We start from the raw sequence: 55700 nt of genomic DNA, 5'->3' as shown, positions 1-55700 counted from the left end.
GCGCAACATGGTCATGAAAGGCGCATGGTGGTCAAGGACCCCAAATTCTCCTTTGGCGCCGGGGATAACGATCATCTTCACATCACCTGCAAAGACAACACCTTCTGGGGATATCAGGGATAGCTGCATCTTTTAAGCGCTCTCTTTCTCTATTTTCTTACCCTTTTCGACGGCTTCTTCAATGGTTCCAACCATATAAAAAGCGGATTCTGGCAAGTAGTCATAGTCACCCTCGACAATCCCCTTAAAGCCGGCAATCGTGTCCTTCAAGGGAACGAAAGCGCCTTTCATCCCGGTGAAGACTTCGGCGACGAAAAAGGGTTGAGACAAGAAGCGTTGGATCTTGCGGGCGACTGCATAATGTTCCTCGCCTACCGTATAGGGATCTAAGATTCGAGAGGTCGAATCCAGCGGGTCAAAGGCGGGAACATAAATGGCTTGAACGGATGTAATCGATCCACGGGTGGTCGTTGTGATGCGTTCTTGAAGAGTACCCATTTCCGTGGCCAATGTGGGCTGATATCCAACGGCGGATGGCATACGACCTAACAAGGCGTTTCTTTAGGTGTAACTGCTTAGACCAACGGATTAGACTCTTTCTTATACTAGCCTTTATTGCTCAGGCAACAAAATAGTTTCCAGTAATATAACACTGTCTGTCCACCCAAAGCAGCTCTTTAAAACTTCTTATTCTATGTTTGGCTTTTCTTCTGAGCCACCTTTGCCCTTCCTCGTTTCAAAATCTCTTTGCGAAGTTGCTTTGGATCAACATCCAATCCGGTGCATCCATAGAGGAAGACATCTCCAATGGACTCGACCTTCTGAAGCTTGCTCATATCCAGGGAGGTTAAGCCTGTGCAACCCATGAGGAATTGCCATCCAATGGACTCTACCTTCTGAAGCTTGCTCATATTCAGGGAGGTTAAGTTGGAGCAAGAAAGGAGGAAGTCATTTCCAATGGACTCTACCTTCTGAAGTCCGCTTGTATCCAGGGAAGTTAAGCCGGTGCACTGCATGAGGAATTCATCTCCAATAGACTTCACGTTCTGAAGTCCCCTCGTATCCAGGGAGGTTAAGTTGGGGCAATTCCTGAGGAATCCTTTTTCAATGGACTCTAAGTTCTGAAGTCCGGTCGTATCCAGGGAGGTTAAGTTGAGGCAACGCCCGAGGAAGGTATCTCCAATGGACTTCACGTTCCGAAGTCCGCTCGTATCCAGGGAGGTTAAGCCTGTGCACTCATGGAGGAATTCATTTCCAATTTCCGTACATAAGTGATCATTATCCACTAAACGGAGTTTGCCGACATTATCAGGCAATTGAGCAGTGTTTAAGGATAGAACACCCTCAGGTGCTTCTTTAATTTTAAGTATAATGCGATGAGGATGGTTTGCTAGTAACCCTTGTCTTTTCAACAATGCAAGCTGTCTTTGATTCACGATGATATTGTAAGGTTTGTCTTGGGTCAAAACTTCATCATGTTGAGTCACGCCAAAAGAATAGTATCGTTGGTGTTCACCCATCTTTCTTAGTTTCTCAATCAATCCTTCCCTATTAGCCTTAAAAAACCTGAGAAGAATGTCATTTTGGGCTTCATCTGTAGGTACTAAGTCGACACTCACATAGATTCCATGAACGGGAAGACAAGCTGCCAAATGATCCAAGGCATCAGGAAGATTCTCCCCTTTAGGAAGAGCGTGACCAAACAGGGCTTCATAGAGTTTAGGGGCAAGGCTTGACTTTTCTAACCCGACACGAAGACTGATTCTCCTTAGGCCAGGCACGTTCACAAGAACACTCTCTAAAGGGGATTCATGGGGCACAAAAAGAAATTGCTCTTCTTTTAATTTCTCTATGAAAGCCCTATGAAGCAAAGGATGCAGGGAGTGGCCATAGACAAGCTGGTTTAACCGCTTTTTTACCCAAGTATTTGTATTTGCAGCGCCCGGATTAACACAGTTGAGATGAGACTTAACACTTTTAATTGACCTTTCCGTTGCCGAGTGAACTAAAGCTTTCAATTCTAGTGATGCTTGTTGTAGGCGGCCTGAATCTTGAGAATTCAAATATTGATCTATCTTATCAAAGACTTCCCCTGGTACTTGGTTAAAAATTGTCTCATACGGCTTTTTCGCCTCTGATTTTTCAGCGCCATAGACACCGCCCACCAGTGGTAAGGCAACCAGGGTTGTCCATAAAAGTGATTGTTTAATCATAGATCGCATCTCCTTATTAAACAAATAATTATTTATTTGTTTGTTTGTTTATTGAAGTAATAAGAGCTGCCATAGTACAAATTTGTTTGTATTTATGGTCAGAATTTTTATTTTATAAGCGATACTTTATGTGATTTAATTTTCTTGTCAATACCGTATAAATACGGTACTTGGGGTGAGAGAAGGCTTTTGGTTCTGATTAATTAAGGGTCGTCTATTTGACAGCTGTTTCAACGGAATCTGCGAGGACAATGCACCCATCGGGTGTGACTTCGCAAAAGCCTCCGGAGATGGTGAAGACTTGGGACTTCTTGTCCTTTTTTTCATACAAGGTGACAGGTCCCTCGCGCAACATGGTCATGAAAGGCGCATGGTGGTCAAGGACCCCAAATTCTCCTTTGGCGCCGGGGATAACGATCATCTCCACATCACCTGCAAAGACGACTCCTTCTGGGGATATGAGGGATAGCTGCATCTTTTAAGCGCTCTCTTTCTCTATTTTTTTACCCTTTTCGACGGCTTCTTCAATCGTCCCAACCATATAAAAAGCGGATTCTGGCAAGTAGTCATAGTCACCCTCGACAATCCCTTTAAAGCCGGCAATCGTGTCCTTTAAGGGAACGAAAGAACCTTTCATCCCGGTGAAGACTTCGGCGACGAAAAAGGGTTGAGACAAGAAGCGTTGGATCTTGCGGGCGCGCGCAACCACGAGTTTGTCTTCCTCAGAGAGTTCATCCATTCCTAAAATGGCAATAATATCTTGAAGAGATTTATAGGACTGCAAAACCCTTTGGATTTCACGGGCGACCGCATAATGTTCCTCGCCTACCGTATAGGGATCTAAGATTCGAGAGGTCGAATCCAGCGGGTCAACGGCGGGATAAATGCCCAACTCTGCAATCTGTCGACTGAGGACGGTTGTTGCATCAAGGTGGGCAAAGGAGGTGGCAGGGGCAGGGTCCGTCAAGTCGTCGGCGGGAACATAAATGGCTTGAACGGAGGTAATTGACCCACGGGTGGTCGTTGTGATGCGCTCTTGAAGGCTGCCCATTTCCGTTGCCAGCGTGGGTTGATATCCCACGGCCGATGGCATCCGACCCAACAAGGCGGAGACTTCAGAACCAGCTTGAGTGAACCTGAAAATGTTGTCGACGAAGAACAAGACGTCTTTACCCTCTTCATCGCGGAAATATTCTGCAACCGTTAACCCTGAGAGGGCAACACGGGCACGAGCGCCAGGGGGCTCATTCATTTGCCCATAAACGAGGGCAGCTTTAGAGCCTTCGCCCTCCAAATTAATAACGCCAGATTCAATCATTTCACGATACAAATCGTTACCTTCGCGGGTTCTCTCCCCTACTCCGGCAAAGACAGAATAGCCGCCGTGGGCTTTGGCCACGTTGTTGATCAATTCCATAATCAAAACTGTTTTTCCAACACCCGCGCCGCCGAACAATCCAATTTTTCCACCCCGTGAATAGGGGGTAAGAAGATCAATAACTTTAATGCCCGTTACCAAAATTTCTGTTTCTGTTGATTGCTCAACAAAGGACGGGGCTTCTCGATGGATGGGCAGGACTTTAACGCCATTAATGGGCCCCCGATCGTCAATGGGCTCCCCAATCACATTCATAATACGCCCTAAGGTTTGGGGCCCCACTGGCACGGTGATGGGTTCTCCTGTATCGAATACTTCCTGTCCCCGAGTCATGCCATCCGTGGCATCCATAGCGATCGTTCTGACAAGGTTTTCACCCAAATGCTGGGCGACTTCCAAAACAAGAAGCTTACCCTGATGGGTGAGGTGAAGGGCATTCAAAATGGAGGGGATACGATCCGGAAAATGGACATCGATCACAGCACCCATCACTTGGGTCACTTTGCCGATATTCAATCCCCCGGCGATGGCTTTTAGTTTCTGTTTTGGCATGTCATTTTCCTTCTTTTTCAAGAACGGCCTTCAATTCTACATATGATTTTAGAAGCAAATCTTGAATGATCGTCCAGTCCTTATCCGTTAGGCCTCCAAACTCATCTTGGCATTTGTCCCGATACCGTGCAGCATCTGCTCGCAAATAAGCAGATCTTCCATACGTCTTGACATTCCCACCATAAATCAGGCCATAGGCTTCGGCCATAATATTTCCGACGTTGTCTGTACTGCGTTCGGCTTCGATACGGCGCGCAACCCACCAATCTAATTCCTTGATCGCTGCTTGTTTTGTGTCGAAAGAATTATAGGGAGATATCTTTTTAACATCTTCAAAAGCTTGTACGACCAAAGGTAATATTTTTTGGGTATATTCCTCTTTTGTCGAAGTTTGCGGCATTTGACCAAAGACGAGCATCGCCTTTAGAAAAGAAGGAACAGCGGATGTACCATCCGACACAGCAAAAGCTTGCTCAATCATTGGCTTAAAGTTCTTAGAGGCGAGAGCTACTTTTTCTTCTTGAGGCATCGTCTTATGATAGTAAAGTTTCCAGATGTCCGTTTCACATGTAGCTATTAATGTTGGGTCCATAGGTTTTCTCTTCTCGTCCATTGATTGACCTTTCTCCATAAGCCCGATAAAGGCGAGGAGTGTGACAAATATTTTTACTAATTTCATTTTCTGTTCCTACTTCTGCTTTCCCATTTATCCGTCTGTATTCTCACCTCTCCCCTTGTGGGAGCTACGGGGGTTCGTTTCAGATATATTATCCTATCTATCCAGTTACGTCACTTCGCTCCTCGCAAGACTGAATATATTTACAATGTTCAACCTGATCTCCATCTCTCACATCGCTTCTGCCGCTGAAATGATCTCGATCAGCTCTTTGGTAATATAAGCTTGACGCGTTTGATGATAGGTGCGCGCCAGCTTTTGAATCATCTCTTGCGCATTGCGGGTGGCGTTATCCATCGCTGTCATGCGCGCACCTTGTTCGCTGGCATTGTTTTCAAGGAAGACATGATAAAGCTCAACGGCAATATAACGAGGCAAAAGATATTCTAACAAGGAATCGATGTTGGGTTCATATTCATAAAGGGCGTTTTTAAGGGATCCCGAATCAAAAATCACCGGGCCTTCTTTCCATGTGGCCGGAAAGGGGATGATGTAATCATGAGCAACAGTTTGGGTCAAAGCCGAATGAAACACGGTGAAGAGAATGGACGCTTGTCCAAAAATTTTGTCTTGGAGCATGGTTTGAAGCTTGGTTGAAAATTCTAACGCATCTGAGAAGCTTTCGGTGCTTTTGCCCTCTCCTGTTTTGTGACCATGGACGACAGTCTCGATAATGAGATGTCCAAAGTCAGAGCGCAACAACGCTTGCCCTTTTCGTCCCAAACAAAAGATTTTAACTTCTTTTCCCTCACTTTGAAGTTTACGAATAACGGACTTTGCTTCACGGACAATGGCGCCATTAAACCCGCCACACAATCCTCGATCCGTGGTAACAACAACCAGCAAGTGGACGGGGAGATTTTCATGGCCGGTGAGCAGAAGCGGTTCTTTGGCAAGATCTGATCGGCTTTTCATTAATAAATGGCTCACCATTTCATGCATGGCGCTATAATAATCGCGCACCGCTTCCACGCGCTCTTGGGACCGACGCAAGCGTGCGGCTGCCACCATCTTCATCGCAGACGTAATCTTTTGCGTTGATTTCACGCTTCGGATGCGGGTTCGTAATTGCTTTAAGCTGGACATAAAGATCCTTCTACGATTGTCTTAACGCGCAGTGAATGAAGCGCAGAAGCTGGTCAGGAACTTGGCCAAGCTCTTCTCCGTTTCCTCACTCAAAGTCCCTTTGGTTCGAATATCTTCAAAAATCTCTGGTTGATTAAGGCGCAAGACTTCCAGGTATTCGAGCTCAAACTCCAAAATATCTTTCACAGGGATAGTATCCAAATATCCTTTGACGCCAGAGAAGAGGGAGATGACTTGTTCTTCCATACTTAACGGGGAATATTGTCCTTGTTTCAGTAACTCTGTGAGGCGCTCTCCACGGCTGAGCAACTTTTGAGTTGATGCATCTAGATCTGAAGAAAACTGCGAAAACGCAGCCATTTCACGGTACTGCGCAAGTTCAAGTTTAATGTGTCCTGCGACTTGTTTCATGGCTTTCTTTTGGGCAGCAGACCCAACGCGACTCACAGACAACCCAACGTTAATCGCGGGGCGAATACCTTTATAGAACAGCTCAGTTTCCAGAAAGATTTGACCATCCGTAATGGATATTATGTTCGTTGGAATATAGGCAGAAACATCGCCTGCTTGGGTTTCAACAATGGGAAGAGCCGTCAAAGAACCACCCCCTAATGGCGTATCTAATTTTGCGGCGCGCTCCAGCAACCTTGAGTGAAGATAAAATACATCACCTGGGTAGGCTTCTCGTCCAGGAGGACGGCGCAGCAGCAAGGACATTTGGCGATAAGCCACTGCATGCTTGGATAAATCATCATATATAATGAGGGCGTGCATTCCATTATCGCGGAAATATTCTCCCATGGTACAGCCTGTATAAGGGGCAAGATATTGCATGGGCGCCGGATCTGAGGCGGTTGCCGCCACCACAATCGTATAGTCCAAGGCCCCATTTTCCTCGAGTGTCTTGACGATTCGCGCGACAGAGGAGCGCTTTTGTCCAATGGCTACGTATATGCAATAGAGTTTTTGAGATTCATCTTTCCCTTGGTTGATCCCTTTTTGATTGATGATGGCATCTAAAGCTATGGCTGTTTTTCCTGTTTGGCGATCCCCAATAATAAGCTCACGCTGTCCCCGTCCAATAGGAACGAGGGTATCAATGGCTTTGATTCCCGTTTGCATCGGTTCAGATACGGATTGACGGGCAATAATTCCAGGGGCTTTGACTTCAACTTTTGATTGGGTGACGTTCTTTAAGGCACCCTTACCATCGATAGGATTGCCCAAGCCATCAACAACACGTCCTAAAAGGCCTTTCCCTGTAGGAACTTCCACAATAGTTTGAGTTCGCTTTACTTGATCCCCTTCTTTAATTTCTTGGTCACTGCCAAAGATAACAACGCCGACATTATCCGTAGCTAAGTTGAGAGCCATTCCCTTCGTGCCATTAGAAAAGGTAACCAGCTCTCCCGCCTGGATATTTTCTAGGCCATGGACGCGGGCAATGCCATCTCCTACGGCTACAACCGTGCCGCTTTCGGCGATATCCGCTTTGGGATCAAAATTCTTAATCTGTTGTTTTAAAATGGCGGAGATTTCCGCTGCCCTCAGTTCCATTAAGCGTTTCCTTTCATCACTGTGGCGAGTTGATTGAGTTGTGTGGCTAATGTTGCGTCAATGACCCTTGACCCAATGCGAACCATAATACCTCCCAGAACCTTTGGGTCCGTAATAAAAGTTAAAATGAGATCACCTGAAGCAACTTTATTTAAGTTTTCCTTCAACAATTTACTTTGAACTTTCGTCAAGGGATAAGCTGAGATCACCTCAATCTTTTGCTCACTTTTGGCATGAGAAGTTAAATTTTCATAGATTTGTCGAATCTTGTCTAAATAGGAAATCCGTGAGGCATTGACCAGCAATCCCGCAAAAGATTGCACCATCTCAGGCGTCTTCATCTGGACACAAATTTCTTTGAGAGCCGCTTCCTGGTCTTCACTTTTAATTGTGGGGTTTTCTAAAATGAGCTTTAAATCGGGTGAAGAGTGAATGAGCATGGATAAATCAGCTAGTGCAGAACCCACATCATCAACTTGTTTATTTTCTTTGGCAAGGTCAAACAGGGCCTTAGCATACCGCCCGGGCAGTGAGGTCAAGATACCAGATGTTACTGCATTTTTCATAATCAACGAACCAAGCTCAATATTAGGCAATTTCTTCTTGGATTTTGGCGAAGATCATTGCCAGATCATGTTGATGTTCTGTCCCTTATAGTGGCGCTTCTGGCGGGAAATTTCTAGAGGGTTATTTCTGTCTGTTTCGAAGGGTAAAGCAATTTAGGAATAAATCACTTTACTCATCATCTGTGTCATCTGAAGATGGCGCTTTTCTCTTGCGTGAAGCACTCACAGAACCCCCTTCAAGAGTGTTCAGGAATGTTTCAATGTCTCCATTATTCTGTTGAACGAGAGAGCTATACTCATCCCGAATGGTGATGCTCATGCTGACCCCTTCAACTTTGACGTCAAGTATTTTTCCACCCTTTACACGCCAGTCAACAGGGGTAAGGGGTCCGCCGGGTTTTTGAATGGTGCTTGATACAATCACATGTTTGCCTTCAGCGCGGGCGTCTTTAATTTTGAAGACAACACCTCGATATTCTTGAAACCTGTTTGCATAGGATTTTTTCAATCGGTTTTCAAATAGGGGGATAAAACGAGACTGTTGATCTGGGGACATGCGGCTCCAATAACGTCCCATGACGAACCGACCAATGGATTGGACAGCAAATCCTTCTTCTAAAAGAGATTGAAAGCTGGATTCCAGTTGGCTTTGGGAAGCACCAGGCTTTGTTAGAGATTCAATAGCTCGTCGACCTAAATCCTCAATAAAACTCCTTGCGGCATCTGTGCCCTGGATAGGATTTAGTTGAGCGAAGAATACGATTGTGGCGAATAAATAAACAAATCTCTTTAACATAAATCCCCTCGTTCTAAATCGAAATAATCTCTTAGAACAAGAATACAAAAAAGAAATTAACAAACCGTTATGATGTGCTTGATTTCTCCTCAGTTTTAGCTGCTCCGGGAGTATCCCATGATTTTAATTTTTCAGCCATATAGGCTTGTCTTTGGAAGTAAATGCTTCGCATTGTAACATAATAATCGAGAGAGCCATCCTTAATATTTTTGATTGTTTCGATTACTTTCTCTCGTTCACTCACTATAGCGATTCCATATCGAACGGTCAACAAGTAACGCTCATCCCGATGTTGAGAACTGGTGAAGAACCAGTTGAGCGGATCAGCATAGTAATCCCCAACAAAACCAGCGGTTCCGCGGAATGAGGATGGGCCAATGAGCGGAAGCACAAGATAAGGACCCGTATCAAGCCCCCATTTTGTTAAGGTTTCATTGAAGCCTGTATCGTACCTCGAGAAACCTAATTCTGAGGAGAGATCTATAGTACCAAGGACGCCAAGTGTAGAATTCACTAAGAATCGAAACAAGGTCACCGTTGCGCGTTCGGGACTTCCCTGAAGCACATGATTGACAAAGACGATGGGTGAGTAACTGTTATCGAGAATATTCGTGACACCTTTCCGAACAGGCTCTGGCATGATCGCTCGGTAAATTTCTGCCACAGGGCGAAGAATAGCTATATCAAGAAAGTCATTTATCCCAAAAACGACTCGATTGAGGGGTTCGAGAGGGTCATTTGGCCCTTCTTCTTCCATAAAGGTTTCCTCAGCAGCTTCTGGTGCGGCCTCTTTTTCGCCAGGTACTGCTTTCGGTTCTTCCTTCTTAGGTTCAGGCTTTGGGGTGGTTTCTGGCTTGGGGGTGCTTGGCTCAGAACTACCTTGAGAGGATGGTAATGCTTCTTTTAACACGCCAGCCAATGATGGCATTACAGAAATCATCAGAGTCAAGGTTGTGACTGCAAAAAATCGATACTTAAGAGAAGTTGAGTGCATTATCTATAAAGTCCCAGCTTAAATTGCTCCCATTCACTCTTGACTTTACCTTCAGTTCCATCAGATTTCACTTAAAAAATTCGTCTCCTTGAGGACTTTTGAAGCCCATCGATCGAATGCTTTGAAAAATAACAAAAGTTTTTTAAAGATTTAATAAAAATTAGCGATAAATAAGGCGTAAAATTGCTGTATCTTCTCAATTTTCTTCCTAACATTAACCATCCTGGCGAAAACTTGTTCTCCGTATTGGCTATAATCCAGGAACTTTTGGTTTGTTTTGTAAAAAGTTACTTTTCCCATTGGTTTTAAGCGACAGATCAGGTAAAAATAGGGGGTGTACCGTTGAGGGAAGTTTTCTTCTCTCATTTAGCAGTTTCCTTCGTGAATCGATTTCATTTTAGAGTTAGGGACCCTTGTGACAGCGCTGGCATTTACAGAACCTTCAAAACCCCACCAACCGACCGAGTTGACCCTTCAATGGGAACAGGTACGCGAGACATTGCGCGGGGAACTTGGAGAGGCCATGTTTAAAAGCTGGTTGAAGCCTTTATTCGTGACGGAAGTTATTGGCAGCATCGTTCGTATTGCGGCGCCCACGAGATTTATACGGGATTGGGTTGCTTCACATTACGCGGATCGCATACGCGTCGTCTGGCAAGCTCTAAACCCCACTATTGCCAAAATAGAAGTGATTGTAGAGGTAGCATCACCTCCATTGACTCCAGCTGCTCCTCAAACGGCTCCAGACGTTCCTCAAGACCACAAGAGAGCACCTTCTCTCGATGAAGAGATCATTGGCATTGACCGTGATGTCTTAGGCGCTGCCCTTGATCCCCGATTTACCTTTGATAATTTTGTGGTGGGTAAACCCAATGAGCTTGCCTATGCGGCGGCGTTACGGGTGGCCGAGTCCCAGACGGCTCAGTTTAATCCTCTGTTTTTATATGGGGGAGTTGGTTTAGGTAAAACCCATTTGATGCATGCCATTGCTTGGCATATTAAAACCCATCATCCCAAACGTCGTGTCATTTACTTATCTGCTGAAAAGTTTATGTACCAGTTTATCAGGGCGTTGCGCTATAAGGACACGGTTTCATTTAAAGAGCAATTTCGCTCCGTTGACGTCCTCATGATTGACGATGTCCAATTTATTAGTGGCAAAGAGACGACGCAAGAAGAATTTTTCCATACTTTCAATGCGCTGGTTGATCAAAACCACCAAATCATTATATCAGCCGACAAGTCTCCTTCGGACTTAGAAGGCATGGAAGAGCGATTAAAATCCCGACTTGGTTGGGGGCTTGTTGCTGATATTCACCCCACAACCTATGAATTGCGTCTAGGAATCTTACATGCGAAAGCCGATACCTTGAATATTCCCATCCCCAAGGATGTGATGGAGTTTTTAGCACGTAAGATTAGTTCCAACATTCGCGAACTCGAGGGAGCCTTAAATCGCATTGTTGCCCATGCAACGCTCGTTGGGCGCGAAATAACATTAGAGACAACACACGAAGTTTTGCGCGATCTCTTAAAAGCCAATGACCGACGGGTGACCATTGAGGATATTCAAAAGCGCGTTGCGGAATATTATGGGATTAAAATTTCCGACATGCAATCTGCAAGGCGCTCTCAAAATGTTGCCCGTCCTCGCCAAGTTGCTATGTATTTAGCGAAGGCCCTGACGTCGCGATCCTTGCCAGAAATTGGTCGTAAATTCGGAGGACGCGATCACACAACGGTCTTGCATGCTGTTCGCAAAGTCGAAGAAGTTAGAACCCAAGATCGAGAATTCTCAGAAGATCTCGATATTTTACGTCGTACATTGGAGGTATAAAAGTTATGAAGTTAGCCATTGATCGGTCTGCGTTTTTGAAAGCTCTTTCTCATGGTCAAAGCGTGGTTGAACGCCGAACCACTGTTCCCATCTTAAGTAATGTTCTTTTGAATGCAACGCCCATGGGTTTGAGCCTCATCACAACCGATACGGATCTTGCGCTTATTGAAACCGTTTCGGCAATTGTAACAGAGCCTGGGTCAACGACCGTTTCTGCTCAAATGCTGTTTGACATTGTGCGTAAACTTCCCGAAGGGTCGACTGTGGAGTTAACCCTTGTTCCGGAAACAGGCCAACTAAACCTCAAAGGGGGACGGTCCCGTTTCAACCTCTCGTGCTTGCCTGCAGAGGATTTTCCTCAGCTAACACAAGGGGAGCTTCCCGTTCATTTTTCCCTGCCGATCGCGATATTTAAGAAACTCTTAGATCGTGCGAAATTTGCAATGTCTACGGAAGAAACGCGATATTATTTGAACGGCATTCACCTCCACACGTTGGAGCGGGGGGGACAGAAAATCTTGAGGTCTGTTGCAACAGATGCCCATCGTTTGGCTTATATTGAAGTGCCTTTGCCTGAAGGAGCAGAAAATATGCCGGGCATTATCATTGGCCGTAAAACCATTGTGGAAGTTCGTAAACTTGTTGATGAAACTACGACGGAAGTGAGTATTTCATTATCTCCTACTCGAATTGAATTTGCCTTTGAGAATGCCGTATTAAGTTCCCGACTGATTGATGCAACTTATCCGGAATATGAAAAGGCCATTCCCATTGGGAATGATAAGACAGCCATCGTTGACGCCAAGGCATTTGCAGCAGCTGTAGATCGTGTAGCCACAGTTTCTAATGATAAGGTCCGGGCCATTAAGGTTAATTTGAGCAACAATATGCTCACCCTTTCTGCAGCGAGTCATGATTTGGGGAATGCTATGGAAGAAATGACTATAGATTTTCCGCACGATACCCCAATTGAAATCGGCTTTAATGCGCGGTATTTATTGGATATTGCACAACAAATTGATGAAGATGAAGCGCAAGTGATTCTCGCAAATGGCGACGCACCAGCAATTATCAAGGGAATAACAGATAAAGAGGCTACTTACGTTCTTATGCCTATGCGGGTGTAATGAAAACAGTTAAGGGGTTATAAGTGGGGCGAAGAAGCAGGAAATGGTTGAAAATTTAAAGAGCTATTCTCCTGCCGCAATGGATCATCAACCTACTTTCTGGATGGGTTTGTCACGACTTGTTTTGCACCAGTTTCGTAACTATCAAGAACTGGACTTATCTCTTAAAGGCGGTCCAATTATTTTAACTGGACCCAATGGGGCAGGAAAGACGAATATACTGGAAGCCATTTCTTTTTTGTCGCCAGGCAGGGGTTTGCGCAGCATTAAATTGTCCCAAGTGACGAACTTGAGGAGTCAAAATAGGGATGCTGAAAGAGCTCCAGCATGGGCTATTTCTGCTACTGTGAACACAAATGTAGGCCCCGTCCAATTAGGAACCGGTTTGGATTATACAACGACTGGAAATGAAAGGCGCTTGATTAAAGTAAATGGGCAGCCAGCAAAAAACCAAGCCTCTCTTACCGATTGGATTAGCGTGATCTGGGTAACACCTCAAATGGATCGCCTGTTTCTGGAGGGTGCTTCTACCCGTCGCAAGTTCATTGATCGGCTTGTTTTTGCCCTTGATCCAACCCATGCGACACGGATTCATCGTTATGATCATCATTTGCGGGAGCGGGCCCATTTGCTGCGTGAAGGCCGTTATGATCCGTTATGGGTATCTACTCTTGAGCGGCACTTGGCAGAAGACGGGGTTGCTATCGTCGTTGCACGCCACCAGGTTGTAAAGAGCCTGGAAGAAGCTCAGCGCCAAGATAAGACCTATCCATTTCCGCAATTTCATGCCCAAATGACCGGGGAAGTGGAAGTATGGCTAGAAAACCAGCCTGCTCTGGCAGTGGAGGACACATATGCGGAAAAGCTAAATCTCTGTCGTCGACATGATGGAGAGACCGGCGGAGCAAGTATTGGTCCTCATCGAAGTGATTTTCAAGTCCACCATCTTGCCAAACAGCTTCCTGCAGAGCTATGCTCCACAGGAGAGCAGAAGATGTTACTTCTTGCTGTGACTTTGGCTTTTGCAAGAGTTCAGGAAGAGCATCGGACCTGCCCAGCTATTTTGTTATTAGACGACGTTGCAGCACACTTGGATGACCGGCATCGGCTGACTTTATTCCAAGAAATATGCAGCTCAACGATGGAATCTTCCTCAGGGAGTTCTTTGGGGAGCTTAAAGGAAGATTCAAGAGGGCCTTTTCAAGTTTGGATGACCGGGACTGATAAATCCACTTTCCAAGGTCTGAACAGTCAGGCACAATTTCTGACAGTTCATAATGCAACTTTAACGAATGATTTTTAGGTGTATAATCAAAGAACAGCTATTTAATGCAATTGGGGAATGAAAAGCAAAATGACGACAAATTCTGACTTGGAAAAAAATGGTTCTGACGACTACACTTCTGAATCCATTAAGGTTTTAAAAGGCCTTGATGCGGTGCGTAAACGCCCCGGAATGTATATTGGTGACACAGATGATGGCACCGGGCTTCACCATATGGTCTACGAAGTTGTTGACAATTCGATAGATGAAACCTTAGCTGGCCATTGCGACCGCATTGAAGTGATCATTAATGAAGGTGAGTCTATAACCGTTCGAGATAATGGTCGTGGCATTCCCGTCGATATTCATGCGGAAGAAGGCATATCAGCTGCTGAAGTGATCATGACCCAACTGCATGCTGGCGGCAAGTTTGATCAAAACTCCTACAAGGTTTCAGGCGGGCTTCATGGCGTGGGTGTTTCCGTGGTTAATGCTTTGTCAGAGTTTTTGGAATTGCGAATTTGGCGCAATGGTAAAGAGCATTTAATCCGGTTTACTCATGGGGTAGCAGAGGCCCCTCTTCAAGTTGTTGGTGATTCAAACGGAAAAACAGGTACCGAGATCCGTTTTCTGCCGTCTAAAGAGACTTTTACGCAAACACTTTTTGATCGCGCTACCATTGAACACCGCTTGCGTGAACTCGCATTCTTGAATTCTGGTGTCAATATTATATTAAAAGATGAACGGGAAGAATCCCTATATGAAACGGTTTTACATTATGAGGGCGGCATTACCGAATTTGTAAGGTATCTCGATAAAGCAAAGAATCCTTTGCTTCCCGCACCAATTAGCATTTCAAAATCTCAAGGAGACATCACGGTTGAGTTGTCCATGGAATGGACGGACAGTTACCATGAAACAACCTTGTGTTTTACAAACAATATTCCGCAACGAGATGGGGGTACCCACTTAGCTGGATTGCGTGGGGGATTAACACGCATGGTTGGCAACTTTGTCGCATCCAGCCCTCAAGGAAAAAAAGAGAAATTTACCTTCACAGGGGAAGACGTCAGAGAAGGCCTCACATGCGTTTTATCTGTCAAAGTTCCTGAACCAAAGTTTTCTTCACAGACGAAGGATAAGCTCGTCTCCTCCGAAGTTCGCCCTGTGGTGGAAAGCGTGGTATCTGAGGCAATGGAACAATGGTTCGAGGAGAATCCAGCTCACGCAAAAGTCATTATTGCTAAGGTATTAGAAGCCGCAACCGCTCGTGAAGCAGCGCGGCGTGCTCGTGAATTAACGCGACGCAAGGGCGTGCTAGATATGGCTTCCCTGCCTGGAAAACTTGCGGATTGTCAAGAAAAAGACCCGGCTAAGAGCGAAATCTTCCTTGTTGAGGGAGACTCCGCAGGCGGATCAGCAAAGCAGGGGCGCGAACGATCTTTCCAAGCCATTTTGCCCCTCAAGGGTAAGATTTTGAACGTAGAACGAGCCCGCTTTGATAAAATGCTCGCTTCTGTTGAAATTGGCACGCTCATTACAGCTTTGGGCACGGGCATTGGGCCGGAAGACTTTTCTCCGGATAAGGCTCGTTATCATAAAATCATTATCATGACAGACGCGGACGTTGATGGAAGTCACATCCGTACGCTTCTTCTGACCTTCTTCTATCGTCAAATGCGTCCCCTGATTGAGCGGGGCTATCTGTACATTGCTCAGCCCCCTCTTTATAAAGTTAAGCGGGGCCAGTCAGAAGTTTATTTGAAAGATGAACGGGCCATGGAAATGTATCTTTTAGATGCGGCGGTGGAAGAGTCTAGACTTACCCTTGCCAATGGCTCCCCCATTGCAGGCCAAGATTTGCGCCACTTAGCTGACCTTGTTTTGAGAGCGCGTCATGGCTTTTCAGGTTTGACACGGCGTGTGAATAATATCAGCCTTATGGAGCAAGCATTTTTGGCGGGTTACTTCCAAGATCCCTCCATGGATTTAGGTCCTCTTACCCTCCTTTTAAATCAAGCAGATCAAGCCGTTCGTTTGGGTGGAGCGACTGCAAAGAAACCAACATGGTCGTTGGAACGGGCTGAAAATGGCGATGTCATAGCGACCTATACTTTGGCAGGTGTTTCTGAATCCTGGCGTTTAGATGAGGGGTTGACAACGTCCCCAGAGATTAAAGCTTTGCATGGACTTCTTCCAAGTTTACGGGAGTTCTTTGCGGCGCCGGCTACTTTTGAGTCAAAGGATAAGAAAGTGGTTATCACAGGCCCAACCGGCCTCGCTGAGGCCTTCTTGGAATTAGGCCGCAAAGGGTTAACATTAAGTCGGTACAAAGGATTGGGTGAAATGAACCCTGACCAATTGTGGCAGACAACACTCGATCCTGAGGCACGGACACTTCTCCAGGTTAAATTAACTCACTTAGAAGAAGCCGAAGAGATTTTCTCGACGTTGATGGGAGACGTCGTTGAGCCTCGTCGAGATTTTATTCAAAGCAATGCCTTAAAAGTTGTCAATTTAGATGCTTAATGATATATAAACGAATATTGTTCTAAATAATTATAATATATAGAATTTTACATTAAGGTAAATTGTGGCGAGACAACCTTCTACTCTGTTTGGTTTTGAACGTCCCACCCTATCGTGGGGAGAGGGGGAGTCTCATTCTCATGATTCTGGCAAACCAAAGCGTAAATCAGGTGGCCGGGGTGGTGGTGGCCGGAAACCGCCCTCCAAAAAGCGCCGTAAAGTTTCAATAAAATGGGTCATATTTCGTCTCATGTTGACCATGGGCATTTGGATCATGTGCTTAGGGGGCCTCGGCATTCTTTGGTTCAGTTATGACTTACCTGACATAGGTCGTCTTCAAACAACAGCACGACGTCCAAGTGTTACTATTATGACGCAAGACGGAACGGTGATCGGAACTTATGGCGATCTCTATGAGGACATGATTCGTGTTCAAGAGCTTTCGCCCTACATTCCCCAAGCCCTTATGGCCATTGAGGATCGTCGCTTTTATAGTCACTTTGGTGTCGATGTTATTGGTTTGGTTCGGGCAGCTTATACGAACTATCGTGCGGATCGTGTTGTTCAAGGTGGCTCTACGATCACACAGCAGTTGGCCAAGAATTTCCTGATGACACAAGGCATGTATAATACCAACGATCGTTCCTTGCGTCGGAAAATTCAGGAAGCCATCATGGCCGTATGGCTAGAGTGGCACTTCACAAAAGATCAGATAATGACGATATATCTGAATCGCGTCTATTTTGGAGCCGGCACCTATGGGGTGGATGCCGCTGCCCACAAGTATTTTAAAAAATCGGCTCGTCAGCTGACTGTTTACGAGGCCGCTGTCATAGCGGGCCTGCTCAAAGCACCCTCTCGATACTCTCCAACAGCCCATCCTGAGCGCTCTCGAGCTCGCGCAAAAGTCGTTCTCGACCAAATGCAAGAGGCTGGTTACATACGTTCTGCAGATGAATATATGCGTCAAGCGGATGCTCATATGGCAGAAACGGCTAAGTCGGGGAAGGGATATCAATTCTTTGCTGACTGGGTTTACGATTCGATTTCCAACTACGTGACCATCTTGGATAAGGATTTGGTAGTGGTGACCACCCTTAATTTGCCCATGCAACAGAAAGCGGAAGAATCTGCTATTAACTTGCTTGAAGACATGGGGAAAGAGTTGAAAACCAGCGAAATCGCTATGGTTGTGATGACCCCAAATGGTGCGGTTCAGGCGATGGTGGGTGGTAAAAGTTATCAAGGGAGCCAATTTAACAGGGTAACGCAAGCTTTAAGACAATCTGGATCCTCTTGGAAAATGTTTGTATATCTTGCTGCTCTCGAATATGGAATGAGCCCAGAGACCCGCGTTTCCGATGAACCCGTTACGATTGGACCTTGGACCGCTAAAAACTTTGGCAAACATCAATATCGCTATTTAGAAGGGGAAGACTATAGCCTTAAAGAGGCTTTAGCAAAGTCTATCAACACCTGTACGATTCGCATTGCCCAACAAATTGGAACAAAGCGCATTATTGAAGTTGCCAGGCGATTGGGAATTAACGGCAGAATTGTTCCAGACCTCAGCATGGCCATTGGGACCACGGAAGTGACCCTTCTAGACCTCACAGCTGCCTTTGCAACTTTTGCGAATAATGGGAATAGTGTATGGCCCTATGGAATTTTGCTGATTAAAGACAAGGCTGGAATGATCCTTTATCAGCGCCAAGCGGAAGTCGGCAGCCCTGTGGTTGATGCCAAGTATGTCCGTCAAATGAATGAAATGCTCACCGGCGTGGTTAACAATGGTACAGGACGTGGGGCGAAGATGTCCTTTCCCGTTGCTGGAAAAACCGGCAGTAACGGTGACTTAGATGCCAACTTTATTGGGTACACCCCCGATCTTGTCGCTGGCGTTTGGACAGGAAATGATAACAACGCCCTTATGGCTAAAAAATCAACGGGGGCACGTTTGCCCTTGAAAGTTTGGTCGAGATTCATGAAGTCTGTTTATGGGGAAGAAGGTAAACCGGAAGGGGAGCTCACCGTCGATAATGCTGATACTGAGACGGAAGAGACGGACAGCCGCGTTGAGTATGATGAAATCTCTGAAGATGGGCTTATTGCACCGGCCCCAATCCCTAACGTTGAGTCTGAGGATGAATTTGAACGATTGGTGAACCAAGTCGCTGGATAAGGTGAATGATGATGTCTGCTTCGGATAAAACCTACACAACGCTATGTGCTCTCTTTTCCGTGCTTGTTGTCATGAGCAACTTGATATACCAAAAGTTCGTTCATATTCCCTTCACAAGCCTGGAGTTATCCGCCGGGACCGTGTTATATCCCCTAAGCTTCTTGGTGACTGCCCTTGTTACAGAATTCTTTGGCAAGGATAGAGCCCGATATTCCGTCAAGCTTGCAATTGGCATGAGTCTATTTATTGCGGTTGCGATTGCGTTTATGGATGCGCTGCCTGCCACGTCCTGGTCCAAAATTGATAATCATACCTTTAACAAGGTATTTGGCCTTTACAATGTGGCGTTTATTGGATCTCTTATGGCCTGTTACATCACTCAAGTTTTTGATATATATGTTTATTTATGGGTTCGAAAGCTCACGGGCGACAAATGGTTGTGGCTTCGAAACAATACCTCCACAGCGATTTCATTGTTGTTGGATACGACCATTGTCATCAGTTTCATGAGTTTCTTTGGTGTTCTCCCCATTGAACGTATGGGCGCGCTCATTGGCAACTCTTTCCTATTCAAGCTTTTCTTCACCCTGTGCAGCACACCTTTGTTTTATGGTGGCTATTACCTCATTCAATATGTGTTGGGAAGTGACCATAAGCCGAATGAGTTGGATAAGGCTATCGAAACAGCTGTTGCGTGAAGTTATAATGGGAAAATACAACTCACCCGCCATCTGCTTTCAAAGCTAATAAAATCATGGACAAGCAGGCTTGATATAAATGAGTCCCATAAACACACAATTATGAGACTCATTTATATCAAGCCTGCTAAAACAGGTTTTTTCAAATTTTAAAACCCCTGAAAATGCCTTTTTCTTAAAAAGAACAAACAAAATCCTCCATTTTTCGCAAATAAATCTAAATTAATATCTATGTAAATAGCCATATAAATATAAAATTTCATAATAAATAGAAAAATTAGAAAACGATATATTGATTTATAAATAATTAAATCTATATTAAGTATTGAATACATAATATATCTATTGGCATGAGAATAAACTTTCGTCTGTGTTGATTTCGATATTAACCCGGGAATGGTGATTAAGGCCTTAAAAACCTTCCATCCCCCCTTTAAAAAGGAGCACGTTTCATGGCTGTTAAAATTAAATTTGGAACCAACGCAGGCGACACGATTGACTATTCATCTGGTCCTTACTCCAATTATAACCTCATCGTTTACGGCGGTAAGGGGAACGACCTCATTAAAGGGGGAAATATGAGTGACATCCTGGTCGGTGGGCAGGGGGATGACACCATTTATGGGGGTCTCGGCAATGACATTCTCTATGGCGGTGATTTGATTGGCGGGGGTGGAAAAAATGTCCTCGTGGGCGATACACAAGATTCAGCTCCTATAATTGGCGGCACGGCAACCTATGGCAATGATCTTCTCTTAGGGGGTACCGGAGATGATCTGCTCATAGGGGATCGTGGCGGTTTCTATAAAGTAACGACTGAAATAGGGATATCAAGTGTGGTCTTAGGGCATGATATTCTCCTCGGCGGTTCCGGAAATGATATTCTCATAGGAGATTTTGGATTTGAAAAGTTAAACATGATGAATAGAACAATGCCTATGAACTCAGGGGGAGACATATTAAATGGCGGAGCAGGTGATGATGTTCTTGTAGGTGTTGGATATGGGGCAGAAAGCTTGCAAGGGGACATGTATAATTCAGAAACTTCGAATACGAGTACCTTCGTAGGGGGTGACGGAAATGATATAATAGTTGGTGAGAAGTTTTCTTGGCAAATTATCTTGGGAGAAACCCTAGATGGGTTAATCTTAACACCTGGTACTCTCTTTCTCAACAAATTCATGAGTTCAGACAATATGGATGGAGGGAGTGGGAATGATTTCATGGCAGGAGACAGAGCAAATGTTGTTGTTAAATTTACCGGTTATGGACTTGTTGGTCTATTTGTAGATGGTAATGATTCTATGAGCGGGGGCAGTGGCAACGATACCCTCATAGGCGACCGAAATCAGCAAAATATATTTCAATCGGGAACCATTGACGTTAGCCAGTTAACAACTCTCAAGGGAGCGGATCATCTCTATGGGGGGGCTGGTAATGATGTCTTGGTCGGTGACGACAGCCCCTTGAACTCATATTATGAGCGAGGAGCAAACGTAACTGTCCCTGGGGCTACAGTGATTGGTGGTACAATTGCTACAGGACATGGGACATTTCAAGGAAATGATACACTCCAGGGCGGCCAAGGGGACGATCTAATCTGGGGGGATAATATGACGACAGCTGGGGGGGTGAACAATACTCCAACGAGCGGTGCCCCAGTTGCTTTTAATGATCCATCTAGTGTCGGCACTTTCACGGCAATAGCGAGCGTTTCTACTACTGGCGTGGCTGTCGGATCTGATACGTTCGTGTTTGATATTAGCCAAGGATGGAATCGGGATGTCTTGATGGACTTCAATGGATTTTCTCCAAATTTGGCTGTTGGCGTTGGCAGTCCTGATACTGATTCAAGTCAATCCGGAAATAATAGCGTCGCAAATACATTATGGGTTCAACAAGACAATCTCGCTTTCAAAAATGTGGCTCATGTCAGCGGGAATACGGCAATCCAGGACATTGATGCGCAAATCTCTTCTATTACCGATACTTCCTTAGAAGCTAATGTTGTTAATGCAGGCGGGTACTTTGCAAGAAGTACGAGATCGTTTGTGGATCCTGCAACAAACACTACCCATACCCTCGATGTGGGCGGCGCCTCCCTATCACCCGCTGTTTATGACATTCCAAACGATAGGGTGGCGGTGCATTTTAACAATGGAAGCACGATCGTCTTTGCGGATGTTGTCTTTACTGGGCAAACCAGCATCAGTCAACTCTATGTATTGCCAACTGATGCCGCGGCACACATCAGCATTATTGTGTAAAAAGGGTTTATTTGTATTGAAAAAAGGGAGCTTTGGCGCCCTTTTTTTAAAGCGTAAAGGCTGCTCAGGGAAGCAAAAGAACAGGTAAGCCCATTAACCATGATCGTATCCTATAATACGATCATGACAAAAATCTTGACGACCTTTTTTCCTTATGTTATTGATCAAATTGATATTAATGATTGAGAATTTCATGACCATACGTATTTCACCATTTGCTATCCTCTCTCTTCTACTCGTCGGCTGACGTCGACATACCCTTTTTATATTCCCAATTCAACAAACCTAATTTAAAGTAAATTTAACCCGAATCTTTTTCGTGGGAGAAGGATTTCTATTTGGAGATTGTTATGTCTAAGCCTTTATTTAAGACCGTTGTTACCAGCATGATGGGGAACATTTTTGAATTTTATGATTTTATTTTATTTGCGTATTTTGCGCCTATTATTGGGAAGCTCTTTTTCCCGTCGGCCGATGAAACCACGGAGCTGATCAAAGCGTTCGGTGTTTTTGCGGTCGGATTCTTTGTTCGCCCCCTTGGCGGCGTCATTTTTGGTCACATTGGGGACAAAGTAGGGCGCAAACAGGCTCTGGTTTTGACCATCTGGATGATGGCCATCCCAACGGCTGTGATTGGATTGCTGCCAACCTATGAGGAAATTGGGATAGCAGCTTCTATTATGCTGATTATTATGAGAATGTTTCAAGGTTTTTCCATGGGTGGGAACTACGGGGGCTCGATCACTTTCACCACAGAGCACTCAGATCCCAAACGTCGTGGACTGATCGGCAGCTTTGCGATTACCAGCTGTTTGGTGGGTATATTGTTGGGCTCTGCTACAGCAATGTTGTTTTCCTATGCATTGGGAGAAGATGCCTTGAACGCTTGGGGCTGGCGGATTCCCTTCTTGTTAGGGATTTTCATCTGTTTCGTGGGCTATTATTTGCGTCAACAAATACCCGAATCTCCTGAATATTTGGGCATTAAAAAGTCGGGCAAGGTCTCTCAACATCCGGCCAAAGAAGTCTTTGCCAAGCACGGGAAAGCGTTGACGATTGTGGTGTTGGCTGTAGGCTTGCATGATTTGAGCTTTTACATGTTGTTCACGTATATGCCCACATTTATGACAACACAGTTGAACATTGGGGAAAGCATGGCCTTTACCATCAACACCATCAACCTATTTCTTGTGTGTGTATTCACGGTTTTAGGGGCGTGGCTGTCGGATATCATCGGTCGGAAAAAGGTCATGGCTGGTGCTGCTGCCATCTTTGTTGTGGGAACGATTCCGTTGTTTTTCCTGATGAATAGCACGTCAAATATGATGACCATATTTTGGGCGCAGCTTGTCTTTGCGATTGCGGCGGGTGGATACTTTGGACCTACCGCTGCGATGATGGTTGAGGCCTTTCCAACAGCTATCCGCTATTCCGCCATTGCGATTACGACCAATATCAGCGGGCCCTTATTTGGGGGAACCGTTGGGGTGATTGTGACCTACCTTATTGATCGAACAGGATCCAAGATGGTTCCTGCGGTATATTTGACGGTGATTGCTGTGATGTCGATCATTGCTTTGAGGTTTATTCGCATTCATAAAGAACTCAACTTTAAGGAGTAGTTTCTAGACCAACCCCTCACCCGCCATGGAGCAAAGCTCCAAGGCGACCTCTCCCACAAGGGGAGAGGTGAAAATACACGTGTTATGAAGATCACTAGAATATGGCTGTTATTACCTCTCCCCTTGTGGGAGAGGTCGACCTTTAGCGAAGCGTAAAGGGTGGGAGAGGGGTATTTAAATTAATTCAAACTATTACAGCATATGGCATTAATCCATATGCACCACCCTACCGCTCTTTATCTTCTTTCAAGAGCTTTTCGATGCGCTCTGCTTGATCAAAGGATTCATCGAGGCGAAAGCGTAACGCAGGGGTGAATTTCGACTTGAGTTCTTTACCCAATTGGTGACGGATGTATCCGGTATGTTCTTTCAGGTAAGCCAAAACTTCTTCACGATAGAGACCGCCTAAAGGCATGACAAATACGGTTGCATTTTGTAAATCGGGAGACAGTTGGACTTGCGTGATGGTAACGGTTGTGGGCAAGCCTGGTTCTGGGAATTTCGCGCGTAAAAACAAGGTTGACAGCACATGACGCACTTCTTCACCCATCCGAAGCTGACGGTGTTTGGGTGCCTTTTTGGGGGTAAAGAGTTCGTCGTCGTGTCGTTTTGTCATCGTTCTCCATTGCCCCTAAATCTGGCGGGCAATGCTCTCTATCTCATAACACTCAAGAACGTCTTTTTCTTGAATATCGTTGTAATTTTCTAATACGATACCGCATTCATAAGATTCTTTGACTTCTTTGACTTCGTCTTTGAAGCGCTTCAGGGATGCCAGCTCCCCTTCATGAATGACCACGCTATCGCGCAAGAGGCGGATCTTAGCGCCGCGTTTGACAACGCCCTCGGTGACATAGCACCCGGCAACTTTGCCAATTTTACTGATGCTAAAGACTTGGCGAATTTCAACAAAGCCCAAGAACTTCTCGCGTAATGTCGGCGCAAGGAGGCCACTCATCAATGCTTTCATATCATCAATGACATCATAAATAATTGAATAGTAACGAATCTCAACGGTGTCGCGTTTGGCGAGTTCACGGGCTTGTGGGTTGGTGCGCACATTGAACCCAATAACGATGCCGTTAGAGGCGCGAGCGAGCGTGATGTCACTTTCATTAATGCCACCGACACCGCCGTGAAGAACGCGAACGTTCACTTCATTCGTTGACAACTTGGCTAAACTGGCTTGAATGGCTTCTAAAGATCCTTGAACGTCTGATTTGATGACGAGAGGGAGTTCGCGAACCTCTCCGGCCGCAATCTGCGTCATCATTTGTTCCATGGAACTGCGTGCTGATGCAGCAGCTTTTGCATCGCGTTCCCGACGCTGACGGAATTCAGCAACTTCGCGGGCGCGGGCTTCGGTTTCAACCACAAAGAACTCATCACCGGCGGCAGGCACACCATTAAACCCAACGACTTCAGCGGGCATTGCGGGTGTTACAAGCTCAATTTTGTGTCCATGATCATTGACAAGAGCGCGGACACGGCCCCATTCCGTACCTGCAACAAAGATATCCCCAATTCTTAAGGTACCGCGCTGAATGAGGATTGTGGCAACGGTACCGCGTCCTTTGTCGATTTGGGCTTCAATGACAACCCCTTCTGCGGGGCGATTCGGGTTTGATTTCAAATCCAAAACTTCGGCTTGCAGTAAGATCTTTTCTTCCAATAAATCGAGATTGAGCAATTTCTTAGCCGAAACTTCGACAGAGAGAACCTCTCCCCCAAATTCTTCAAGAACAACTTCATGCTGTAACAGTTCGGACCGCACGCGTTCTGGGCTTGCATCTGGTTTATCCATTTTGTTGATAGCAACAACCATGGGGACTTTTGCGGCCTTCGCATGGTGGATGGCTTCTATTGTTTGTTCCATGATGCCGTCATCAGCAGCAACAACAAGCACAACAATGTCAGTAACGTTGGCACCTCTGGCGCGCATTTCTGTAAAGGCAGCGTGGCCTGGAGTGTCAATAAAGGTGATCTTTTGGCCGGATTTCAAGGTTACCTGATACGCCCCAATGTGTTGCGTAATACCTCCGGCTTCACCAGCCACAACGTCTGTTTTACGCAAAGCATCAAGAAGGGAGGTTTTACCATGATCCACGTGGCCCATAACAGTGACAACCGGGGCGCGATGAATCATATTTTCGCCCGTATCCTCTTCACCGCGTAATCCAAGCTCAATATCTGATTCAGAAATGCGTTTGAATTTATGGCCGAATTCACTACACAGGAGTTCGGCAGTGTCTGCATCTATGGGTTGATTAATGGTAACCATCATCCCTAATTTCATGAGGGATTTAATAACGTCTGCTCCTCGCACAGCCATACGATTCGCAAGTTCACTCACCGTGATGATATCGGGGATAATGACTTCCCGAACAACTTTAATTTGTTCGGTTTGCTCCATGCTTTGCTTTTGCTTTTGACGGGCACGACGCAAAGAAGCTAAAGAACGACCACGGCTTTCTTCTTCACCCGATAAGGCCCTGGTAATCGTCTGGCGGTTCAATTTGCGAGGTTGTTCGAATTCCTTCTTAGCAACAGGAGTGGCGATCTTTTTTGCTTCTACTCCACGAGTGCCAGCTTTTCTGCGGCTGCTCCCTTCTTCATCTTCGTCGTCAGAGAGTGCTTTTGCAGATGGAGAAACGTGGGGTCTTTCCTCACCATGATGTGTATCCAGTTTCGTAGGTGTTTGGTCAGGTTGTATGGTTTCAGAGGGGCTTGCTTCTGGTTGATCGCTTAGCTGTTTGGCGTCTTTACGGCTTTGTTCTTCCTGCTGGCGATTTTTCTTAAGCTCGTCCATTTGGCGGCGCCACTCGGCTTCTTCTGCCTCACGGCGGGAGCGCTCTTCGGATTCCATCGCGCCTGCTTTTAACGCTTCTTGGACAACCTTAATGCGATTAACAAGCTCATCTTCTGTGAGGCTTTTAGCAGATGTTGTGGATTTTTGAGGCTCCGTGGGAGCTTGTTGGGCAACTTCGGGCAAGGGTGTCTCAACAGGTTTTTCCTCAACAATATCACCCGGCATGGGCACACGTTTGCGCTTAACCTCAACGGCTACAGTCTTTGAGCGGCCATGGGAGAAGCTCTGTCGAACTTGATCTGACTCAACGACCTTTTTTGCATCTAGCTTTTTACTCAACGTCAGGGTCTTTTTTTCACCCTGGTCGGTCGTTTTACTCATCCTGTTTCTCGCCTAAATATTCTAACTTTTAATCAGACTTTGTTGGTTGTTCATCTTCGAACCAATGAGACCGTGCAGCCATAATCATAACATTTGCACGTTCCAAAGGCAGAGCTGACCTTCCAACTATATCTAATAACTCATCTCCGGCTAGATCTGCGAAATCATCCAAAGACTTTATACCATTTTTTGCTAACTTTAACAGCATTTCAGGGGTTAATCCATCAATATCCATTACTTCTTTAGCTAATCCCAACACTTTGCATTCTTCAAGCTGTCGAACGTCTTGTTGGTCAATGTAAGTAATGGCCCTGTTTTGAAGCTCTTGGCTGAGCTCTTCATCAAATCCTTCAATGTTAGCGAATTCGCTTATGGGAACATAAGCTATTTCTTCAATGGAGGTAAATCCTTCTGAGGCTAATAATTGGCCAATCATCTCATCCACATCCAAAGCTTCCATAAATAATTTCGTGCGATTGGCATTTTCTTCAGTGCGGCGGGTTGTTTCTTCAGTTTCTGTTAGAATATCAATATTCCAACCCGTTAATTGAGACGCCAAACGCACATTCTGGCCGCGACGGCCGATGGCAAGGCTCAGCTGTTCTTCTTCGACAACAACGTCAACACGATGATTTTCTTCATCCAAGACGACCTTCATAACTTCTGCTGGTGCCAAAGCATTGACCACAAAAGTTGCTGGATTGCTGGACCAAGGGATAATATCGACTTTCTCACCTTGCAATTCCGAAACAACAGCTTGGACGCGGCTGCCTCTCATTCCAACGCACGCACCGACGGGATCGATACTGGGGTCGTTGGTGTGCACAGCAAGTTTAGCGCGGCTCCCCGGATCCCGAGCAACTGCTTTAACTTCGATAATACCATCATAAATTTCCGGGACTTCTTGCTCGAACAATTTCATCATGAACTGAGGATGGGTCCGTGACAAAAAGATCATAGGGCCACGTGTTTCAGGGCGAACATCGGCAATATAGACGCGGGTTCGGTCGCCAACACGAAATGTTTCGCGAGGGATGGTGTCTTCGCGGCGCAGAATCGCCTCTGTTCGGCCAAGATCCATAACCACATTGCCAAATTCTACGCGTTTAACCAACCCACTGATAATTTGACCAACCTTGTCTTTATATTCAATGTACTGCTGGGCGCGTTCGGCGTCGCGTACCTTTTGGAAAATAACTTGACGGGCGCTTTGGGCGGCAACACGACCAAATTCTATCGGCGGCAACATTTCTGTAATGACATCGCCAACTTTAGCCTTTGGATCACGCTCTTTTGCTTCGCTTAAGGTGAGTTCAGTGAGAGGTTCGACAACTTCATCGACAACCGTCAAACACTTTTGGATATCAACTTCACCCGTTGATCGATCGATAATTGCCCGAATGTCTCGTTCCATACCATATTTAGCTTTAGCAGCCTTTTGAATGGCCTGTTCCATGGCCAAAATGACATCTTCCCGTTCAATTCCCTTTTCGCGGGCAACTGTTTCTGCTACGAGAAGAAGTTCATGACGTGGCTGATTGCTCATATTCATATCAGAAGACCTATATTTTTGACTCGACACGATTTTAATCCTCTACCTAATTCTTTATTTTACTATTGGCGCTTCAAAGTCTACGTATAGACGCGCCGCTCGAATATTTTCTAGCTCAATGACGACGGAGGTTGGCTCTTCTCCAGGGACTGTTAAATCCAGATGAACTCCATCTTCTCCGGCAGATGTTAAGCTCCCATGGAAACGCTTGCGTCCATTTATGGGCTGATGCGTTGTCACAAGGACCATTTCCCCAGAAAAACGTTGAAAATCCTTAAGCTTAACCAAAGGACGCTCTAACCCAGGTGATGACACTTCTAAAATATAGGGGTCTTTTATGGGGTCAGACACGTCCAACAAGACTGAAACCATGCGACTCACCGTTGTACAATCATCAACGTTTATAGCAACTTCGTCTAGTCGTTCAATCATTATTTGGAGAACTTTTCGGTTTCCACCTGAAATTTGAAGCCGCACCACGGTGTATCCGCGAGCAGTCAGGGGCTCCTCAATAATGGTTTCAATACGCTTTAATAAGTCCACGACCTTCTAATTATCCCTCTTTCCCAAGTTTTGGGGATAAAATAAAGGTTGTATTATCTTTAATCCCCACAGGAGAACTTAACGAAAATGTAGGTACTTTACACAGAAAATTCAAGTGCTTTGTTTAAAAAAATAATTTAGGCTTATAAATAAGGGGGAATTATGACAGAAAAACTCATTGTTAAAGACATCTCAGATCGGGTAATGGTGATCGCCTTGAACCGTCCTGAAGCCTTAAATGCTTTGTCTCACGACCTTATTTCACATCTTAACCAGGCTTTGAGCGAAGCTGAGGCCAATCCTGAAATAGGGGCAATTGTGCTTATGGGCAATGGAAAAGCCTTTGCTGCTGGCGCGGACATTCGAGAAATGAAGGATTTAACCTATGCAGATGTTTATAAAAATGACTTTGTAGAGGCTTGGGAGCATTTAGCAAAGTGTCGCAAACCCATTGTTGCCGCGGTTTCAGGATATGCACTGGGGGGCGGATGTGAGCTTGTCATGATGTGCGACATTATTTTCGCAGACGATACGGCGCGCTTTGGCCAGCCGGAAATTACTCTGGGGACCATCCCTGGGGGTGGGGGCACTCAACGACTCACCCAGTTGATTGGAAAAGCCAAGGCGATGGAGATGTGTCTTACAGGACGTCTCATGGATGCGTCTGAAGCCGAAAGGTGTGGTCTTGTGACGCGTGTGGTCCCGAAAGATCGCTTAAAGGAAGAGGCTGTGGCAGTGGCAAAGAAAATTGCAACTTTTTCGCAACCCATTGTACAAATGGTGAAAGAAGCCATTAGAGCGTCTGAAAATATGCCTTTAGATCAAGGAATTCGCTTTGAACGTCGGTTGTTTCAGGCGACTTTTTCTTTGAAGGATCGTCAAGAAGGAATGAATGCTTTCCTGGAAAAGAGAAAAGCTGTATTTAAGCATGAGTAGAGAAGAATAATAAGAAGGAGACAACCTATGACATTTCGCATTGAAGTGTTCAAAGGGAGCCAAACAGCACCCTATATTCAAACCCTTGCTGAAATGCGCATGAGAGAATTCCGCGAATTTCCCTATCTTTATGTCGGAAAACTCGAGGATGAAATTCGTTACACAAGCGCGTATACTACGGAACCTCAAGCTCTTTTGGTAATCGCTTTTCAAGATAACGAAATTGTGGGTTTGTATTCAGGCATGCCGTTGGAATGCCCAGCCCTATTTGTCGTTGGTTGGGCCGAGACAATGAAAGCGCAAGGTATTGATACCTCAAATTATTTTTATGCGGGCGAGTTAATTATTGAGCCTCGTTTTCGCAAAATGGGATTGGGATCCAAGCTTATGTATCGCCTTATTGAGGAAGTGAAAGACATGAATTTTGAGGCTATGATGCAGGTAACTGCGATAAGGCCTCTCGATCATCCTTTGCGCCCCAAAGATTACTTTGATTCAGATACCATTTGGGGCAGATATGGTTTGGTGAAAACCCCTATTGTTTTTTCGACGAAATGGCAGACGCTGCAACCAGACGGGACGTCTCAGGAAGAAGAAAACGATCTCGCCTGTTGGATCAAGAAGATGTAAGGCCAAATGCCTTTGTCGTTAAAGGAGCCCTTGAGAATAAATCTTGAGACTATTGCCCTTGCATGGTAAGTTTTTCCCCATCTAAGAGACACTAGCGGGTAAGCAAGTTAGGAACGTTAAATATGCTGTTTTCTAGTGTTGAATTCGTTTTCTTTTTTTTTCCAGTTGTGGTTGCTGGGTATTGGATCTTACAAAAATACAAGCTAGATTCCTATAAAAGCGCTTGGCTTCTTCTTTCTTCCATAGGTTTTTATGCTTTTTGGCAATGGCAAGACTTGATTCCTTTAACCATATCTGCGTACGTAAATTATTACATTTATAAAACAATGGCGGATCATAAATATCAAACCCAGTATCTGGTTGGTGGTATATTGTTTAACCTATTGTTTTTAGCGTGGTATAAATATCCGATTCTGTTCTTCAGGGAGAATTCTTCAGGAATTCCTTTGGGAATATCCTTTTACACGTTTACCCAAATTGCTTTTCTTATTGATGGCTACAAACAACACTTTAAACACTTAACTTTTCCGAAGTATGCTCTATTTGTTGGCTATTTTCCGCATCTCATCTGTGGTCCGATCTTGATTTTTAAAGATTTCTATCCCCAGCTCTTGCAGAAAAGTCAGATGAAAATAAATATGGATAATGTTATTTATTTTCTGTTTTTCTTTTCTATGGGGTTGTTTAAAAAGACTTTTATCGCCGACCCTTTGGGTCTATATGTATCTTCTGTTTTTGATGTGAATGCGGAAATAGCATTAAGTTTTCATACCGCACTCCTCGCCACACTATGCTATTCGTTTCAATTATATGCTGATTTTTCAGGATATACTGATATGGCTGTTGGATTATCCCGCTTGTTTGGGATAACTATCCCTTTTAATTTTAACTCTCCCTATCAAGCCACATCCATCATCGAGTTTTGGCGTCGATGGCACATGAGCCTTTCTAATTTTTTGAAGAACTATCTTTACATTCCCTTGGGAGGAAACAGGACCACTGAGTTGCGGTATACCTTTAATTTGATCATTGTCATGGCCATTGGTGGCATCTGGCATGGGTCCTCTTTTACCTTTTTAATTTGGGGGATGTATCATGGTGTATTATTGGTTCTCAATCATCAGCAAAGAAAATTTGTCTCAAAGATGAATTTATCATGTGAGGGGGCTCAAATTTGGATGCATGGCTTCAAGGTTTTGAGTACTTTCCTCTTAGTGAGTTTGGGGTGGGTCATTTTCAGATCTCAAGATATGAACCAGGCCCTTGGGATTTTTCGCTCACTGCTTCTGTCAGGGAATGAAGGTTTGACCCTTTATTTCTCGACGAAATGGCAATATATTGCGATTTTGTTTGGCTTAAGCATAGCCTTTATCCTCCCTGAAACGCACAAGATGTATTTGACCCTTCTTTCTTATGAGGGTGCTGGCAGACGAATGGCAAAGCTTGCTTTCCCTTTTGCGGGAGCTGTATCAGGCATCTTATTGGCTGTCGGTATTTTGTTGTTAAATAAACCTCACCAATTTCTGTACTCAGGATTTTAATCGTGAAACGAGGGTTTATACTATATTTCGCGCTCGCTTTTTTCTCCCTAACGAGTTGTTGTGTGATAATCAATTATATTGTTGATCCCCTTCAGTATTATCGGCGTGTGGATGCTTATCCCCTATATGAGAATGATCGATGGCAAGTTGCCGCATTTATCCATACATTTTCTTTTGATACAGCGATTATAGGAACCTCCATGACGCAAAATTTTTCTCTGCGAAATGTTAGAGAAAAATTAGGAGGCACGCCCCTAAAACTTTCTATTGCAGGGGCCACCATTCCAGAACAAATCCTTGTTGTTGAGTCGGCCATAAAGTCAGGTAAGGTTAAAAGGATAATTTGGGGGCTAGATCGACATTTTTTTCATGAGATAAAAGGACCTGTAGAGAGGGAAATGCCAGTATTTCTGTATGAACGCCGGTTCGTTGCTCACATAAAGTATTTGCTAAATTTGGATATGCTTTCTCAATCCTTGAGACTTGTTCTTAAAAATTTCCATATGGATTTCTTACAGCCTCCTCGACAAGTCCTTGAGTCCTACAATTCTTGGTGGCAGGAGGCAAATTTCTCTAAAAGTGCCGTGTTGGCAAGCTATAACGAGGGATTGTTAAAGAAAAAGGCTTTAGCTGTCTATACGGGTAGAAGCCATGTATTGAGGAACTTTCTAACTCTTTTGAGGTCTCATCCAGAAGTTGAGTTTATTATTTTTTTCCCGCCCCTTTCTTTAGCTTATTTCAAACAAGAGTGTGCATTGAACCCAGATGGGTTCAATGAAGATGCAAAGTTCAGAAAAGAAGTGCTGGTGAATTTGTCAGAATTTAAGAATACGAAAGTTTTTGATTTTGAAACGGATTTGGAAATTATAAGCGATCTAGATAATTATAAAGATTTGACACATTATTCTCATAAAGTGAATGAGTATATTGTGGACTCTATTTCGAAGAACAGTAGGCTTGTTACTTCAGCTGATATCGCTATTTCTCAGGCTTCATTCCAAAATTTACCTAATCAACCTTTTAAATAAGGTAAATGTTGGAATGTAAAGATCAAAGTGCCAAAATTAAACCTTATTTTTGAGCCTCCCGTTCTCCTTAGATAGCCGTTCCTACCCACTCAATGATTTTGCTTTTGGTTAACAATCCGACTTTTGTTGAAATGGCTTGGCCATTTTTAAACAAGGCTAAGGTTGGGATGCTTCGAACACCGAGCTGTGCAGGCATGGTGGGATTCTCATCTATATTGAGCTTTAGGATTTTAATCTTGCCACCCATTTCCTTGGCAACTTCCTCCAAAATGGGAGCGATCATGCGGCAAGGTCCACACCATTCTGCCCAAAAATCAACGATAACAGGCACGCCTGATTCCAAAACATCCTTTGTGAAATTTCCATCTGTTGTGTGACCCAAAGTTGACATCATCTTTTCCTTTCAATTTTCCATATGTACAAAGATACCATAATATTACAATTATCATGGTCTTTAATGTAATTCCACCCTAACAATGCATGTTGGTGATTTTGTTGCTAAATGAAATGTGCCTCCACTGACGCAACTGCCGGGAGCTGCGCCTGCACCTTCGATGATGCGTATTTGCCCTGTTGAGGGATCGCTTTCCCCAGCTTTGGCTTTGAGGGCTGAGGCTTGCTTAGGTGTTAAAATTCCGGATCCCTCTGGGCCTGAGAGGATGAGGAAATTTTTCTTTAAGGCCAAGTCTCCCTCAACGGTAAAATGACCTCCTAACTTTGAGGCAGGCGCCGTATCTTCAGAAAGATGGTCAGCTTTTGCTAAATGGACCCAAAATTGGGGGGCTTCCTCTGTTGAGATTAGGCCATTACCTTGACCATTGGTAACGCCAGGGCCGAAGCGAGCTTTGGCGTTTGAATCATTTCCTGGCCACTGGCCGAACGTATCGTGGTAGAGGGAAGAGGCGGTTCGAATGCGGTCAATATCGTTGAGGACAGCACGAATTTTTGCCGCTTCAAGGACGTCCTGCCCTTTAAAGATGGCACCTGCAAGAATTCCAATCACGATCAAAACAAGGGCGATCTCAATCAAACTAAATCCTGGTATGTCCTTCTTCAGCTTTTTTGTCATTAAAGCCCCCCCCTTTTAATTTTGTACAAACCCTACTCGCTTTTTGGTATTCTCTCAACAACTAAGAGATGTGAAAGACTCGAGGAGCCAGCTATGACACGATTGTATAATGCCGACGACCTATATACGGATCAAGTCTTAGCCTTGACTGAGGGACAAACTCATTATTTGCGACATGTTTTACGTGCGGCGATTGGTCATCGGCTGGCGGTTTTTAATGAACGGGATGGAGAATGGGCGGCCCACTTAGCGGAGGTCTCGAAGTCAAGTGCAAGGGTCACCATTGAAGAGCAGCTTCGACCAGCCGTTATGGGGCCAAATTTATCACTTCTCTTCACTCCGATTAAACATGATCCTCTTACGTTCATGATCGAAAAAGCAACAGAGCTGGGGGTGCGCCATTTTTATCCAGTAATGACGGAGCGATGCAATATTACGAGGCTGAATCAGGAACGTTTGCAGGCTAATGTGGTAGACGCCGCCCAACAATGCGAGCGGTTTGATATTCCGACAATTTATCCCTTAAAGCCTTTGAGTAAGGCATTAGAGTCATGGGATGTACATATCCCCCTCTTGGTGTGCGAAGAGCGCGCTGAAGTGCCTTCTATTGCGCAAAGTTTACACACTCTTGCGCCGAGGTCTTCGGTTGGATTCTTGGTGGGTCCAGAAGGGGGATTTTCATCCCAAGAAATTGCCTATCTGAAGTCCTTTTCATTTACGAAAAGCATCAGCTTAGGGCCCCGAATTTTGCGTGCTGAAACGGCAGCATTAGCGGCGTTGGCCTGTTATCAAGCCATTGCGGGAGATTGGGATAAATCTCTTGCATAGATTAAGCCAAGAGATTCTTTCTACCTACCGTTCTCTAAACGCTGTCTTGTAAGCATTGTAGACAGGTTTGATGAGATACTGCAGAAGGGTTTTTTCGCCTGTATGAATCTCCGCCTGGACCATCATACCGACTGTAACTCTGTTCACTGCGGGGTTTTTGCCAACATAAAGTTGATCGAGGCTCACGAATGCTTTGTAATAGGGTTTCTTATTTTCATCCAAAAATGTAGATGCTGAAACCGCATGTAATTTTCCTGATATACCTCCGAAGCGTGAAAATTCATATGCGGAGACTTTTATGGTTACATCCTGACCAATTTGGGTATTACCAACGTCTTTTGGATTGAGTTGCGCTTCAACTTCCATGGCATTTTCAGGCACGACTTGAAGGACTTCCTCGCCCGGTTGAATGACTCCCTTTAAAGTATTGGTCTTTAACCCCTTCACGATACCTGTAACGGGTGCTTTAATTTCCAAGCGATTGACGCGGTCTTGCAATTTTGTAATGGATTCCTTGACTTGAGCAATTTCAGCTGTGACATTACCCATTTCCGTTAAAGCGTCGTTGCGTAAACGCGTTCCAAGCTCGGTCAGCTTGTTGTCTGATTCTGCAATGGCTTGTCGTGTTTGTTGCATTTGGTTGAGCACTTGAGCTAATTCTTTTCGTGCATTTGATACTTTTAAGGCTGTATTACGATAGGCGGTTTTCGTCGTTAACTGTTTGTCTAACAGCGTTTTATCAGCCGCAAGCTGTTCTTCTTGGATGACAAGTTCTCTTCTCAAATCTGCTTCCTGCCCCACTTGAACAGCAAGCAATGCCTTTTGTTGTTCCTGCTGCTTTTCAATTACTGCCCGTTGGTCATCTCTATTTTTGAACTGCATGTCGTAAATGGCTTGTTGATCATCTACTAAATTTTTGTGGGTTCCCACATACTCAGAAAAATTTGGCTTTTGACCTAACCCGAAGGATCGCAAACGCTCTGCTCTTATTTTCAAAGAAGCTTCCTTTGCTAAAGCTTGTTCAAGCTCAGACTGAGCACCTTTCCCATCAAGTACGATCATGACGTCGCCTTCCTTGACCATATCTCCTTCATGGATATTAATCTCACTGATGATTCCGCCTTCCAAATGTTGGATAGATTTGATGAAACCTGTTGGGATGACTTGGCCTGGTGCGTTTGCGATTTCATCGATGGGCGTAAAAGCAGCCCATATTATAAAAGCAAAGACGATACCGGATGCAATTAAAATGTTCATGCGGCTACTGTGAGGAGGACGCCCTTCTTCAATATGTAAGGAACGGTTCAAAGAAGGGAGGCGACGTCCACTGGTCGCTCTTTCAATATAAGTATCTATAAGAGTTGTTGGTGTCTCGTCTGTCATTTTACATCCCCTGTTATCATTCCTAATACTTTATCCTTAGGACCAAAAACGCGCATGGTTCCCCCTTGAAGGGATAGGATTCGATCTGCCATATTGACCAAGCTCGGTCGATGGGTGACAAGAAGAATGGTCTTTTTGCCGCGGAAACTTTCGATTGTTTGACGTAAGATGTCATCGCCTTCCTTATCCAGCGTATTGCCTGGCTCATCCATGATCATGATGTTGGATTTTCGAACATAGGCACGGGCCAGATTGAGTTTCTGCAAAAAGCCTGATGAAAAAACAGTCATAAGTTGCTCGTCAATTCGCGTTTCAAATCCTTCAGGCAAAGCCATGATCTGCGAGAGGAGTCCTGCTTGTTTCGCCGCCTCAATCATGCGCTCTTCCGTGGCTTCTGGTGCAGAAAACTGTAAATTTTGCGCAAGTGTTCCATGAAAAAATTGGTTTTGCTGAGGGACATAAGCAATAGATTGGCGCAAAACATAAGGATCAAATTGACGTATATCAATCCCATCGATCATAATAGAACCGGCTTGGGGGTAATAAAAACCCAAAAGTAGTTTTATAAGAGTCGTTTTCCCTGATCCATTTTGTCCAACAATAGCGACAATTTCTCCTGGTTTGGCTTCCATCATGATTCCTTGTACGGCGGGATTCGGATCATTTGCATATCGAAAGCCAACATTTTGAACACGTATGAGCCCTTCAAAACGATGGGGATTTCCCGTAATGTGGCGTCGCTCTGTGGGCAGGAGCATGAGGCGATTTATTTTATCCAAACTATCCATGATTTGGTCAACACGACCTAAAATCATAAAGGCGCTTTGAAGGGGGGAAAGTGCCCGCCATACAAGCAAAACAACCGCCATTAAGGCACCGACCGACATCAGGTTGTCTGTAACTCGAATGGCGCCCCAAACAATTGCGGATAAGCCTGCTATTTTCATAATCATTTGGCTGATGTTCGTCGAAAGCGACGATAGTAATTCCGTATGTTTTTGTGCAACGGAAAGAGATGCGCTTACATCTTGGAAGCGATCAACCCAAGTTTTTTCCGCGCCTAAATTTTTGATGGTTGATAAATGAGATGTTCCCTCAAGCAAAAATGTCCGGCGCTCCATTGCAGCAGCAGCTGTTTGTTGTGTGGAGCGTCGCATGATGGGGGCCATGATGAGAGTAAAGACAGTAAAAACAAATATCATGAATATGGGGATCAGGACAATTGGCCCAGCAATCATGAATATGATCACCAAAAAAATGATCATAAAAGGCCCTTCCAGAAGAATCTGGGCTATGGGACCGGTAAACGTTTCACGGACTGAGTCAAACTGGCGTAACCGTGCAACTTGACTGGCCACAGACGCTCCTTCGATCAAGGACATGGGTAAGTTGATGATATGACGTAAGACTTCGATACCAACGATCATATCTAACCGTGCCCCGAGATAAGCTAATGCCTTATTGTGGATCACGTGTACAAACTGGATACAACATAAGGCCAAAACCAGTCCTAAGGCAAAGAACCCAAGGGTTAAGCCTGAGCGCGAAGGAACAACCTCATCATAAATGGCCATGACGAAAAGAATAGAACTTAAGCTTAAAATACTTGTTAAACACCCCAAGCCGATTAACCAGTATATAAATGTGTGGAATCTAATCATGACATTCGATATCCAGGTTCCGCGTTTTGTGGCATTTTCGGGTTCTTGATAAAAAGTGTAAATGGTTCCCCGCGTCCAATTCGTTTCTGAAAAGGTTACCTTCTCATTGGTTTGGCAATCCACACCCTTAATGACGCCATCTTCTCTTTCAGACAGAACGTAAATTCCCCCACTATTGGCTATAAACAAGCATGGCAACAAGGATTCAGGCAAGACTTTCAAATTGATGGAATGACTTTTGCTTACATACCCTAAGTTGGCCATTAAGTTCCGAAAGTCTAATAAGGTTATTTGCTGAGATAAATAGGGAACAGCCTCAAAAATTCGGCGTGCATGGCCATGCCAACCCAAAGCCTGCAACAAGGGCATGACACAGTCATAATAGTTAAAGGGTTTTGTCATTGCTCTATCCCTATTGATTCATCTATTCCTATTTCAGGGTGGTCAGGATGCATAGCTTCGGGTGACTTCACTTTCTTATCTTTTCCCTTTTTTCTAAAAGTAAGACGCTTCTGCTTTTTTGGTTTTGGCTCAGCTTTTACCTCGATAGTTTCCTCTTCAGCTTCAATGATGAGGGGCGTTTCTTGGAGGGTAGGCGCTTCTTGGACTTCTTGAGTCGGTTGCACTTCTTGGATTCGGGTTTCTCCGGGAAGAGATAGTTTGGTTTTGGGGAGCAAAGCACCATCCACAAGTTCGTAAGACGCATCGGCTAATTCTTGTATAGACGGTCGGTGGGTTACGAAAATAATGGTCACCTGACCATGAAGACTTCGAACAATTTGCCTTAACAAGCGATCGCCATCCTCATCTAATGAAGTGTTCGCCTCATCCAAAATCAGAATTTTTGGACAATTAATCAAAGCACGCACGAGGCAAATGCGTTGGTGGATACCATCGGGCAAAAGGAGGAATAGCTGATCTCCTACTTTTGTTTCATAGCCCAAGGGCAAGCGACGAATCCAGTCATCAAGCCCAAGCTGACGCGAAAGACTTAAAGCATCGTCCATATGGGCCGCTCCCAAATACATGGTCATATTTTCCATAATTGTTCCTTGGAATAACATGCCTTTGGGGGGGATATAAGCCATTTGACGACGCAAGTCTCGATAATGGTAAGTGGATATAGGTTCATCATCCACGAGGACTGATCCACGTTCGGGGTGCAGATTTCCCATTAACAACCACATCAAGGTTGTTTTTCCAGCACCATTCTTTCCGTGAATGGTAATCGTGGATCCCGGTTGAATAACCAAGTCAATATTCTTTAAGATTTCTGGCTTATCAGGGGCATATTGGAAGGAGACCCCTTTTAAGGTAAGTTTACCTTTTACAGGTTTGACAATACCGTGGGTGGGGGGTGGCTCAAGGGTTAAGCTAAAATGGTCCTCAATTCTCTTTTTGGCAATGGTAAAGTACTGGAAACGCGTCCAAACGCCCATAGCGGCTTGAATTGGTTGCATGGCTCTGTTCGTAAGAACTATGGAAGCTGCCATCACACCAATGGTGGTGGCTTCATGAATGACTTGCAAAGCAGCAACAGCCACAATTCCCACAAACATGATGTAGGAAAAGGTGCTAGCGAGATCTCGGGCTTCTGCTGCATATAAATAAACTTTATAATTCACATTGGAACAGTGCGTTTGGAGTCGTTCAAAACGACGTAAGAGGAGATCTTCCATCCCAAGAGCTTTCAGCGTGTGATGGTTGGTCAGCATTTCGACGATGAAATTATATCGACGATCGTTAACATCGAGCTGTTCTTCCAAATGGTTACGCAAAAGAATCCCTAAGGCCCAGGCAATAACAACGAAAACGGTTAATATTGTTACGGCGGCTAACGCTATTTTTGTTGAGAAATAAGCAATCAAGCCTAAGAACAAAAACACAAAAGGCAGATCCATCAAGATCAAGAACCCTTGTCCGGCCAAAAATTCCTTTAATATAGTTGTGCTTTCGATATTTTCAACATGTTCGCCAACGCCTCTTTTGTTTAAATCTTTTAAAGTTGAATTGACCATATGCTTGAAGGCGCCCACTGAAGCCCCGTGTTCGAAATGCATCCCCAACCAACTTAAAACATATCCTCGGCTGAACCGTAAACTGGCCTCAAGGACGAAGACAACACAGACAGCTATACCCAAAAGAGACAGTGTATTATAGGATTGATTGGGGATAATCCGGTCATACAACTGCATGATGAGAATAGGAATTGCAAGCGCCAGAACATTGAGCACAACCGTGCTCAAGATCATATCCCATCGACGCCAAGGGAAAACGGACCCCGACTTCGACTGTGTTTTATGGGACGATTTCTTGTTCTGCGGTTCGTTGGCCACGTCAGCCATTCTCCTTGTAAAAAGTCATAAAATGGCCCTCAAATTTGGGCCACTATAAATAGCGTATCTATCCTTATGTTAATTATGTGTTAATTTTTTTGAAAAGGGCAAATATTATTGAAGGAGGAGTTGGAAAAGAAGAAGCGTTCGTGTTTGAGGGAATAATATCTAAGGGGCTGGCTTAGGATTCATTTTATACAGGTTCCGCAGTAATCCACCCGCCCCCAAGGACGCGTGTTCCTTCAAAGAATACACATGCTTGGCCATTGGCAACGCCGTATTCCGGCGATTCAAATTGAACTTCCGCAAGATTCGGCCCGCGTTGAAAAATGGTGGCAATGGTGGGCCCTTGGGTGGAGCGAATTTTGACAGAAGCCTTCAAGCCTTCGTTAAAAGAGGCAGTTTCGGTCAACCAATTCACGTCGCGTACCCAAATGCTGGGTTTGGCAAGCGCCTCATGGGGTCCAACAATAACGCGACGGGCTTCGGGGTCAAGCTGGGTCACGAATAATGGCTCAGGACTTGAAACGCCAAGACCTTTACGCTGGCCAATCGTATAGTTGATGATCCCGGTGTGCTGCCCCAACACACGGCCATCCATATGGACGATATCGCCTGGATCCAACGCCCCAGGGCGGTATTTTTCAACAACGCTCGCATAACCACCGGATGGGACAAAGCAAATGTCCTGACTGTCGGGCTTGTCGGCCACGCTTAAGCCTATACGCCGGGCATGTTCCCGGGTCTCGGATTTTGGCATGCCCCCTAAGGGAAAGCGCAAATAGTCCAGCTGTTCTTGGGTTGTGGTAAACAAAAAATAACTTTGATCGCGATTGGGATCGATGGCTTGATGAAGCTCCGCTGCTTTTTCACCCGCCATACGTCGTACATAATGCCCTGTGATAAGTGCTTTTGCATTCAGATCCCGCGCCGTTGACAGCAAATCCTTAAATTTCACGCGCTGATTGCAGCGAATGCAGGGGACCGGCGTTTCTCCTTGGAGATAGCTATCGACGAAATCTTCAATCACCCCCTGGCGAAAGACATTTTCATAATCCAGGACATAGTGGGGAAACCCGAGGCGATCAGCGACCATGCGGGCATCATAGATATCTTGGCCCGCGCAGCACGCCCCCTTTTTATTTACCATTTGCCCATGATCGTAGAGTTGCAACGTGATGCCGACCACCTGATAGCCCGCTTCCGCGACAAGAGCGGCCGTCACTGAAGAGTCAACGCCCCCCGACATGGCAACGGCCACGAGGGCGCCATCTTCAATACCATCAAGCTTTATAGGAGTATTAGACAAGCCTGTTTCTTTCTCTATTTATTTCCACAAGGAAAATTTACGGGTCATTTCAGAAACCGTGGCCCAGTCCCCAAACAAGACGCAGCCATAATAGGTTAGGCCGTCTGCTTGAGATTCAGCAGTTCGTACTAACTGTTCCTGATACGTGCCTCCAGTCATGGTGTTCAAGAAGACACCGTGCAAGATCTTTTGTTCCTTGGCTTTTTCAATGGTTTTGCGAATTTCTCCGGACTTGCCCCGCAAAATGATGAACGGAATTTGTGAAATATTCGGATAAACGTTACCCGTTGCATCTTGATAATCGTCGAGTCGAAGGGTGGATTTGCCTACTTCAGCACCCAAACCAATAGTCATATGAGCCAGCGCATTGAGCACAACACCGGGTTCGACGTCTTTATTTAAAATGGCAACCAGCTTATTTTCAAAATTCATAACGACCTCCAAAAAATATGAGTATATCCCAATTCAGAAATAATTATTGGCGAGATAATACTTATACATAAGGAAATTATTTAGAATTTTCCACAAGAAAATAAAAGAAGAAAGAACGATAGATTACAAATAACTCGGACGAACGGCAAAGAGACGTTCCACTTTTTTCACGGCTTCTTTTGAAACGGCCAGAATCAAACGATCACTGACACGTATGCTTAAGCGCGTTGGGGCGACGGTAATTTCATCTTCACGCACGAGGGCTGCGACCATGATCGCTCCCTTGATGTTAATATCGTCGACCGTTAAACCAATGATGTGGGATGTCTCTCGTGCTTCTGCCTCGATGATCTCCACACTACCATCCCTCAATGAATGGGCGGAGCGAATACGCCCTTGGCGGACGTGCTGAAGAATGGTGGAAACAGAGATGGCTTGAGGGCTGATGACAGCATCGATGCCCAAAGAGGTCACAAGGGAAGAATAGGCCATATTATTCAATAAAATCAAAGCTTGAGAGGCGCCATTTCTCTTCGCGAGGAGCGACGCTAAAATATTGACTTTATCATCATCTGTAACGGCGACGATGGTTCCTGCAGACTGGACATTGGCTTCGGATAACACTTCAGCGTCCAAGACATCACCACACAATACTTCTGTTTGCTTGAGATGACGCGCCACATATTCTGCTCGGGCCTGATTCTTCTCAACAATCCGGGTAATGACATCCGGTTGGTTTTGTTCAATATCGGCGACTAATGTCATCCCGATATTGCCGCCGCCCATGACGATAACGCGGTGAACGGCTGTATCAGCAAAGCCAAAGGCCTCCATCGCACTACTCGTTTGACCTTGGGAAACAATAAAATATACCTCATCTCCTGGGAGCATTTGATGATCGCCTGTTGGAATAAATACATCGACGCCTCGTACGATACAAACAATGACGAGTTCAAGTTTGGGGAACAAGCCGGGCAATAAACGTAAAGGAGTGTTGAGAATCGGGGCGTTGCTCATGCATCGAACACCAATGACTTTTACTTGATTGCCACACAAAGGAATAACATCAAAGGCACCGGTTACTTTGATGCTGCGGCTGATGGCTTTGGCAACTTCAACTTCAGGAGAAATGATGTGATCGATGGCTAAATTGCCGCTTGTAAAGAGGTTAGACCAGTAGGGGTCCAAATAATTTTGATTGCGAATACGGGCAATCTTTGTTTCTACGTGGAATAAGGAATTTGCCACTTCACAAGCGACAATATTGACTTCATCAGAGCCCGTAACAGCAATTATGAGATCCGCATCTGCGGCGCCCGCTTGTTGCAAAACGTCAGGATGGGAGGCAAATCCAACCACCGGTTGAACATCAAGCGTATCACCAATTTTTCGTAAGAGTTCGGCGGATTGGTCAACGATGGTTACGTCATTTTCTTCGACGGCTAAATATTTGGCGATATTAAAACCAACTTGTCCAGCGCCTAAGATAATGACCTTCATGCAATTTTCAATTCATGATTGGTTAATTCTGGGGTGGCCTCCTCTTCTTGGTAGCGTCCCTCATGAACGCCAAGCGCCCGTAATTTCCGATGAAGTGCAGAACGCTCCATGCCAACAAATCGTGCTGTTTTGGAAATATTGCCCCCAAAGCGATTGACTTGCGCGAGCAAATACTCACGCTCAAACAATTCCCGTGCTTCTCGCAAAGGCAGGACCACGATATTAGGGGCTTGGGTGGAGGAAGCAAGAGACGTGTCGGAGCGGACTTCAGGGGGCAACATCTCGGATTTGACTTCTTCACGAGGATCTCCACCAGCCATGATCAATATCCACTCAACCACATTTCTAAGTTGCCGAACGTTACCTGGCCAAGAATAGGATTGTAAAATGACCATGGCGTCTTCACTTAATCGTCGTGGGGAACATCCATGAGCTAGAGCAGATTGGGTCATAAAGTATTGGAACAAGTCAGGTATATCCGTTACGCGCTCTTGTAGGGCTGGAACTTGAACCGGGACAACATTCAAGCGATAAAAAAGATCTTCTCGGAAATGACCATCCTGGATCATTTGGGGGATATTGGCACTAGATGAGGCGGTGATCCGGACGTCGACCTCAATTTTTTGGTTGTCCCCAAGACGTGTAAAGAACTGATCTTGGAGAACGCGAATAAGCTTGCTTTGTGTAGGCAAAGGAAGATCCGTTACTTCATCCAGATACAAAGTGCCGTTATGGGCTTGTTCAAGGAGACCAATTTTACGAGGTACGGTGGGGTCTAATCCGACAATTTCGGTTCCAAAGAGTTCAGCTTCGAGGCGATCTGGGTGCAAGGTAGCACAATTCAAAACAATAAAGGGTTGATCTGCGCGACGTGACAGAGCATGAATTTTTCGGGCGATGATTTCTTTACCAGCGCCCGAAGGCCCGGCAATCAAAATCCGACTATTTGTTGGGGAGACACGCTCAATAATTTGGCGTATGGCTTGCATGGAAGGGGAGGCGCCGATCAGATCAACATGATCCCCAACTTTGACTTTAAGGTCGGCATTTTCACGTTTCAGGCGCGCAGCTTCTATGGCGCGTTGAATAACAAGCAGCAAACGAGCTGTTTGGAATGGCTTTTCAATAAAGTCATAGGCCCCATTTTTAATGGCAGTTACAGCTGTTTCAATTGTTCCATGTCCACTGATCATAACAACAGGAACATAAGGGTGATCTCGCTTAATGATTTCTAGGATTTTCAAGCCATCCCGATCACTATCCCCCAACCAAACGTCTAGAATAACAAGACTTGGTTGACGGGCTTTAATTGCCTCGAGGCCACTGATTCCATCAGCTGCCGTACGAGTAACATAACCCTCGTCGTCTAAAACCCCTGAAACAAGGCTCCGAATATCAGCCTCATCATCAATAATTAATATGTCATGAGCCATAGTATTGGTCTTCTTCTCTAATCGTTTTCAGGTGCAATTGGCAGTTCAATCGTGACTTTTGCACCCCCTAAAGAACTATCGCCTAATTCCAATTTACCTCGATGATCTTCCACAATTTTAGCAACAATTGCCAGGCCAAGACCAGTCCCTTTTGTGTGGGTCGTGAAATAGGGCTCTGTAAGCTGTTCACGTCCTTCAACTGGAAACCCAGGGCCATTGTCTTCGACAATTAACAAGATATTTTCAATTTCCACTTCAAGACTTAAAGCAATTTTTGCAGTAGACAGTTGATCTGCGACTGCTGTTTCTAATGAATAAAAAGCTTCCAAAGCATTGATAGAATTCTGTAATAAATTTGTTAAAAGCTGACTAATTTGTTGTGCATCACACCGAACCATAACTGAATCTTGGGGGACTTGCAACTGAAAGGAAATGGAAGGTCGCGCTTGCGTTTGTAAAAACACTGCTTGTCGACAAATTTCAGCTAAATCCTCTTCTTTCATAATTGGATTTGGCATGCGAGCAAATGAAGAAAACTCCGAAATCAGATTTCCAATCTGCCCAACTTGGCGGACAATCGTTTCAATGCAAGCATTAAAGGTTTCAGGATCAGATGAGATTTCTTTCAAATATCGGCGTTTCAAACGTTCAGCAGAGAGTTGGATAGGTGTCAAAGGATTTTTGATTTCATGAGCAATTCGACGCGCGACATCTGACCATGCGGCTTTTCGCTGGGCACTTACTAAAGCGGTCACATCATCGAAAGTAATAACATATCCTTTAACAACATCCCGCTCAATTTGAACGATAACTGAAACCTGTAGAATGCATGCTAAACCGCGACGTACCAACGTGACCTGTTCATTCAATTGCTGGGGAACTTGTGTAACGGCTCTGTCTAAAAGAGGGCTGAGTTCATTCGCAACAGCTTCAAGTTTTTTTCGTTTTACTTTTTCTAAAGACACAGATAGTAATGCTGCTGCGCGATGATTTACAAGGTCAAGGCGTCGTTTTTCATCTAAACGAATGACACCAGCAGAAATTTGCGCCAAGACAGTCTCAATAAATTCACGCCGTCGATCGATTTGAATATTGGCTTTAATCAAATCCTTTCTTTGGGAGTTAAGCTGAGAAGTCATACGATTGAAGGCTTGCGCCAGATTTCCGAGTTCATTATTCATTGACCCTTCGGCCGTAACCTGAACGGTCAAGTCTCCTTGACTGACCTGTTCAGCTGCGACAATAAGTCGCGTAATCGGTCGCATGAGGAGGGTTGCAATGGTCAAACCACCCCAGATAGCTGCTAATAAGAGCAACAATGCAACCGCGGCAAAAAACAATATAAATGTTAATTGAAGCGACGTACTTTGTTCGCCAAGGCGGTCATACTCTTTGATAGCCCCTTCCGTACGCGCAATGTGTTTCAATACGGCCTTATCTGTTAATTTTCCAACATAGAGATAAGTATCCGTTATGGGGTCCAAGCGTACGAGAACGCGTACGCGGTCAATAGATTCCTTCCCCAAGTCAGCGAGAAAAGCGACCCTCTCGCCTGCTTGAACAAAATTTATAGCCCGATCTAAGTCTTTATTGACAAGGTTTTCAAATTCAAACGAGAAGGCAAATAACGACCGTGCTACAACTTGCTTATTCCCATTAATAACAACAACTTCACTCAATCTATGGGTGTAGCCTTTGTCCGTGAGAATTCGCGAAAATGTCTTAGGATCGTTTGACAAAGCAACGACTTCTGGAGCAAGTTCTCGCACAATATCTAAGGCATCGTGTTTGATGGTTTGCTTATGTTCTTTCAAATAAGAGTCTGCAACTTCCTGTGCTTCGGACAGGGCAGCACGGACAGGCTCACTGAACCAAGATTGGACCCCGACATTTATAAAAATTGCGGCAAATCCTGCAACCAAAATGGCGGGAATGATTGCTATGAATGAAAATAGCCCGACAATTTGTACATGGAGTTTTGATCCGGCAAGACCTCGGCGACGTTCTACCCAAAGCTCTACAAGCCGCTTCGCAATAATGACGGCTAGAAGGAGCATTAAGGTCAGGTCAAGGTAGATGAAGGGCAATACCCGTGCGGATTTATCTGAAAAGGGCTTCCCGCCTGCGAGTGCAACAAATGTCGCAACAACTGACAGAAAAGCAGCAACGCTGAGTCCCGCTGCGAGACGACGCGACAACGTATAGTCTTGTGCAAATCGGACAAACGACAGAGAGATTTTTTGAAAGAGAGGAGAAGGGGTGCTCATAGGCTTTTGTTACACCCTCCTTGATTAATAGGGGAAAAGGGTGCAAAAAATAAAGGCAAAAGATGTCGAAAAGAAGGTGTTAAGGAAGGAATTGCTGTAGGGTGAAATTTGGAAAGGCACAAGTCCATCTTTGGGGGAATTCCTAAAAATCGCGCACATCTATATTTAGGTCGGTTAATTTTTTACGTAAAGTATTGCGGTTGATTCCTAAAATTTCTGCAGCTTTTTTCTGATTCCCCATGACCGCCTTAAGGGTCGTTCTGAGAAGAGGACGTTCGACTTCCCGGATCACGCGTTCATACAAACCTGTTGTCGGGAGGTCTCCATTATGAGCGGCAAAATAGTCCTTTAAGAAAGATTCCACTGCCCCCGAAAGACCTGTCTTGGTGGAGATGGGGGGAATTTTAGGTTGTTGTAGCGGCATTAACACGAATCCCTTACCAATTTCATGTATACCTTAAAAATTAAGTATACAAAGGACGATAAAACTCATTAATCAAGGCTATCATAGCAGAAGGCGTGTCCATCTGATTGACAGCAACACGAAAGTCCGTGGACCCAGCGAGTCCCTTACTGTACCATCCCACATGCTTTCGGGCAATCTTTACGCCAGTATTTTCTCCATAATGAGACAATATTTCTTCGAAGTGCTCTAAAATAATTTGGTGTTGCTCGGCTAGAGGCGGCTCTGGCAGTCTTTCTCCGGACTTTAGATAGTGCCCTACTTGGTTGATAAACCAAGGTTTTCCGTAGGCCCCTCGTCCGACCATGACGCCATCCGCACCACTTTGTTGCAATAAATTTGCGGCATCTTCAACCGTGACAACGTCCCCATTTCCTATGACGGGAAGACGAACAGCCTCTTTGACCTTCGCGATAAAGGCCCAATCTGCGGAGCCATTATACAGTTGGCATCGGGTGCGACCATGAATGGTCAATAGTTGAATCCCAGACTCTTCAGCGATTTTCGCAAGACGTGGTGCGTTGCGATTGGCGTCATCCCAACCAGTGCGCATTTTTAAGGTTACGGGCACTTTGACAGCCTTAACCGTGGCTTCTAATATCCGCCCGGCTAAAAGCTCATCGCGCATTAAGGCAGATCCCGCATAGCCATTAACGACCTTTTTGACAGGGCAGCCCATGTTGATATCAATAATTTGAGCCCCGAGATCTTCATTGAGCCTTGCCGCTTCGGCCATCACATCAGGCTCACACCCGGCCAACTGAACCGCCATTGGGAATTCATCGGGGGACTTTTGAATCATGCGCATGGATTGACGCGTTTCGCGGATCATGGCTTGACTGGCAATCATTTCAGATACGACAAGCCCTGCGCCCATACGTTTGACAAGGCGTCGGAACGGCATATCTGTAACGCCGGACATGGGTGCCAGAATTACTGGCATCGACAGAGAAATGGGGCCAATTTGAATGGTCATCGTACGCAATTTAATATCTAAAAGTTAATCCCTAGATTGAGAGGTACACTCCTTGAGAGCAGTTTTCAAGTTTAAAATCAATGGGTTGGCTTGTTAGGGGTAAAATATTCTTCGGATGCCATATTCTAATATCACAAAACACATGGTCGTCATTGCGAGCAAAAGCGAAGCAATCCAGGGGCCAAGAACAACCCTTTAAGCCCAATGCATGGCTTAATTAATGCTGAATGATCATGCCTGTTGCCCCTGGATTGCTTCGCTTTCGCTCCCAATGAGGGCTCTGGAATTCTCTGCACGGATTCATGGGGTGCTCCTATAATAAACCTTCAGTCTTTCCTTACTTTCGGCTTTTCTATATGATAGAAATAGGGAAATAAAAACAATCAACTAAAGAAATTAGATGACCCTCGCCGTTATGATAACACAGTGGATAAATTGGCTCAAAGACGCCCGCCAAATGTCACCACACACCGTGGAGGCCTATGAAAGAGATATTCAACAGTTTTTGGTCTTTCAAAATGGTCATCAGGGAAAAATCATCTCCATTGAGGACCTGATGAAGCTGACCCTTCGGGACTTTCGGGCTTGGCTTGCGTATCGCTCTTCAGAAAACTATGAGCATCGTTCGACCGCCCGCGCTCTGTCTGTCATCCGCAGTTTCTTCCGGTTCCTTGCCAAGCACGGCTATCCCCCCAACACCGTGTTGGCGGGTCTTCGGTCTCCGCGCCTCAAAGTGGGGTTACCGCGTCCTTTGAGCGTAGATCAAGCCAAAAGCCTTGTGGATGATATTGATATCTTGGATGATGTTCCCTGGATTGGTTGCCGGAATCGCGCGCTCTTTACGCTGCTTTATTCCTGCGGACTGCGTTTAGGGGAAGCGTTGAGTTTAACACGCAAACAAGCCCCCCTTGACGCGGATACTCTCTTGGTTCAGGGAAAAGGAAAGCGTCAGCGGATGGTGCCGGTGTTGCCCATCATCCGTCAGACATTGGAAGAGTATATCCGCTTATGTCCTTATGTTTTGGCGCCTGAGGGTCCCTTGTTTGTAGGGGCAAAGGGAAAGCGGTTGGATCCGGCAATTGCGCAAAAGTCTTTACGAACTTATCGCCGCGCCATTGGTTTGCCCGAAACGGCCACACCCCATGCCTTGCGACACAGCTGCGCCACGCATCTGATGAGCGCCTCAGGGGACTTGCGCGGCATTCAGGAACTCTTAGGCCACGCGTCTCTTTCCACAACACAAGTTTATACGGATGTTGATACGGCGCGCCTCATGAAGGTGTATGAGGCCGCGCATCCAAGGGCGAAGATGGCTGAAGAACTCCCAAAGCCTTTAGACTCAAAAAATTCTGCGCGTTAACTTATATTGAAATGTTTAGGGTGCTTAGAAGAGGGACAATATTAAAGTCTCCGTCATACTTGTTAGATCGGGATCGTTGATTGAGACCCGTTTTCCCACTTGAATTTCTCACAACTATAAATACCAATTCCGAATCGGCCTGAGTGTTGAGTTGGTTCTCAGTTAAGTTAACGAGGTTGAAATTGCAGTCGTTTTTAACGTGGAAGTGAAATGCGAATTCTGTGAATGTGTGTAATACGACGTTAGCTTATAAAGCTGGGGTTGCAAAAGGTCCTACAAAAAGAACAACAACTTATCGGGGAGGCTTAAAATGAGCGATAACAAAAAACACTTAAAAGAATTGAAGAAAGAATTAGATCAATATACAGACAAGTTATCTGCCGCACAGCGTTCCTTTAAGGGAAAAGCTGGTAAAGAGGGCGAGAAAATTATTAAGTCTTTGCAAGAAATTGTTAAAGCTGCAGGTAACTCTTATAACAAATTAGAGGCAGCTTCTGCCGAAGAGTGGGAGCCTTTAAAGAAAATTGCAAATGATTCATTCGACGATTTAAGAAATGCTTTTGATGACATGAAGGATTCTGCTTCTGAGCATGTCAGAGATTATGCAAATCAATTAGAAGAATATTCTGAGGAAACCTTTGAATATACTCATGAATACATAAAGAATAATCCACTTAAAAGCATATTAATAGCCGGCGGGTTGGGCTTTATCATTGGGAGGGTCTTAAAATGACAGACATAATTGGGTTAGTATCACGTCTTATTGTTAATGATTTCAACCCGCTAGCATTTAAAAAAGGACCTGCTTTAATGATGGTTCTTATCAATTTAAGTGCTGTTATCGTTTTGGGGGTTGGTTACGTCATTGGATGTAAGGTTTTATACCACCACTTTTTACCCAACTACGGGGAGACTATGGCTCTGTTGGCAATATGTGGTGTGCTGGTTGTAACGAGTATGTTGTTATTCATTGCTGCATGGTTTTTGAAACCAAAACCTGCATCAGCTATGAATTTTATCTCTGAAATTGAAAATACTGTGCGTGATTTATCAGGTAAGGTAAGTGATATTTCAGGCAAAGATATTATGAAAAAAGCAGCTTCTTTGGCCACGCCTAAGGCAGTTGTAACTGTCTTTGCCCTTGCTATACTCGCTTCTTATTTTTCTCATTCTAGGAAAGATGCTTAAAGTTAAAGTCCTTCTGCCATGAGCTTATGGCAGAAGGCACCCATATAAGTTAAGGGTAATCAAACGCTATAACACAAGGGAAGGATTGATCATGAAAGATGATTCTGAAATTACCTATAAAAGTGAAGCGGTACAGGACATAATGGTCCAACAGTATGGAATCCTTGTAGAAACTTTGAACAGAATTAATGATACACGTGAGAGTTCAAATAATTTTTGGATTGGGGCAAATGGCTTAGTTGTTTCCGTATTAGCCTATTTAAGAGACGCCCAGAACATTCAACAACATCATAAATCTCTTCTTATGCTTACCCTAATCATGATGGGTACGCTGTTCTGTGTTAGTTGGTTGAGCTATATGTCGACAATCAAAAAATCCGTTGAAATCAGAAGTGAACTGTTAGTTAAATTAGAAAAAAACCTTCCCTTACAAGTATTCTCTAAAGTCTTTTCTCTAACAGATGAAAAGGCAGGCAAAGCCGCCTTAACTGTGAAAGAAATGCTTGTACCGGGTCTGTTTTTAATAGGTTATATTTTCTTTGCGGTGCTAATGCTCTACTTCCCTCATGAAGTAATGGCATGTGGGGGAATCATGTAAGAAATCTTAAGAAGGATTGCTGCAACGAATTGGAGATTAAGAAAAATGAACTATGCACGGGAAAAGGAGATCCAAAATGGTTGCAGTATCGATACACGAAATCAATATTCATCAAACGATGGATTGGTTATATGCCATAGAAGAAGCATGTCATTGGGAGAGAAATAATAAGACAAAAGCATTAGCAGCATTAAAGGCAGTCTTGCATGAGCTTCGGGCTCTGCTGCCTTTAGAATTCGCTTCACAATTGAGTGCCTTGCTTCCCCTTGATATTCGAGGGATTTTTTTTGAGAATTGGCACCCTCGTTTTGTGCCTGATCATGAAATTCGGAAAGAGGATTTTTTAAATGCGATCGCAGTGTCTTTATATCCTTATCAAGATATGGATTTAGAAGAAACAGCTAAGGGGGTTTTTCAGGTTTTGAATGAAAGGCTCCCTATTGGGGAATTTGGGAGTATCATGAGAAATACTCCGAAATCTGTACAAGAATTGTATGAAGAGAACCTTACAAGGGTCCTCTAATTTTTCCCCACAGCTTCCTTTGTAGGAAGCACAACTGTGTGTATCCAGTAGGAAAGCGTTTTATGGATTTGCTCCTTCACTTCATTGTAGGAAAAGGACTTATTGATAAAACCACTTGCATGAAATGAATAAGACTTGAGCATGTCATCATGAGAGGTATTCCGAGAGAAAATAACAACAGGAATGCTTTGAGTCATTGGTCGGCGTTTGAGGTCTTTCAATACATCTAACCCGCTAATGAGCGGAAGAGCTAAATCAAGAAATATAAGATCCGGCTTTGGGAAGAACAATGCAGAACTTTCCTCCAGACTTCTCAGAAAATTAAGGGCCTCTTCTCCATCATGGCAAGTATACACATTTAATTTTTCTGTGAAATCCATCACCGCTTGGCGGAATATAGCTTCATCATCTTTACTTTGTTCGATGAGCAAAATATTATTTGGGGTTCGAGGAAGGGTCAAACTTCTCGGAAAGCCTTTGTACCCTTCAAAGAAGATGGCAACATCGGTTTTAAACTCAAGTGCAATTGTATAGAGTAAACTTGCGGATATTTTATTCAGACCCGTTTCGTAACGTTGCAATTGTTGAATGGAAATTCCCAGTTTCATGGCGAGGGATTTGAGTGGCAAATGGAGTTTGACGCGAAATGACTTTACTCGTTTACCAAGATATATATCAAGTTCATTTATATTCAGGGGCAAAAAGGACTCCTATTGATTGTTCAAAATACGTTAAGAAGATGCTTTGATGGAACTAAAGGAAGTATTTTTCCCTTTAAAGATCCTAAAGCACACAACTTCTCGTTAAAGTTTTCTGTTACTTTGAAAATTATCGTATTTTGGCAATTTGCCATCACTAAAGAATTTTTGCAAGTCTTTCATTTATATTTTTCATAAAATTACCGGAAACGAAAATCGCAAGGGAATCAATAAAACAGGTAATGGGTAGACTCACAATGCTTAGTTTGTGTAAAAAGTGTGTGATTTTTAACTTTGTTTATCACCCTAAAACCCTTTACTTTATGCATGATAAGTCTCGCAAAAGGTTAGTGAATTGTAATGAAAGGAGAAAGAACCATGTTTCAACATTTTCTTTTAATTATGGTGTGTGTAGTTGTTGTCGCATGTGCGCATAGAGATACAATTGAGCCGGTGAAGAAAATTAGATATCCCAATAGTTATACGAATATCGCTTCTCCCCCCGCTGTATCGTTGGAAAAGCCAAATATGGATGAGGAATTTTATGATGTGCCAAAGGTATGATGATTTGGAACAATGGTTGGGTGACTTGAATTAGGGAAGAAAATTATAGTTGAATCCCAATACCAATTTTTTTATCCAAACCAAAATTTAACATCACAAATTATAAAAAATAGCTGAGACTATGCCTTTATAAGGGAAGTTTCTAACCTCACCAGCACCATTTAGTATGTTTTCGCTTGAAGGCGTTTACGATCGAAGATCTTTTCTGCGTTAAAATTCGGCCTCTTTTCACGTTGTAAGCTGGAGACAAACCCAATACCGTCTTCTTGGTAGCGTATATATTCAGTAACAAACAAAGGAGAAATAAAATGAATGCTATAAATACAGTTTCAAAAATAGTGTGTGTCACTCTTGTCGTAGGTGCGGCGGTTTCCGCGATATCTTATGCAGATCCTGGGAATATGGAAGCGATAAATAGTGCATCGTCAGATCTTAGGAATATTATTGGTGTAGAGATTTCAACGGCAACTCCAGCTCAGACAGCAGCAGCAGGATTTAAAGATTCTGAGGGTGCTTTTATTAGCGCTGTCATACCAAAGCAACCAGCAGAGACTGCAGGTTTGAAGGCGGGAGATATTATTGCAAAAATAGACGGAAATCGAGTAACGGATCATTCAAGAGCATTAGAACTCATGGCCGGTTTAGATGCTGGTCGTGAATACCCGTTTGAAATTTATCGCCGAGATCCAACAGGGGCGTCTCAAAAGATTACCGTAAATGTCCTGGTTAGAAAAGTTCAAGAAAAGGCAATTGGAAAAATAAGTTAGTTTTAGGACCTGATATCTTGCCATTCTCCTGAGTGGCAAGGTTCAACTCTAGAAATACTAAATATGATTTAAAGGAAGGAAGAAGCCATGAAAAATAATTCATTTAATAAATTGAATCCTTTCCTGTCAGGCAGAGCCACATCTAAGTCTCTTACTATAGGAGCTTACAAAATAAAGAGATCCGTATATGTGATGGGCGTTCTTTTTATTCTAGCAGGATGTGCTGCTTTTTCTGGTAGAGAAACCGCTGGTGAATATTTGGATGATGCTGCGATTACAGGTTCTGTAAAATCGGAGATTCTTAATGATCCCAAATTAAAGCTGTTTAGAATTCACGTTGAAACATTCCAAAATGAGGTTCAACTCAGTGGCTTTGTAGACTCTGCAGCAGAAAAAGCAGAAGCGGAGAGAGTTGCTCGCAAAGTTGAAGGCGTGCGTAGCGTAAAAAACAGTATTGTTGTAAGGAAACGGACACCAAAAGGTCGTTGAGTGCGAAGATCTAATGGTGAACGCTAGGGTTCTGTTGCACAATAAAAGAATAATATTCATAATGTGCAACAGAGCCCCTAATTTATTAAACCAGCTCCAACACTTTAATCTTCTCTTCACCACTCATTAATAAACAACGAGGTATGCTATAATTTCTAACCTATTATAAAAAGGAGATTAATTATGGCGACGACCCGTTGGGCCTTTATAGATTGTGGCAAATTTCCATCAGATGATAACTGCAAAATTAAGCTGTCAGCCCCTGCTGAGCAAGTTGATAGACTCGTTGACCTTGCAACATACCATGCTTCCAAAAATCATGGACATGAAAATACGCAAAGTTTAAAAGAAATGATCAAAAGTGCGGTTGTTTATGAAGAAGTGCTCTCTGAAGAGCGCATTCAAGAAACAGACTTTTAAACGCTAAAGATTGGTAAGCTCACTGACTTGAATAATGGGAATTGTGTCCGTAAAATTTCCGATGTCCGCAACGATAGGCGACGCATTATTTATGAACATCATTAAGGTTTCCATTGATTCAAATGTCAGATGGGCAATGCCATAAAACGCTGGGGGAGAATTTGGTTCACCCCCAGCAATGCCTAATTCGTAATTCACCTCATTCAGGATCGTGCCAAATTCAAGTATTAACTGCGGCATATGAATACTGACATAGTAATCTACATCAAACGTTGTGTTGGGGGTGTTGGGATACAAAACTGTAAAGTTAATCATACTCGTCTCCCCTATTTGACATCATCAATAGAAAAAACATAAGTTTTGTATTTACATAACTTAATATAGTTTTAAATCAATACATTTCAAGACTCATCCGCTTACCCGTGCGTGTTGTTTTAGAACAACCCCTTGATTTTTAAGGTCCACAATCGATAGTGTAGCTCCAGGTGCAAAGGGCCATTAATTACTACTGAAGATCGACCTATCATGTCACAACCGCTCAAAATCATCGCATTGATCATGGCCGCTGGTCGAGGAACACGCATCGGTGGTCCTATTCCGAAGCAATATCAGTCTTTGAAAGGAGGATCGATCCTCAAGCAATCCATTTCCGCTTTCCTCAACCATCCAGAA

Annotated in this window: 51 protein-coding genes and 1 pseudogene; 23 read left to right on the top strand and 29 right to left on the bottom strand. The window is 44.4% G+C overall.

The window, feature by feature from the left end:
* The 11 genes and pseudogenes from K2Y18_06010 to K2Y18_05960 all read right to left on the bottom strand — a co-directional run.
* Positions 1–129: F0F1 ATP synthase subunit epsilon (locus K2Y18_06010; protein MBX9805289.1), on the bottom strand; the 129-nt coding region annotated here is incomplete at its 3' end.
* A gap of 3 nt (positions 130–132) precedes the next feature.
* Positions 133–558: pseudogene (locus K2Y18_06005) on the bottom strand (F0F1 ATP synthase subunit beta).
* A gap of 134 nt (positions 559–692) precedes the next feature.
* Positions 693–2213 (bottom strand): leucine-rich repeat domain-containing protein, encoded by a 1521-nt coding sequence (locus K2Y18_06000; GenBank protein ID MBX9805288.1) that lies wholly within the window; start codon positions 2211–2213, stop codon positions 693–695.
* Between the two features lie 214 nt (positions 2214–2427).
* Positions 2428–2688 (bottom strand): ATP synthase F1 subunit epsilon, encoded by a 261-nt coding sequence (gene atpC, locus K2Y18_05995; GenBank protein ID MBX9805287.1) that lies wholly within the window; start codon positions 2686–2688, stop codon positions 2428–2430.
* 3 nt (positions 2689–2691) lie between these two features.
* Positions 2692–4143, bottom strand: coding sequence for a F0F1 ATP synthase subunit beta (atpD, locus tag K2Y18_05990; GenBank protein ID MBX9805286.1), 1452 nt, complete (start codon positions 4141–4143; stop codon positions 2692–2694).
* A gap of 1 nt (position 4144) precedes the next feature.
* Entirely contained in the window at positions 4145–4822 is a 678-nt protein-coding gene (locus K2Y18_05985) for a hypothetical protein (GenBank protein MBX9805285.1), read from the bottom strand.
* A 168-nt stretch (positions 4823–4990) separates the two neighbouring features.
* The gene (gene atpG / locus K2Y18_05980) at positions 4991–5905 is read right to left on the bottom strand and encodes an ATP synthase F1 subunit gamma (GenBank protein MBX9805284.1); all 915 of its coding nucleotides are present in this window, start codon (positions 5903–5905) and stop codon (positions 4991–4993) included.
* Between the two features lie 21 nt (positions 5906–5926).
* On the bottom strand, positions 5927–7462 hold the full coding sequence (gene atpA, locus K2Y18_05975; GenBank protein MBX9805283.1) for a F0F1 ATP synthase subunit alpha: 1536 nt from the start codon (positions 7460–7462) through the stop codon (positions 5927–5929).
* Positions 7462–8028 (bottom strand): ATP synthase F1 subunit delta, encoded by a 567-nt coding sequence (atpH, locus tag K2Y18_05970; GenBank protein MBX9805282.1) that lies wholly within the window; start codon positions 8026–8028, stop codon positions 7462–7464. Before atpH ends, atpA begins: the two co-directional genes overlap by 1 nt.
* Before the next feature lie 169 nt (positions 8029–8197).
* Positions 8198–8824, bottom strand: coding sequence for an ABC transporter substrate-binding protein (locus K2Y18_05965; GenBank protein MBX9805281.1), 627 nt, complete (start codon positions 8822–8824; stop codon positions 8198–8200).
* A 67-nt stretch (positions 8825–8891) separates the two neighbouring features.
* A complete protein-coding gene (locus K2Y18_05960) occupies positions 8892–9818 on the bottom strand; it encodes a VacJ family lipoprotein (GenBank protein MBX9805280.1) in 927 nt (308 codons plus the stop codon).
* Positions 9819–10242: 424 nt separating this feature from the next.
* Here K2Y18_05960 and dnaA point away from each other — a divergent pair, with 424 nt between their 5' ends.
* From dnaA to K2Y18_05920, 8 genes are all read left to right on the top strand, one after another.
* Positions 10243–11655, top strand: coding sequence for a chromosomal replication initiator protein DnaA (dnaA, locus tag K2Y18_05955; protein MBX9805279.1), 1413 nt, complete (start codon positions 10243–10245; stop codon positions 11653–11655).
* Between the two features lie 5 nt (positions 11656–11660).
* The gene (gene dnaN / locus K2Y18_05950; protein MBX9805278.1) at positions 11661–12782 is read left to right on the top strand and encodes a DNA polymerase III subunit beta; all 1122 of its coding nucleotides are present in this window, start codon (positions 11661–11663) and stop codon (positions 12780–12782) included.
* Between the two features lie 103 nt (positions 12783–12885).
* Positions 12886–14085, top strand: coding sequence for a DNA replication/repair protein RecF (recF, locus tag K2Y18_05945; GenBank protein ID MBX9805277.1), 1200 nt, complete (start codon positions 12886–12888; stop codon positions 14083–14085).
* 51 nt (positions 14086–14136) lie between these two features.
* The gene (gyrB, locus tag K2Y18_05940; protein ID MBX9805276.1) at positions 14137–16575 is read left to right on the top strand and encodes a DNA topoisomerase (ATP-hydrolyzing) subunit B; all 2439 of its coding nucleotides are present in this window, start codon (positions 14137–14139) and stop codon (positions 16573–16575) included.
* A 64-nt stretch (positions 16576–16639) separates the two neighbouring features.
* Positions 16640–18757, top strand: coding sequence for a PBP1A family penicillin-binding protein (locus K2Y18_05935; protein ID MBX9805275.1), 2118 nt, complete (start codon positions 16640–16642; stop codon positions 18755–18757).
* Between the two features lie 11 nt (positions 18758–18768).
* A complete protein-coding gene (locus K2Y18_05930; GenBank protein ID MBX9805274.1) occupies positions 18769–19455 on the top strand; it encodes a queuosine precursor transporter in 687 nt (228 codons plus the stop codon).
* A 452-nt stretch (positions 19456–19907) separates the two neighbouring features.
* Positions 19908–21722, top strand: coding sequence for a hypothetical protein (locus K2Y18_05925; protein ID MBX9805273.1), 1815 nt, complete (start codon positions 19908–19910; stop codon positions 21720–21722).
* Between the two features lie 350 nt (positions 21723–22072).
* Positions 22073–23344: an MFS transporter gene (locus tag K2Y18_05920; GenBank protein ID MBX9805272.1), complete on the top strand. Its 1272-nt coding sequence runs from the start codon at positions 22073–22075 to the stop codon at positions 23342–23344.
* A 226-nt stretch (positions 23345–23570) separates the two neighbouring features.
* Here the strand turns inward: K2Y18_05920 and rbfA are convergent, their stop codons facing one another.
* Genes rbfA through K2Y18_05900 form a run of 4 tightly spaced genes read right to left on the bottom strand, consistent with a single transcriptional unit; the run spans position 23571 to position 28629 of the window.
* A complete protein-coding gene (gene rbfA / locus K2Y18_05915) occupies positions 23571–23960 on the bottom strand; it encodes a 30S ribosome-binding factor RbfA (GenBank protein ID MBX9805271.1) in 390 nt (129 codons plus the stop codon).
* 15 nt (positions 23961–23975) lie between these two features.
* The gene (infB, locus tag K2Y18_05910) at positions 23976–26534 is read right to left on the bottom strand and encodes a translation initiation factor IF-2 (protein ID MBX9805270.1); all 2559 of its coding nucleotides are present in this window, start codon (positions 26532–26534) and stop codon (positions 23976–23978) included.
* Between the two features lie 28 nt (positions 26535–26562).
* On the bottom strand, positions 26563–28086 hold the full coding sequence (gene nusA, locus K2Y18_05905; GenBank protein MBX9805269.1) for a transcription termination factor NusA: 1524 nt from the start codon (positions 28084–28086) through the stop codon (positions 26563–26565).
* Positions 28087–28140: 54 nt separating this feature from the next.
* A complete protein-coding gene (locus K2Y18_05900) occupies positions 28141–28629 on the bottom strand; it encodes a ribosome maturation factor RimP (GenBank protein MBX9805268.1) in 489 nt (162 codons plus the stop codon).
* Positions 28630–28791: 162 nt separating this feature from the next.
* Between K2Y18_05900 and K2Y18_05895 the strand changes: the two genes are divergently transcribed.
* From K2Y18_05895 to K2Y18_05880, 4 genes are all read left to right on the top strand, one after another.
* Positions 28792–29565 (top strand): enoyl-CoA hydratase/isomerase family protein, encoded by a 774-nt coding sequence (locus K2Y18_05895; protein MBX9805267.1) that lies wholly within the window; start codon positions 28792–28794, stop codon positions 29563–29565.
* A 27-nt stretch (positions 29566–29592) separates the two neighbouring features.
* Complete coding sequence (locus tag K2Y18_05890; protein MBX9805266.1) at positions 29593–30195, top strand: GNAT family N-acetyltransferase; 603 nt, start codon at positions 29593–29595, stop codon at positions 30193–30195.
* A 122-nt stretch (positions 30196–30317) separates the two neighbouring features.
* On the top strand, positions 30318–31736 hold the full coding sequence (locus K2Y18_05885; protein ID MBX9805265.1) for an MBOAT family protein: 1419 nt from the start codon (positions 30318–30320) through the stop codon (positions 31734–31736).
* A gap of 62 nt (positions 31737–31798) precedes the next feature.
* A complete protein-coding gene (locus K2Y18_05880) occupies positions 31799–32764 on the top strand; it encodes a hypothetical protein (GenBank protein ID MBX9805264.1) in 966 nt (321 codons plus the stop codon).
* A 67-nt stretch (positions 32765–32831) separates the two neighbouring features.
* Here the strand turns inward: K2Y18_05880 and trxA are convergent, their stop codons facing one another.
* Both trxA and K2Y18_05870 read right to left on the bottom strand, forming a co-directional pair.
* Positions 32832–33155, bottom strand: a complete 324-nt coding sequence (trxA, locus tag K2Y18_05875) for a thioredoxin (protein ID MBX9805263.1) — start codon at positions 33153–33155, stop codon at positions 32832–32834.
* Between the two features lie 63 nt (positions 33156–33218).
* Entirely contained in the window at positions 33219–33833 is a 615-nt protein-coding gene (locus K2Y18_05870) for a prepilin-type N-terminal cleavage/methylation domain-containing protein (GenBank protein ID MBX9805262.1), read from the bottom strand.
* Positions 33834–33926: 93 nt separating this feature from the next.
* On the opposite strand from K2Y18_05870, the gene K2Y18_05865 reads away from it, so the two are divergent.
* Positions 33927–34661 carry a 16S rRNA (uracil(1498)-N(3))-methyltransferase gene (locus K2Y18_05865; GenBank protein ID MBX9805261.1) on the top strand — a complete coding sequence of 245 codons (735 nt, stop codon included), beginning with the start codon at positions 33927–33929 and terminating at the stop codon, positions 34659–34661.
* Between the two features lie 24 nt (positions 34662–34685).
* Here K2Y18_05865 and K2Y18_05860 read toward each other — a convergent pair whose 3' ends face one another.
* The 10 genes from K2Y18_05860 to dusB form a co-directional block, all read right to left on the bottom strand.
* Positions 34686–36044, bottom strand: coding sequence for an HlyD family type I secretion periplasmic adaptor subunit (locus tag K2Y18_05860; GenBank protein MBX9805260.1), 1359 nt, complete (start codon positions 36042–36044; stop codon positions 34686–34688).
* Positions 36041–38107, bottom strand: coding sequence for an ATP-binding cassette domain-containing protein (locus K2Y18_05855; GenBank protein ID MBX9805259.1), 2067 nt, complete (start codon positions 38105–38107; stop codon positions 36041–36043). Before K2Y18_05855 ends, K2Y18_05860 begins: the two co-directional genes overlap by 4 nt.
* Positions 38104–40041 (bottom strand): ATP-binding cassette domain-containing protein, encoded by a 1938-nt coding sequence (locus tag K2Y18_05850; protein MBX9805258.1) that lies wholly within the window; start codon positions 40039–40041, stop codon positions 38104–38106. The genes K2Y18_05855 and K2Y18_05850 overlap by 4 nt, the downstream gene beginning before the upstream one ends.
* Positions 40042–40234: 193 nt before the next feature.
* Complete coding sequence (mnmA, locus tag K2Y18_05845) at positions 40235–41290, bottom strand: tRNA 2-thiouridine(34) synthase MnmA (GenBank protein MBX9805257.1); 1056 nt, start codon at positions 41288–41290, stop codon at positions 40235–40237.
* 78 nt (positions 41291–41368) lie between these two features.
* Positions 41369–41782: a DUF2000 domain-containing protein gene (locus tag K2Y18_05840; GenBank protein MBX9805256.1), complete on the bottom strand. Its 414-nt coding sequence runs from the start codon at positions 41780–41782 to the stop codon at positions 41369–41371.
* 123 nt (positions 41783–41905) lie between these two features.
* Positions 41906–43282, bottom strand: a complete 1377-nt coding sequence (gene trkA / locus K2Y18_05835) for a Trk system potassium transporter TrkA (GenBank protein ID MBX9805255.1) — start codon at positions 43280–43282, stop codon at positions 41906–41908.
* Positions 43279–44715, bottom strand: a complete 1437-nt coding sequence (locus K2Y18_05830; protein ID MBX9805254.1) for a sigma-54 dependent transcriptional regulator — start codon at positions 44713–44715, stop codon at positions 43279–43281. Before K2Y18_05830 ends, trkA begins: the two co-directional genes overlap by 4 nt.
* 17 nt (positions 44716–44732) lie before the next feature.
* Positions 44733–46982: a PAS domain-containing sensor histidine kinase gene (locus K2Y18_05825; protein ID MBX9805253.1), complete on the bottom strand. Its 2250-nt coding sequence runs from the start codon at positions 46980–46982 to the stop codon at positions 44733–44735.
* Between the two features lie 142 nt (positions 46983–47124).
* Complete coding sequence (locus tag K2Y18_05820) at positions 47125–47406, bottom strand: hypothetical protein (protein ID MBX9805252.1); 282 nt, start codon at positions 47404–47406, stop codon at positions 47125–47127.
* A 40-nt stretch (positions 47407–47446) separates the two neighbouring features.
* Positions 47447–48421 (bottom strand): tRNA dihydrouridine synthase DusB, encoded by a 975-nt coding sequence (dusB, locus tag K2Y18_05815; GenBank protein ID MBX9805251.1) that lies wholly within the window; start codon positions 48419–48421, stop codon positions 47447–47449.
* Between the two features lie 400 nt (positions 48422–48821).
* Here dusB and K2Y18_05810 point away from each other — a divergent pair, with 400 nt between their 5' ends.
* From K2Y18_05810 to K2Y18_05790, 5 genes are all read left to right on the top strand, one after another.
* Positions 48822–49781 carry a tyrosine recombinase XerC gene (locus K2Y18_05810; GenBank protein MBX9805250.1) on the top strand — a complete coding sequence of 320 codons (960 nt, stop codon included), beginning with the start codon at positions 48822–48824 and terminating at the stop codon, positions 49779–49781.
* Positions 49782–50091: 310 nt separating this feature from the next.
* Positions 50092–50514 (top strand): hypothetical protein, encoded by a 423-nt coding sequence (locus K2Y18_05805; protein MBX9805249.1) that lies wholly within the window; start codon positions 50092–50094, stop codon positions 50512–50514.
* Positions 50511–50969 (top strand): hypothetical protein, encoded by a 459-nt coding sequence (locus K2Y18_05800; protein ID MBX9805248.1) that lies wholly within the window; start codon positions 50511–50513, stop codon positions 50967–50969. Before K2Y18_05805 ends, K2Y18_05800 begins: the two co-directional genes overlap by 4 nt.
* A gap of 91 nt (positions 50970–51060) precedes the next feature.
* Positions 51061–51567, top strand: a complete 507-nt coding sequence (locus K2Y18_05795; GenBank protein MBX9805247.1) for a hypothetical protein — start codon at positions 51061–51063, stop codon at positions 51565–51567.
* A gap of 76 nt (positions 51568–51643) precedes the next feature.
* The gene (locus K2Y18_05790; GenBank protein ID MBX9805246.1) at positions 51644–52090 is read left to right on the top strand and encodes a DUF2267 domain-containing protein; all 447 of its coding nucleotides are present in this window, start codon (positions 51644–51646) and stop codon (positions 52088–52090) included.
* On the opposite strand, the gene K2Y18_05785 is transcribed toward K2Y18_05790, so the two are convergent.
* The gene (locus K2Y18_05785; GenBank protein MBX9805245.1) at positions 52087–52791 is read right to left on the bottom strand and encodes a response regulator; all 705 of its coding nucleotides are present in this window, start codon (positions 52789–52791) and stop codon (positions 52087–52089) included. The two genes, K2Y18_05790 and K2Y18_05785, sit on opposite strands and share 4 nt — an antisense overlap.
* Positions 52792–53166: 375 nt before the next feature.
* Here K2Y18_05785 and K2Y18_05780 point away from each other — a divergent pair, with 375 nt between their 5' ends.
* The 4 genes from K2Y18_05780 to K2Y18_05765 all read left to right on the top strand — a co-directional run bounded on the left by K2Y18_05780 (position 53167) and on the right by K2Y18_05765 (position 55028).
* Positions 53167–53352, top strand: a complete 186-nt coding sequence (locus K2Y18_05780; protein ID MBX9805244.1) for a hypothetical protein — start codon at positions 53167–53169, stop codon at positions 53350–53352.
* Between the two features lie 308 nt (positions 53353–53660).
* Positions 53661–54119 (top strand): PDZ domain-containing protein, encoded by a 459-nt coding sequence (locus K2Y18_05775; protein MBX9805243.1) that lies wholly within the window; start codon positions 53661–53663, stop codon positions 54117–54119.
* A gap of 192 nt (positions 54120–54311) precedes the next feature.
* Complete coding sequence (locus K2Y18_05770) at positions 54312–54608, top strand: BON domain-containing protein (protein MBX9805242.1); 297 nt, start codon at positions 54312–54314, stop codon at positions 54606–54608.
* Positions 54609–54791: 183 nt separating this feature from the next.
* A complete protein-coding gene (locus K2Y18_05765; protein ID MBX9805241.1) occupies positions 54792–55028 on the top strand; it encodes a hypothetical protein in 237 nt (78 codons plus the stop codon).
* Positions 55029–55031: 3 nt separating this feature from the next.
* On the opposite strand, the gene K2Y18_05760 is transcribed toward K2Y18_05765, so the two are convergent.
* On the bottom strand, positions 55032–55343 hold the full coding sequence (locus K2Y18_05760) for an EthD family reductase (GenBank protein ID MBX9805240.1): 312 nt from the start codon (positions 55341–55343) through the stop codon (positions 55032–55034).
* A gap of 210 nt (positions 55344–55553) precedes the next feature.
* Here K2Y18_05760 and K2Y18_05755 point away from each other — a divergent pair.
* Positions 55554–55700, top strand: a 147-nt coding sequence (locus tag K2Y18_05755) for a 2-C-methyl-D-erythritol 4-phosphate cytidylyltransferase (GenBank protein ID MBX9805239.1), incomplete at its 3' end; no start/stop codon positions are given.

The organism is Alphaproteobacteria bacterium (genome assembly GCA_019746225.1).
In the GTDB taxonomy this organism is placed as follows: domain Bacteria; phylum Pseudomonadota; class Alphaproteobacteria; order Paracaedibacterales; family VGCI01; genus VGCI01.
Note: the sequence above shows the minus strand (reverse complement) of the source record. Positions and strands in the feature narration are given on the sequence as shown.

Bases quoted from the DNA above. Each gene is read 5' to 3' on its own strand.
- K2Y18_06000 (MBX9805288.1), bottom strand. From the start codon at position 2,213: ATGATTAAACAATCACTTTTATGGACAACCCTGGTTGCCTTACCACTG.
- atpC (MBX9805287.1), bottom strand. From the start codon at position 2,688: ATGCAGCTATCCCTCATATCCCCAGAAGGAGTCGTCTTTGCAGGTGAT.
- atpD (MBX9805286.1), bottom strand. From the start codon at position 4,143: ATGCCAAAACAGAAACTAAAAGCCATCGCCGGGGGATTGAATATCGGC.
- K2Y18_05985 (MBX9805285.1), bottom strand. From the start codon at position 4,822: ATGAAATTAGTAAAAATATTTGTCACACTCCTCGCCTTTATCGGGCTT.
- atpG (MBX9805284.1), bottom strand. From the start codon at position 5,905: ATGTCCAGCTTAAAGCAATTACGAACCCGCATCCGAAGCGTGAAATCA.
- atpA (MBX9805283.1), bottom strand. From the start codon at position 7,462: ATGGAACTGAGGGCAGCGGAAATCTCCGCCATTTTAAAACAACAGATT.
- atpH (MBX9805282.1), bottom strand. From the start codon at position 8,028: ATGAAAAATGCAGTAACATCTGGTATCTTGACCTCACTGCCCGGGCGG.
- K2Y18_05965 (MBX9805281.1), bottom strand. From the start codon at position 8,824: ATGTTAAAGAGATTTGTTTATTTATTCGCCACAATCGTATTCTTCGCT.
- K2Y18_05960 (MBX9805280.1), bottom strand. From the start codon at position 9,818: ATGCACTCAACTTCTCTTAAGTATCGATTTTTTGCAGTCACAACCTTG.
- dnaN (MBX9805278.1), top strand. From the start codon at position 11,661: ATGAAGTTAGCCATTGATCGGTCTGCGTTTTTGAAAGCTCTTTCTCAT.
- recF (MBX9805277.1), top strand. From the start codon at position 12,886: ATGGGTTTGTCACGACTTGTTTTGCACCAGTTTCGTAACTATCAAGAA.
- gyrB (MBX9805276.1), top strand. From the start codon at position 14,137: ATGACGACAAATTCTGACTTGGAAAAAAATGGTTCTGACGACTACACT.
- K2Y18_05930 (MBX9805274.1), top strand. From the start codon at position 18,769: ATGTCTGCTTCGGATAAAACCTACACAACGCTATGTGCTCTCTTTTCC.
- K2Y18_05925 (MBX9805273.1), top strand. From the start codon at position 19,908: ATGGCTGTTAAAATTAAATTTGGAACCAACGCAGGCGACACGATTGAC.
- K2Y18_05920 (MBX9805272.1), top strand. From the start codon at position 22,073: ATGTCTAAGCCTTTATTTAAGACCGTTGTTACCAGCATGATGGGGAAC.
- rbfA (MBX9805271.1), bottom strand. From the start codon at position 23,960: ATGACAAAACGACACGACGACGAACTCTTTACCCCCAAAAAGGCACCC.
- infB (MBX9805270.1), bottom strand. From the start codon at position 26,534: ATGAGTAAAACGACCGACCAGGGTGAAAAAAAGACCCTGACGTTGAGT.
- nusA (MBX9805269.1), bottom strand. From the start codon at position 28,086: ATGAATATGAGCAATCAGCCACGTCATGAACTTCTTCTCGTAGCAGAA.
- K2Y18_05895 (MBX9805267.1), top strand. From the start codon at position 28,792: ATGACAGAAAAACTCATTGTTAAAGACATCTCAGATCGGGTAATGGTG.
- K2Y18_05890 (MBX9805266.1), top strand. From the start codon at position 29,593: ATGACATTTCGCATTGAAGTGTTCAAAGGGAGCCAAACAGCACCCTAT.
- K2Y18_05885 (MBX9805265.1), top strand. From the start codon at position 30,318: ATGCTGTTTTCTAGTGTTGAATTCGTTTTCTTTTTTTTTCCAGTTGTG.
- trxA (MBX9805263.1), bottom strand. From the start codon at position 33,155: ATGTCAACTTTGGGTCACACAACAGATGGAAATTTCACAAAGGATGTT.
- K2Y18_05870 (MBX9805262.1), bottom strand. From the start codon at position 33,833: ATGACAAAAAAGCTGAAGAAGGACATACCAGGATTTAGTTTGATTGAG.
- K2Y18_05865 (MBX9805261.1), top strand. From the start codon at position 33,927: ATGACACGATTGTATAATGCCGACGACCTATATACGGATCAAGTCTTA.
- K2Y18_05860 (MBX9805260.1), bottom strand. From the start codon at position 36,044: ATGACAGACGAGACACCAACAACTCTTATAGATACTTATATTGAAAGA.
- K2Y18_05855 (MBX9805259.1), bottom strand. From the start codon at position 38,107: ATGACAAAACCCTTTAACTATTATGACTGTGTCATGCCCTTGTTGCAG.
- mnmA (MBX9805257.1), bottom strand. From the start codon at position 41,290: ATGTCGGGGGGCGTTGACTCTTCAGTGACGGCCGCTCTTGTCGCGGAA.
- K2Y18_05840 (MBX9805256.1), bottom strand. From the start codon at position 41,782: ATGAATTTTGAAAATAAGCTGGTTGCCATTTTAAATAAAGACGTCGAA.
- trkA (MBX9805255.1), bottom strand. From the start codon at position 43,282: ATGAAGGTCATTATCTTAGGCGCTGGACAAGTTGGTTTTAATATCGCC.
- K2Y18_05830 (MBX9805254.1), bottom strand. From the start codon at position 44,715: ATGGCTCATGACATATTAATTATTGATGATGAGGCTGATATTCGGAGC.
- K2Y18_05825 (MBX9805253.1), bottom strand. From the start codon at position 46,982: ATGAGCACCCCTTCTCCTCTCTTTCAAAAAATCTCTCTGTCGTTTGTC.
- K2Y18_05820 (MBX9805252.1), bottom strand. From the start codon at position 47,406: ATGCCGCTACAACAACCTAAAATTCCCCCCATCTCCACCAAGACAGGT.
- dusB (MBX9805251.1), bottom strand. From the start codon at position 48,421: ATGACCATTCAAATTGGCCCCATTTCTCTGTCGATGCCAGTAATTCTG.
- K2Y18_05810 (MBX9805250.1), top strand. From the start codon at position 48,822: ATGACCCTCGCCGTTATGATAACACAGTGGATAAATTGGCTCAAAGAC.
- K2Y18_05805 (MBX9805249.1), top strand. From the start codon at position 50,092: ATGAGCGATAACAAAAAACACTTAAAAGAATTGAAGAAAGAATTAGAT.
- K2Y18_05800 (MBX9805248.1), top strand. From the start codon at position 50,511: ATGACAGACATAATTGGGTTAGTATCACGTCTTATTGTTAATGATTTC.
- K2Y18_05795 (MBX9805247.1), top strand. From the start codon at position 51,061: ATGAAAGATGATTCTGAAATTACCTATAAAAGTGAAGCGGTACAGGAC.
- K2Y18_05790 (MBX9805246.1), top strand. From the start codon at position 51,644: ATGGTTGCAGTATCGATACACGAAATCAATATTCATCAAACGATGGAT.
- K2Y18_05780 (MBX9805244.1), top strand. From the start codon at position 53,167: ATGTTTCAACATTTTCTTTTAATTATGGTGTGTGTAGTTGTTGTCGCA.
- K2Y18_05775 (MBX9805243.1), top strand. From the start codon at position 53,661: ATGAATGCTATAAATACAGTTTCAAAAATAGTGTGTGTCACTCTTGTC.
- K2Y18_05770 (MBX9805242.1), top strand. From the start codon at position 54,312: ATGGGCGTTCTTTTTATTCTAGCAGGATGTGCTGCTTTTTCTGGTAGA.
- K2Y18_05765 (MBX9805241.1), top strand. From the start codon at position 54,792: ATGGCGACGACCCGTTGGGCCTTTATAGATTGTGGCAAATTTCCATCA.
- K2Y18_05760 (MBX9805240.1), bottom strand. From the start codon at position 55,343: ATGATTAACTTTACAGTTTTGTATCCCAACACCCCCAACACAACGTTT.